The sequence below is a fragment of the Alkalimonas amylolytica genome, assembly GCF_900107845.1.
In the GTDB taxonomy this organism is placed as follows: Bacteria; Pseudomonadota; Gammaproteobacteria; order Enterobacterales; family Alteromonadaceae; genus Alkalimonas; species Alkalimonas amylolytica.
The window spans coordinates 1-57,671 of record NZ_FNRM01000003.1 but is presented as its reverse complement, the minus strand read 5'-3'; the positions used below and the strand labels follow the sequence as shown (position 1 = coordinate 57,671).

At 53.3% G+C, this 57,671-nt stretch carries 50 protein-coding genes and 1 riboswitch (1 of these 51 running past the window's edge); of the genes, 23 read left to right on the top strand and 27 right to left on the bottom strand.

Annotation, left to right across the window (positions count from 1 at the left end):
- The 3 genes from BLW37_RS06505 to BLW37_RS06495 form a co-directional block, all read left to right on the top strand.
- On the top strand, window positions 1–714 hold the 3' portion of the coding sequence (locus BLW37_RS06505) for a LysR family transcriptional regulator (RefSeq protein ID WP_245785640.1). Its footprint begins 252 nt before the window's first position; 714 of the gene's 966 nt are visible here — the last part of the coding sequence; its start codon lies beyond the left edge, outside the window; it ends in the stop codon at window positions 712–714.
- Between the two features lie 137 nt (window positions 715–851).
- Entirely contained in the window at window positions 852–1,175 is a 324-nt protein-coding gene (locus tag BLW37_RS06500) for a hypothetical protein (protein ID WP_091341194.1), read from the top strand.
- A 104-nt stretch (window positions 1,176–1,279) separates the two neighbouring features.
- Window positions 1,280–3,280, top strand: a complete 2,001-nt coding sequence (locus BLW37_RS06495) for a monovalent cation:proton antiporter family protein (protein WP_342744201.1) — start codon at window positions 1,280–1,282, stop codon at window positions 3,278–3,280.
- Here the strand turns inward: BLW37_RS06495 and BLW37_RS06490 are convergent.
- Complete coding sequence (locus BLW37_RS06490) at window positions 3,277–3,627, bottom strand: P-II family nitrogen regulator (RefSeq protein WP_091341993.1); 351 nt, start codon at window positions 3,625–3,627, stop codon at window positions 3,277–3,279. The genes BLW37_RS06495 and BLW37_RS06490 overlap by 4 nt on opposite strands.
- Before the next feature lie 183 nt (window positions 3,628–3,810).
- Between BLW37_RS06490 and BLW37_RS06485 the strand changes: the two genes are divergently transcribed.
- From BLW37_RS06485 to BLW37_RS06475, 3 genes are read left to right on the top strand one after another with little or no spacing between them, the layout of a single operon-like run.
- Window positions 3,811–5,298 carry a DUF1538 domain-containing protein gene (locus BLW37_RS06485; protein WP_245785639.1) on the top strand — a complete coding sequence of 496 codons (1,488 nt, stop codon included), beginning with the start codon at window positions 3,811–3,813 and terminating at the stop codon, window positions 5,296–5,298.
- On the top strand, window positions 5,295–5,645 hold the full coding sequence (locus BLW37_RS06480) for a P-II family nitrogen regulator (protein WP_091341192.1): 351 nt from the start codon (window positions 5,295–5,297) through the stop codon (window positions 5,643–5,645). Before BLW37_RS06485 ends, BLW37_RS06480 begins: the two co-directional genes overlap by 4 nt.
- Before the next feature lies 1 nt (window position 5,646).
- Window positions 5,647–6,045: a CBS domain-containing protein gene (locus tag BLW37_RS06475; protein ID WP_091341190.1), complete on the top strand. Its 399-nt coding sequence runs from the start codon at window positions 5,647–5,649 to the stop codon at window positions 6,043–6,045.
- A gap of 43 nt (window positions 6,046–6,088) precedes the next feature.
- On the opposite strand, the gene rnk is transcribed toward BLW37_RS06475, so the two are convergent.
- The 6 genes from rnk to BLW37_RS06445 all read right to left on the bottom strand — a co-directional run bounded on the left by rnk (window position 6,089) and on the right by BLW37_RS06445 (window position 14,557).
- Window positions 6,089–6,499 carry a nucleoside diphosphate kinase regulator gene (rnk, locus tag BLW37_RS06470; protein WP_091341188.1) on the bottom strand — a complete coding sequence of 137 codons (411 nt, stop codon included), beginning with the start codon at window positions 6,497–6,499 and terminating at the stop codon, window positions 6,089–6,091.
- A gap of 89 nt (window positions 6,500–6,588) precedes the next feature.
- Entirely contained in the window at window positions 6,589–9,789 is a 3,201-nt protein-coding gene (locus BLW37_RS06465; RefSeq protein ID WP_171907567.1) for a sensor histidine kinase, read from the bottom strand.
- A 135-nt stretch (window positions 9,790–9,924) separates the two neighbouring features.
- The gene (locus BLW37_RS06460) at window positions 9,925–11,403 is read right to left on the bottom strand and encodes an NAD(P)H-hydrate dehydratase (RefSeq protein ID WP_091341184.1); all 1,479 of its coding nucleotides are present in this window, start codon (window positions 11,401–11,403) and stop codon (window positions 9,925–9,927) included.
- Between the two features lie 9 nt (window positions 11,404–11,412).
- A complete protein-coding gene (locus tag BLW37_RS06455) occupies window positions 11,413–11,766 on the bottom strand; it encodes a YdbL family probable chaperone protein (protein WP_091341182.1) in 354 nt (117 codons plus the stop codon).
- 10 nt (window positions 11,767–11,776) lie between these two features.
- Window positions 11,777–11,965 carry a YnbE family lipoprotein gene (locus BLW37_RS06450; RefSeq protein WP_091341180.1) on the bottom strand — a complete coding sequence of 63 codons (189 nt, stop codon included), beginning with the start codon at window positions 11,963–11,965 and terminating at the stop codon, window positions 11,777–11,779.
- A 12-nt stretch (window positions 11,966–11,977) separates the two neighbouring features.
- On the bottom strand, window positions 11,978–14,557 hold the full coding sequence (locus BLW37_RS06445; protein WP_091341178.1) for an intermembrane phospholipid transport protein YdbH family protein: 2,580 nt from the start codon (window positions 14,555–14,557) through the stop codon (window positions 11,978–11,980).
- Window positions 14,558–14,699: 142 nt separating this feature from the next.
- On the opposite strand from BLW37_RS06445, the gene BLW37_RS06440 reads away from it, so the two are divergent.
- Entirely contained in the window at window positions 14,700–17,564 is a 2,865-nt protein-coding gene (locus tag BLW37_RS06440; RefSeq protein WP_425426605.1) for a M16 family metallopeptidase, read from the top strand.
- Between the two features lie 75 nt (window positions 17,565–17,639).
- Here the strand turns inward: BLW37_RS06440 and BLW37_RS06435 are convergent, their stop codons facing one another.
- The 13 genes from BLW37_RS06435 to thiC all read right to left on the bottom strand — a co-directional run bounded on the left by BLW37_RS06435 (window position 17,640) and on the right by thiC (window position 31,311).
- Window positions 17,640–18,746: an META domain-containing protein gene (locus tag BLW37_RS06435; RefSeq protein ID WP_091341175.1), complete on the bottom strand. Its 1,107-nt coding sequence runs from the start codon at window positions 18,744–18,746 to the stop codon at window positions 17,640–17,642.
- Between the two features lie 47 nt (window positions 18,747–18,793).
- The gene (locus tag BLW37_RS06430) at window positions 18,794–19,678 is read right to left on the bottom strand and encodes an alpha/beta fold hydrolase (protein ID WP_091341173.1); all 885 of its coding nucleotides are present in this window, start codon (window positions 19,676–19,678) and stop codon (window positions 18,794–18,796) included.
- Window positions 19,679–19,747: 69 nt separating this feature from the next.
- Window positions 19,748–20,245 carry a hypothetical protein gene (locus BLW37_RS06425; protein ID WP_091341171.1) on the bottom strand — a complete coding sequence of 166 codons (498 nt, stop codon included), beginning with the start codon at window positions 20,243–20,245 and terminating at the stop codon, window positions 19,748–19,750.
- A 166-nt stretch (window positions 20,246–20,411) separates the two neighbouring features.
- Window positions 20,412–21,539 (bottom strand): ABC transporter permease, encoded by a 1,128-nt coding sequence (locus BLW37_RS06420; protein ID WP_091341169.1) that lies wholly within the window; start codon window positions 21,537–21,539, stop codon window positions 20,412–20,414.
- Complete coding sequence (locus BLW37_RS06415) at window positions 21,539–22,708, bottom strand: ABC transporter permease (RefSeq protein WP_091341167.1); 1,170 nt, start codon at window positions 22,706–22,708, stop codon at window positions 21,539–21,541. Before BLW37_RS06415 ends, BLW37_RS06420 begins: the two co-directional genes overlap by 1 nt.
- On the bottom strand, window positions 22,708–23,679 hold the full coding sequence (locus tag BLW37_RS06410) for an HlyD family secretion protein (RefSeq protein WP_091341165.1): 972 nt from the start codon (window positions 23,677–23,679) through the stop codon (window positions 22,708–22,710). The genes BLW37_RS06415 and BLW37_RS06410 overlap by 1 nt, the downstream gene beginning before the upstream one ends.
- Window positions 23,680–23,688: 9 nt before the next feature.
- On the bottom strand, window positions 23,689–25,014 hold the full coding sequence (locus BLW37_RS06405; protein ID WP_171907566.1) for a TolC family protein: 1,326 nt from the start codon (window positions 25,012–25,014) through the stop codon (window positions 23,689–23,691).
- A gap of 107 nt (window positions 25,015–25,121) precedes the next feature.
- Window positions 25,122–25,748 carry a uracil phosphoribosyltransferase gene (gene upp, locus BLW37_RS06400; protein WP_091341161.1) on the bottom strand — a complete coding sequence of 209 codons (627 nt, stop codon included), beginning with the start codon at window positions 25,746–25,748 and terminating at the stop codon, window positions 25,122–25,124.
- A 107-nt stretch (window positions 25,749–25,855) separates the two neighbouring features.
- Window positions 25,856–26,974 carry a 2-iminoacetate synthase ThiH gene (thiH, locus tag BLW37_RS06395; protein WP_091341159.1) on the bottom strand — a complete coding sequence of 373 codons (1,119 nt, stop codon included), beginning with the start codon at window positions 26,972–26,974 and terminating at the stop codon, window positions 25,856–25,858.
- On the bottom strand, window positions 26,971–27,738 hold the full coding sequence (locus tag BLW37_RS06390; protein ID WP_091341158.1) for a thiazole synthase: 768 nt from the start codon (window positions 27,736–27,738) through the stop codon (window positions 26,971–26,973). Before BLW37_RS06390 ends, thiH begins: the two co-directional genes overlap by 4 nt.
- Before the next feature lies 1 nt (window position 27,739).
- Window positions 27,740–27,940: a sulfur carrier protein ThiS gene (gene thiS, locus BLW37_RS06385; protein ID WP_091341156.1), complete on the bottom strand. Its 201-nt coding sequence runs from the start codon at window positions 27,938–27,940 to the stop codon at window positions 27,740–27,742.
- A complete protein-coding gene (thiE, locus tag BLW37_RS06380; RefSeq protein ID WP_091341155.1) occupies window positions 27,924–29,504 on the bottom strand; it encodes a thiamine phosphate synthase in 1,581 nt (526 codons plus the stop codon). Before thiE ends, thiS begins: the two co-directional genes overlap by 17 nt.
- Complete coding sequence (thiC, locus tag BLW37_RS06375) at window positions 29,491–31,311, bottom strand: phosphomethylpyrimidine synthase ThiC (protein WP_091341154.1); 1,821 nt, start codon at window positions 31,309–31,311, stop codon at window positions 29,491–29,493. The genes thiE and thiC overlap by 14 nt, the downstream gene beginning before the upstream one ends.
- Before the next feature lie 121 nt (window positions 31,312–31,432).
- A riboswitch (TPP riboswitch) is annotated at window positions 31,433–31,554 on the bottom strand.
- A 132-nt stretch (window positions 31,555–31,686) separates the two neighbouring features.
- On the opposite strand from thiC, the gene BLW37_RS06370 reads away from it, so the two are divergent.
- On the top strand, window positions 31,687–31,932 hold the full coding sequence (locus BLW37_RS06370) for a DUF4282 domain-containing protein (RefSeq protein WP_091341152.1): 246 nt from the start codon (window positions 31,687–31,689) through the stop codon (window positions 31,930–31,932).
- A gap of 68 nt (window positions 31,933–32,000) precedes the next feature.
- Here BLW37_RS06370 and sbcB read toward each other — a convergent pair whose 3' ends face one another.
- The gene (gene sbcB, locus BLW37_RS06365) at window positions 32,001–33,422 is read right to left on the bottom strand and encodes an exodeoxyribonuclease I (protein ID WP_091341150.1); all 1,422 of its coding nucleotides are present in this window, start codon (window positions 33,420–33,422) and stop codon (window positions 32,001–32,003) included.
- A 234-nt stretch (window positions 33,423–33,656) separates the two neighbouring features.
- Here sbcB and BLW37_RS06360 point away from each other — a divergent pair, with 234 nt between their 5' ends.
- The gene (locus BLW37_RS06360; RefSeq protein WP_171907565.1) at window positions 33,657–34,826 is read left to right on the top strand and encodes a GNAT family N-acetyltransferase; all 1,170 of its coding nucleotides are present in this window, start codon (window positions 33,657–33,659) and stop codon (window positions 34,824–34,826) included.
- On the opposite strand, the gene BLW37_RS06355 is transcribed toward BLW37_RS06360, so the two are convergent.
- Both BLW37_RS06355 and BLW37_RS06350 read right to left on the bottom strand, forming a co-directional pair.
- Window positions 34,823–35,419: a DUF938 domain-containing protein gene (locus BLW37_RS06355; protein WP_091341148.1), complete on the bottom strand. Its 597-nt coding sequence runs from the start codon at window positions 35,417–35,419 to the stop codon at window positions 34,823–34,825. The two genes, BLW37_RS06360 and BLW37_RS06355, sit on opposite strands and share 4 nt — an antisense overlap.
- A gap of 55 nt (window positions 35,420–35,474) precedes the next feature.
- On the bottom strand, window positions 35,475–36,638 hold the full coding sequence (locus BLW37_RS06350; RefSeq protein ID WP_245785638.1) for an alkane 1-monooxygenase: 1,164 nt from the start codon (window positions 36,636–36,638) through the stop codon (window positions 35,475–35,477).
- 102 nt (window positions 36,639–36,740) lie between these two features.
- Between BLW37_RS06350 and BLW37_RS06345 the strand changes: the two genes are divergently transcribed.
- The 7 genes from BLW37_RS06345 (at window position 36,741) to BLW37_RS06315 (ending at window position 45,311) form a co-directional block, all read left to right on the top strand.
- Window positions 36,741–37,778: an AraC family transcriptional regulator gene (locus tag BLW37_RS06345; protein WP_091341145.1), complete on the top strand. Its 1,038-nt coding sequence runs from the start codon at window positions 36,741–36,743 to the stop codon at window positions 37,776–37,778.
- A gap of 30 nt (window positions 37,779–37,808) precedes the next feature.
- Window positions 37,809–38,345, top strand: coding sequence for a TspO/MBR family protein (locus BLW37_RS06340; protein WP_425426604.1), 537 nt, complete (start codon window positions 37,809–37,811; stop codon window positions 38,343–38,345).
- A gap of 13 nt (window positions 38,346–38,358) precedes the next feature.
- Window positions 38,359–39,123 (top strand): MipA/OmpV family protein, encoded by a 765-nt coding sequence (locus BLW37_RS06335; protein WP_091341142.1) that lies wholly within the window; start codon window positions 38,359–38,361, stop codon window positions 39,121–39,123.
- A gap of 236 nt (window positions 39,124–39,359) precedes the next feature.
- Window positions 39,360–40,370 (top strand): isoaspartyl peptidase/L-asparaginase family protein, encoded by a 1,011-nt coding sequence (locus BLW37_RS06330; protein ID WP_091341140.1) that lies wholly within the window; start codon window positions 39,360–39,362, stop codon window positions 40,368–40,370.
- Window positions 40,371–40,478: 108 nt separating this feature from the next.
- Entirely contained in the window at window positions 40,479–40,898 is a 420-nt protein-coding gene (locus BLW37_RS06325; protein WP_091341139.1) for a CBS domain-containing protein, read from the top strand.
- 76 nt (window positions 40,899–40,974) lie between these two features.
- Window positions 40,975–44,898, top strand: a complete 3,924-nt coding sequence (gene hrpA / locus BLW37_RS06320) for an ATP-dependent RNA helicase HrpA (protein ID WP_281248649.1) — start codon at window positions 40,975–40,977, stop codon at window positions 44,896–44,898.
- Window positions 44,899–45,011: 113 nt separating this feature from the next.
- Entirely contained in the window at window positions 45,012–45,311 is a 300-nt protein-coding gene (locus BLW37_RS06315; protein ID WP_091341135.1) for a PilZ domain-containing protein, read from the top strand.
- 81 nt (window positions 45,312–45,392) lie between these two features.
- On the opposite strand, the gene BLW37_RS06310 is transcribed toward BLW37_RS06315, so the two are convergent.
- The 3 genes from BLW37_RS06310 to BLW37_RS06300 all read right to left on the bottom strand — a co-directional run bounded on the left by BLW37_RS06310 (window position 45,393) and on the right by BLW37_RS06300 (window position 48,515).
- A complete protein-coding gene (locus tag BLW37_RS06310; RefSeq protein ID WP_091341133.1) occupies window positions 45,393–45,962 on the bottom strand; it encodes a YceI family protein in 570 nt (189 codons plus the stop codon).
- Window positions 45,963–46,103: 141 nt separating this feature from the next.
- The gene (locus BLW37_RS06305) at window positions 46,104–47,099 is read right to left on the bottom strand and encodes a S1 family peptidase (protein WP_091341131.1); all 996 of its coding nucleotides are present in this window, start codon (window positions 47,097–47,099) and stop codon (window positions 46,104–46,106) included.
- A gap of 210 nt (window positions 47,100–47,309) precedes the next feature.
- A complete protein-coding gene (locus BLW37_RS06300; RefSeq protein WP_091341129.1) occupies window positions 47,310–48,515 on the bottom strand; it encodes a class I SAM-dependent methyltransferase in 1,206 nt (401 codons plus the stop codon).
- A 223-nt stretch (window positions 48,516–48,738) separates the two neighbouring features.
- Here BLW37_RS06300 and BLW37_RS06295 point away from each other — a divergent pair, with 223 nt between their 5' ends.
- The 5 genes from BLW37_RS06295 to prpF all read left to right on the top strand — a co-directional run bounded on the left by BLW37_RS06295 (window position 48,739) and on the right by prpF (window position 55,645).
- Window positions 48,739–49,422, top strand: coding sequence for a GntR family transcriptional regulator (locus BLW37_RS06295; RefSeq protein WP_091341127.1), 684 nt, complete (start codon window positions 48,739–48,741; stop codon window positions 49,420–49,422).
- Window positions 49,419–50,303: a methylisocitrate lyase gene (gene prpB, locus BLW37_RS06290; RefSeq protein ID WP_091341125.1), complete on the top strand. Its 885-nt coding sequence runs from the start codon at window positions 49,419–49,421 to the stop codon at window positions 50,301–50,303. Before BLW37_RS06295 ends, prpB begins: the two co-directional genes overlap by 4 nt.
- A 187-nt stretch (window positions 50,304–50,490) precedes the next feature.
- Window positions 50,491–51,615: a bifunctional 2-methylcitrate synthase/citrate synthase gene (gene prpC, locus BLW37_RS06285; protein WP_091341123.1), complete on the top strand. Its 1,125-nt coding sequence runs from the start codon at window positions 50,491–50,493 to the stop codon at window positions 51,613–51,615.
- Window positions 51,616–51,724: 109 nt separating this feature from the next.
- Window positions 51,725–54,316, top strand: coding sequence for a Fe/S-dependent 2-methylisocitrate dehydratase AcnD (gene acnD / locus BLW37_RS06280; RefSeq protein ID WP_091341121.1), 2,592 nt, complete (start codon window positions 51,725–51,727; stop codon window positions 54,314–54,316).
- Window positions 54,317–54,469: 153 nt separating this feature from the next.
- The gene (prpF, locus tag BLW37_RS06275; RefSeq protein WP_091341119.1) at window positions 54,470–55,645 is read left to right on the top strand and encodes a 2-methylaconitate cis-trans isomerase PrpF; all 1,176 of its coding nucleotides are present in this window, start codon (window positions 54,470–54,472) and stop codon (window positions 55,643–55,645) included.
- Window positions 55,646–55,691: 46 nt separating this feature from the next.
- Here prpF and BLW37_RS06270 read toward each other — a convergent pair whose 3' ends face one another.
- Window positions 55,692–56,657 (bottom strand): integron integrase, encoded by a 966-nt coding sequence (locus tag BLW37_RS06270; protein ID WP_091341118.1) that lies wholly within the window; start codon window positions 56,655–56,657, stop codon window positions 55,692–55,694.
- Window positions 56,658–56,915: 258 nt separating this feature from the next.
- Here BLW37_RS06270 and BLW37_RS06265 point away from each other — a divergent pair, with 258 nt between their 5' ends.
- Window positions 56,916–57,203, top strand: a complete 288-nt coding sequence (locus BLW37_RS06265) for a hypothetical protein (protein ID WP_091341116.1) — start codon at window positions 56,916–56,918, stop codon at window positions 57,201–57,203.
- 85 nt (window positions 57,204–57,288) lie between these two features.
- Window positions 57,289–57,671: alpha/beta hydrolase-fold protein (locus tag BLW37_RS06260; RefSeq protein ID WP_245785637.1), on the top strand; the 383-nt coding region annotated here is incomplete at its 3' end.

The following is a 57,671-nucleotide window of genomic DNA, read 5'->3' as shown; positions in this document are numbered from 1 at the left end:
CAGCAACTGAATGACACGCCTGGCGGGGTGCTGCGGATCAATTGCGCGGTCTGCTACGGCCATCTTTATCTGCGCCCGGTGCTTCAGGCATTCAGTCAGCGCTATCCGGCGATACAGCTGGATCTGCAAATCAATGATCTGCATATCGATCTGATAGAAAACAACATTGATATCGCGCTGCGCACCGGTTACATCAAAGACAGTCGTCTGGTAGCAAGGCGGCTGAGCCCGATGGATTTCTTGATTTGTGCTTCACCTACCTATCTGGCAAGTCATGGCACCCCAGCTTGTGCCGATGACTTTCAACAGCATGCCTGGATCGGTTTTCGTATCAAGCAAACCCAACAGCTGCAACCGATCGTGCTACCGGATGCGCAGGGGGAATATCAGCCGTATGCTTTGGTGCCACGGCATATCACCGATGATGGCGAAGCCATGGCCCAGTTGTGTGCCGATGGCGCGGGTTTTGCGCAGTTGCCTCACTTTCTGGCAAAAGAGGGACTGCAAAGCGGGGCTTTGGTTTCGCTGTATCCTTACTACCGGCCACCGGAGCCAGACAACGGCGTTTTTGCCATTTACCCCAAGCGCGATTATTTACCCGCCCGGGTCCGAGTTTTTCTCGACTGTTTACTGGAGTTCTTAAAAGCGCAGGGCGAGGGAGCGTATCATACCTGGGCTGAGCAGCTAACACCGCTGATTCGTTTTCGCCACTGAGCTTAGGGCTCTTGCACTGTGCAAGTGGATAGACTTCTTGCGGTTTTAATAAATTTTTCGTCAACTATTCTTAAGGACGGCAGGTTTTGGCTTAAGGCTCACTGAACGGGGCCGTTATAACAAAGGAAGATGACTGTATGCAAAACAGCAATTTAGACGAGCAACAATTAGCAGCACAGCAAAAGACTGCAGAGCTTGAAAGCCTGTGTCAACAGGATAAATTGGCAGAGCTGAATAAGGAGTTTGAAGCGCTGCGCCCCAAAGCCTGGATTGCCTGGGGTGATGTGTTGCTGGTTTTATTTTGGTACTGGATGTTGTATTGGCTGGCCCCTGAGTTTTTCGACCAACCCTGGGCTTTCATTCTGATGATGTTTGTTATCACAGTATTGGGCCGGGTAGGTTACGAAAGCAAGCGCATCAATAAGCGCATCGATTTGCTAAAAGCGATGCTGCAAAAGTAGGTTACTGTTTCCACGATAGCTGCTGCTTTTTTCGTTATGATTTCTGGGGTTAAAGTTAAATCACAGCTCGTTTAACTTGTGGTAGCATAGGTTATTCCCAACTTTTGGTAATTGCACCTATGCTGCTGGATGGCACTCTGATCCAATTGTTGTTTTTGCTGGGTTTTATGGTGTTTATGGTGATGCTGTTTCAGCGCGCACATATTCCGGCCAGCATTGCTTATTTATTGGTTGGGGTACTGCTCGGGGCACATACCGCTGGGCCCGTTATCAGCGAAGGTTATATCCATAAAATCGCTGAATTTGGTATCGTCTTTTTACTCTTTACCATTGGCTTGCGCTTTTCCTGGCAACAAATTTATCAGTTGCGTCATACCATTCTGGGGCTTGGCACGGCCCAGGTTGGCTTAACAACCTTGCTGGTTGCCTTATTGCTTTGGGCGATGGGGGTAGCGTCTGTGGTTGCCTTTGTTATCGGTGCTGTCTTTGCTCAGTCATCCACCACCATCATTAGCAAGCAGCTGTTGGAGCAGGGCGAGGATCAAAGCCGCCATGGCCGTCTTGGCATTAGCCTGTCGGTTTTTCAGGACATTACTGCGGTACCATTTATCATTGTGATCCCAGTACTGGGTGTTGCCATGGCGCAGGATATTGCAAGCACCTTAGGGATGGCATTGTTCAAAGCAGTGCTTGCAACCGCTTTGGTGGTGTTGGTGGGGCGCTACCTGCTACGGCATCTATTTCACCGGGTTTCCAGCAGCGACTCGGCCGAGCTTTTTACCTTGACGGTATTGTTGGTTTGTTTGGCCGCTGCCTGGCTGACACAAAGTCTTGGCTTATCGATGGCATTCGGAGCTTTCCTGGCCGGTATGGTGATGGGCGAGACCGAATTCAAACTTCAGGTAGAAGCCGCGATCCGGCCGTTTCGCGATGTATTGCTTGGTATTTTCTTTGTCAGCATCGGCATGTTGCTCGATCCGATGTTGTTGCCGGAGATAGGGCACATTGCGCTGGCAGGAGCCTTGCTGTTGCTGCTGATTAAGATTGTTTTGGTCACAGCTTTGGTGCTTGCCACTGGGGTGGCGCTGGAAACCGCTTTTCGCACCGGGTTGATTTTGGCGGTAGGTGGCGAGTTTGGTTTTGCACTATTGGCGTTGGCGCTTGAAGGCGGCACCTTAGACAGTCGCAGCAGCCAGATTATTTTAACCTCGGTGTTGTTGTCGATGATGTTGGCAGTTTTTCTGATCCGCTACAATTTGCAGCTCAGCCGTTTTGTGGTCGGACGCTGGATTGGACAAGCAGCGGTGAGCTCCGAGCCATTCGATGATATTGAACAGCATGGACTGCAACAGCATGTGGTGATTGCTGGCTTTGGCCGGATAGGACAGGGGGTTGCTCAGTTTTTACAAAAAGAGCAGGTGCCTTACATCGGCCTCGACCTGGATGCTGCCAGGGTAAAGAATGCCCGGCTGGCAGATGTACCGGTATTTTATGCCGACTCGACCGATCCTGATACCTTAATTGCGGTAGGCCTTGCCAAGGCGCGTTTGCTTGTCATCAGTCATGAAGACTTATCAGCAGCATTAACGACCTTGCGCCATGCCCGCACACTGCACCCTGATTTGCCGGTGATCGTCCGTACCCGCGATGAGAGCCATGTTGCAGAGCTCCGTCAAGCTGGTGCTACTGAGGTCATTCCCGAAACCATAGAGGCAGGAATGATGCTTACTTCGCACGTCTTGCTGATGCTGAATGTACCGGCTCGTCGGGTCAATCAACTGGTGCAGGAGCAGCGCATAAATCGCTATCAACTGCTGCGCCAGCAATTTCGTGGCTCGGCCGACTTGCTGAAGACACAGCAGCAGGAGCAGTTGAAAGCCGTGTTATTGGCCGAAGGCTCTCCTGCCATTGACCAAAGTTTGCAGATGCTCGATTTAGCGCAATATGGCATCCAACTGACCGAGCTGGTAAGAGCTCATAACCGGATAGAGCAGCCTTCACTGGATATGGTGTTGCAGGAAAATGACGTTTTGGTGTTATTTGGCAGCGCGGAAGCTCTGGAGCAGGCAAGCCTGGTATTAACGCACCGGCTTGCTGCGGATTAAGCAGGATCCAACGGCACGGTTTTCTCCAGGTGTTTAATATGCTCTGTAAGCCCAAGTGCCTTATCGACATCCAACATCAGGGCGATGCCAGTATCAAGTTTTTCATCCAGCTTACCGACTTTGGTAATCGTTGCCAGCACTTCATCGGCCCGGCGCGCTTCTACCAGAATCAACAACACGGTGCGCGGATGCAGCAGCTCAAGGCCGAAAATACCGATGGACTTTTCCAGCCCCTGGCCACGGGCGTTGATAATGGTGGCACCGGTTGCGCCGGCCGCGCGGGCTGCATCCAGTACGGCATCGGTTTTACCTTCATCGACAAATACCAGTATCAGTTTGAATTGAATTGCCATCGGTCTGCTCCATTGGTGTGCTATGCGTAAAGCATACCACCATTTGTAGAAGTTTTTTTTATCTGGATCAATATATTCGTTGCGATATTGGCTAGAATAGCCAAGACTAAAGCAAACCAAATCAACAGAATATGGTTGGGTACTGCATCCAGCCAGCAAAGCGCTTAAGGGAGAGTTGTGCGATTTTTCTCGGATTTTCTGCATCAAATCCTGCACGCGGGTAAAAACCTGCTGCCCATTGTGGTGGTGGTGGTGTTCTTTCAGGCGGTGATTTTACGGCAGATGCCCAATGATCCCTGGATGCTGACGCTGGGCCTGGCCATTGTAGCGCTGGGCGTGGCGATGTTTTTGCAGGGACTGGAGTTTAGTATCTTCCCGGTTGGCAAAAGCCTGGCCAATCAGTTTGCCCGTAAAGGCTCCATTCCCATTTTAATGGCCTTTGGCTTTGCCATGGGCTTTTCGGCTGTGGTGGCTGAGCCTGCCTTGATTGCGGTGGCCGAACAGGCTCAGCAAATCAGCGATGGCCGGGTCGATGGCCTGACGCTGCGGCTGATTGTCGCGCTGTCGGTGGGCGCTGTGATGGCGATAGGGGTGCTGCGTATTATTCTGGGCCATCCCATTCACTGGTACATGATCATTGGCTACATTGTGGTGGTTACGGTCACCTGGTTTGCGCCGGAGGAAATTGTTGGCCTGGCTTATGATTCGGGTGGGGTGACCACCAACATTGTCACCGTGCCCTTGATTGCCGCGCTCGGGTTAGGTCTGGCCGCATCCATTCGCGGCCGCAATCCCCTGATGGATGGCTTTGGCCTGGTGGCGATGGCGGTGATGGTGCCGATGGTCAGTGTGCAGCTGTACGGCATCTGGGTTTACACCATAGCCCCAACGCCAGAGCTGGCGCTGGGGCTGATTACCGCAGAAGTAAAAGCCGTACACCCGCTGCTGCAAATGTTGCTGGACTTACTGACCATGCTGCGCGATGTGCTGCCAATCATTATCGTGGTGCTGTTTTTTCAGTATCTGGTGCTGCGAAAACCGCTGAATAACCCGGTGAAAGTCATTTTTGGGTTTATCATGGTGCTGCTTGGGCTCTATGCCTTTGTCATTGGCTTAAAGCTGGGCCTGTTCCCGATTGGCGAAGGCATGGCCGAGCAATTGATGGCGCGCAATTACCTGCCTTTTATTTATCTGTTTGCCTTTATGATTGGTTTTGCTACCACCATGGCCGAACCGGCGCTGATAGCGGTGGGCCAGCAAGCCGAGCAGGCTGCACCGGGCAAGCTCAAAGGCAGTGTGATCCGGATTATTGTTGCGCTTGGGGTGGCTATTGGCATAGCCGTTGGTGTGCATCGCATCATCACCGGCGACTCCATTCACTACTACATTATGGCAGGCTATCTGCTGGTTATCGTACTGACAGCTCTGGCACCAAAGTACATTATAGCGTTGGCTTTTGACCTGGGCGGCGTCACCACCTCGGAAGTGACCGTGCCTTTAGTGACTGCATTAGGTATTGGCCTGGCTACCCATATTGAAGGGCGCAATGTTCTGATTGATGGTTTTGGCCTGATTGCCTTTGCCTCGATTTTCCCGATTATTACTGTGATGGCATACGCAATTTTGATGGAGTATGCCGCCAAATTCAGGAGACAAACCGTATGAAATTCTCAGCTCTGGTTGCCATCGTCAACGACGAATACGAAGAGCAAACCATCCAGGCCGCCCGGAAAAATGGGGCAACCGGCATTACCATACTGGCTGGCAAAGGCATTCCCTGCGATGAGCGCAAAACTTTTTTTGGTTTAAGCTTTGAAGGCAGCCAGACGGTGCTGTTGATGGTACTGGAAAAGTCTTTGTCACTTGGGGTACTAAAGGCCATTAAGCAGGTGGTCGCCAAAGATGATGGCGGCTCGGAAGGGCTGGTGTTTACCGTACCGCTGGAGCACTTAGCTGGCATCGATGTGAAACAGGTGCAGCGCTTTGAACAACATTTAAAAGAGGAACTCTGATATGGACTCGGTTCGACTGGTCAAAGACATTATGGTGAAACAAGTGGTGACGGTATCGCCCTTTACCACCTTGCGCGAAGCGCTTAGCCTGATGAAAAAGCACGATTTAAAATCGCTGGTGGTGGAAAAGCAGCAGCCGCACGATGCCTATGGCCTGATCACCCACACCAATATCTTAAAAACCATCGTCGCAGAAAGCGGCGACATTGACCTGCTGCATGTGTACGACATCTACACCAAGCCGGTGGTGGCGGTGGGCGAAGATTTGGCGGTGAAGCATGTGGCGGCGCTGATGAGTCAGCAGCGCATCAAGCGGGTGCTGGTGCTGAACAACAATGAACTGGCGGGCCTGGTCACCATGCAGGACATTATGGAACCCATTTTAAAGATGGTGGAATAGGGCAGCTGTGCTGCCCTGAACGCTACACTGAAAAACAGCGCATTTAGCGGTGGTATTCGCCTTTGCGCTCGGGCTGATCAACCAGCTCAACTATTTCTACCTGATCCGATTGGCCGCCCGGCATCGGCCAATCAATGTACTGACCCACCGCTAAGCCTATCAGCGCCGCACCGACCGGAGCAAATACCGAAATGGCATCGGGGTAAGCCGCTAACTCGTGCGGGTAACAGAGCGTTTTTTCAAACTCCTTGCCACTGCTCTTGAGCTTAAAGCGCACCCGGGAGTGCATGGTGACCACATCCGCCGGGATCTGTTCTGGCTCAAGTAAGGTGGCACGCTCCATTTCCAGTAACAGCTGTTCATGCACCGGGCTCAGCTCTTTTTCTTTGGCCAGCAAAGCATCAATGCGATCGTAATCCAGACTTGAAAGAATAATCGCAGGTTGTTGTGACATTATGATCTCCTGTCGCATAAAAAAACCGCCTGCTAAACAGGCGGGGTACAGCAACTATATTGGACTTTTCTTCTGAAAATGCAAGTGGCTTAGCCTGCTTTGTCTTTTTTGCCTGCTTTGTTACTTTGCATTGGGAAGCGCAGCAAGAAATCGCTGCCATCCGGGCCAGTATTTTGCAACTCAATGCTGCCATTTAATACCTGGCTTGCCAGATTGTAGCTTAAGTGCAAGCCAAGGCCGTGGCAGTGACTGCCGCGTTTACTGGTAACAAAGGGCTCAAATACTCGTGATTGCAGCTCGTCTGGGATCCCTTGACCGTGATCCCGGACCAGTAAATGGCACTCATTGCCCTGAAGGTGAAACTGCACCATGACCCGCTTTTCGCTGGTTTCGCTAAAGGCATGCAGGCAGCAGTTTTGCAGCAACTGAAACACAATTTGCTCTAGTGCCTGGGCCCGGACCAGCAGCTGTACACGGGGACAGTCAAGCTCTATACGCACATCGGGGTAACTCAATTGATAGGGGCGCAGGCGTTCATCCAACCAGTCGGGTAGCTGGATTTGCTGCAATTGACAGGCGGTTTGATCAACCGCAACCTGCTTAAAGTGATGCACCAGGTCGGCGCTGCGTTCCAGGTTTTTAATCAACAGCTTCAAGTGCTCAAAGCAGTGCTGCAGAAACTGCTGCATCCGTTGATTGGTAATTTTTTTCTGTTGAAACAGCTGTTCCATCTGCTCGGTTTCATTGAGCAATACCGTGCTGGATGTCATGCCAATGCCAAGCGGTGTATTCAGCTCGTGAGCGACACCAGCAACTACCTGACCAAGTGATGCCATTTTTTCTTTTTCTATCAGTAATTTTTGTGCTGTGAGTAGCTCTTGCTGCTGACGGGCGACTTGTAAACGCAGCTGCCTGGCTTTGCGCTTTTCCGTCTGCATTCGCCACAAGTACAAGGCCGCCAGTACACCGGTCAGCGCCAGTAAACAAAGCAGTTGAAACCAAAGTCGTTGCCAGATCTTTGGTTCTATCACCACATCCAACACCAGCATCTTGGGATTCCAGACACCAAGCGTATTGCTGCTTTGAACCTGCAACTGATACTGGCCGGGCCAAAGGTTGGTGTAGCTCAGCTGGCGTTGGTTAGCATCGACCTCTGTCCAGCTTTGGTCAAAGCCCTGCAGTTGGTAACGATAGCGGATGGCATCCGGCTGCTGAAACTCCAGGGCGGCAAATTCAAGACTAAAACCACGATGGTGTGGTGCCAGTGTCAGTTGCTGCCCGGGCAAAGGTGCTGCCTGCCCATCCAATTGAGCCGAGGTCAGGGTAAGGCCAGGGAACCCAGCTGTTGGTTGGTAGTTGTCGGCGTCAATCACCAGTAACCCCTCGGCACTGCCAAAAAGCATCAGGCCAGAACGGCTTTGGGAATAGGAACGAAACCAGGGGGTCCCCACCACAAAACCTTCGGTTTCAGGCAAGCTGAAGCTTTGCTTGCTGTTCGGATCGTACAGGTGCTGTTGGGTCCATAAGCGACCATGGCTATCCATCAGCAGGTTGGCACCAAATGCCTGATGCTGCTTCAGACCGCTGGTGATCTTCGTTAACTTGGGTCGATCTGCGCTGAGTTGGTCGAGAACGTACAACCCCTGGGGAGTATCCAGCCACAGTTGCTCTTTGTCGGCCAGCAAACCCAAGATACTTAAGGTAGCGGATTCGCGGTTGGCAAAGTGCACCAACTTTGCCGTATCCTCGCCAGGACGTAGCCGGTACAAACCACCGGAACCGCCACCCAGCCAGATTTGACCGAAGGCATCCTCTGTAATGGCATTGAGGTAATCTGCCTGAGGTTGCTCTGCCATTAATGGATAAGACCGCAGCTGGGCAAGATTGCTTTGCCAGCGATAGAGCCCTTGCTGGGTACCCAGCCAAAGCTGTTGCTGGCTGTCGATGTAAAAGCGACGTACCGTTTCATTCAAGGCATCGGCCAGAGTCAGGCGCTCTATGGCTAAGGTCTGGGGCTCAACACGATAAATTCCCTCTGGATAGGTAGCCAGCCAGACCTTACCATCCTGTTGCTGAACCATGGAGGTGACAAAACCTTGCTGCAGCTGTCTGGGGCCTGAGCCTGGCTGCAAACGGGCAATAATACCGGCTCCTGGCCGAAGCACATCAACGCCAGAGCCTCGGGTGCCAAGCCAGATATCGCCATTAGCCAACTCCAGGATGCTGCTGATATCTGGACTGGAGATCCCCTGGTTGTCTTTCAGACTGAAACGCAGCATGCTCACCTGCTGCGAGCTTTGGTAGCGCTGCAAGCCTCCGCCAAAGCTGCCGGTCCAGATCAATTGGTTGCTATCCTGAAACAACACCCGTACATCGCTATGCGCTAAGGAGTAGCGATCAGAAGGATCCGGCTCAAAGCGGTTAAGCAGCTGCTCTGGGGTGCGCTGCCAGCGTTCAATGCCGCCTAGCCTGGCCAGCCAGACCTCATTCTCGCTTGGATGCAGTAGATCATGCACCGGGCTGGGGGTGTCAGCTGCGCCCGAGGCTGCAAAAGGTCTGAGTTCAGCGTCGTGCTTTTGCCACCAGAAGACACCGGCATTGGCGCTGCCGACCCAAATACTGCCATCTGGGGCAGCTTTTAGGCTAAGTACACTCTGACCTTTTACTAACTCGAACACCTTGGGCTGCGCCGATTCAGTATTCAAATCAAGTCGAAGCAAGCCCTGGCGGTGACCAATCCATAGCTGATTCTCCGCATCCACCAGTAAAGCCCGTACATTAATGCCTGTGAGTTCGGGAGCCTGAAGGATCTCTGCCTGGCCAGAGGCAGGGATCCGGGCCAGGCCATTGCGACTGCCGACCCACAGTTGCTGCTGCTGATCTTCAGCCAGCGTCTGGGCACTGTGCCAAAAGGCTGCTTGCTCAATTGGGAAGGTCTCAAACCTTTCAAAGGCTGCTCTAGCTGGCAGATAGCGGCTTAATCCGCCTGGTACCGCTGCAACCCACAGGTCGCCATTTTGACGCACGAGCAGCGACTGAATAAAGTTGCCACTCAGGCTGTTGGCGTACTCTGCCTGCTGGCTAAAGCGCAGAAAACGGTAGCCATCGAAGCGGACCAAGCCATTGGCGGTACCAATCCATAAGAAGCCGGTCGTATCCTGCTCGATAGCTGTGACAATATGCTCTGGAATTTGTTGATGGTTACCTGTTTGAAAAAATAACGAGGGTACCGGCGGAAAGGCATGCGCCCAGGCTGCCCGGAGCAAACTGCAGGCTATACAAACAAACATCAGCCACTTTGTGCTGAAAAAAGGCTTTTGCCTGGGCGAGGAATGAGCGGGCATTGTGCGATTACTGACCTTTATTACCGCATACATTCTAAAAGATAGGTGATTAAGTTATTGAAATCAATGAACCTAGAGAAATTATCCGCAGTTGCTCTGGTTGAGTAAAGCCCGGACCTCTGTAAGCAGATCCAGTGCTAGTAAGCCGCGCTGGCCATCACTGGCAGCCAGCTGGTCGGCAGCTGTGGCGTGCAGCCAACAGCCAAGGGCCGTGGCATCGCTGGCACTTAGTCCCTGTGCCCATAAAGCGGCAATAATGCCACTGAGCAAGTCGCCCATGCCAGCAGATGCCATGCCCGGATTACCAGCATTTAGCAGCTGTACGCCATGCGCGTCGGCAATCAGGCTACCATGACCTTTGAGCACTACTGTGGCTTGATACCGGTGTTGCAGCAACTTTACCGCCTCAAGCCGGTTCTGTTGTACGTCTTTATTGTTGCACTGCAGCAAGCGGGCGGCTTCGCCAGGGTGAGGCGTTAGGATCAACTGTTGAACCTGAGGGGGGGCTTGGTGTGCTAATAGGTTCAGGGCATCGGCATCCAGCAGCACGGCTTTATTCTGCGCCAGCACTTGCTGCAATAATTGCTGGCCCCAAAACTGTTGCCCAAGGCCCGGGCCTGCCACAATAACATTGGCTTTGAGCAGAAAAGGGTGTAAGTCTTGCTGCGCTTCCACGCCATGCACCATGCATTCAGGCCGTCGTGCTACCAAAGCTGCCACATGCTCCTTACGAGTAAGTACAGTTACTACACCAGCACCACAGCGCAGCGCCGCTTCAGCACTGAGTAAGGGGGCACCTGCCATGCCGGCGTCACCACCAAGGATCACCACATGGCCGGCCTGGCCTTTATGGAAGTTGGCGAGTCTTGGTTTTAGTTGACTCAGTAACTGTGGCCCTGATACCAGACGAGCGCTAAATTCCTGGGCAGCAAGCAAATGCTTTGGTATGGACAGCGGCTCCAGCCGTAAGTCACCACAGTGATCCGGCCCATCCGCTGTGAATAAACCAATTTTGTGACCAATAAAGCTCAGCGTGACACTGGCCTTTACCGCAGAGCCCAGCACCTGACCGGTATCGGCACAAAGGCCGGAAGGGACATCAACCGCCAGTACCGGCCCAGCAGAGCGATTGATCTGCTCTATAGCGCTGGCGTAATCACCGGCTACTGGTCGATTTAAACCAATGCCAAAAAGGGCGTCCACCAGCACATCGGCTTTAAATGGTGCATCGGGAGCAAGCAAGGGCACCTGGGCTTGCTCAGCCACTTGCCTTGCCATTAGGGCCGCTTTGGGAAGCCGGTTGTGATCACCTGTGCATTTGATAGCCACCTGGTAGCCGTCGGTTTTGGCGTAAGCAGCCAGCAGGTAGCCATCGCCACCATTGTTGCCGTTACCCGCATACACCAGTAAGCTTTTGCGGCTGGGCCAGCGTTGCTTCAGTAAACCGAGCAGAGCGCTGGCAGCTTGCTGCATCAGCGCAAAGTCGCCCTGAGCCAGCTCAGCAATAGCCTGCTGCTCGATGGCCCGTATTTGCTTACTGCTGTATAGCCGGTCAGTCATTGGTGCGTGTCAGCGTTTTCTTACCCACTGGCCATCCAGCTTCACAAACTGGCCTGCCGGGGTGCGCTCAATGGCCCGTTGACCGGCACGGGCCTCGACATCGGCTACAGCGATGTTGTTGTCGCGGGCAATACGGCTGTACTCAGCACGCCGGGCATCGTTGATGAGCTCGACAATTTGCTGAGCTTCTGCGTTCGCTTGAACCACCCCCAGATAACCATTGATCTGCTCTCCAATCAGGCCTTGCTCTTTGGCCGGGCCTAACGCATTCATCGCTTGCTGCAGATTCATCGCCAGCACCGGCAGGGCGAAAACCAGCAACAAAGTCGCCAGCAGGGTACGAAAGGTTGTTGTTGCTTTCATCATGCTCTCCTTAGAATAAGCCACTGGAATCACTGAACAGCTGATCCAGCTCGCGGTCGACCCGGATTAAAATCTCGTGTTCAATTTTAACATTGAGGTTGATGGTAATTGGCTCGGTCGGCGCTGCTACCTGGACGGTTGGGGTGCAACCGCTCAGCCACAGCGACAACGCAAGCAAGGTGATCACTTTGGTGTACATGGTGTTTCCTCCTTAAGGCTGGCGCGGTCGTTGTAACCGCTCCCGGACCCGTTTTTGAATCACTTCGTTCAGTTGATTGGTCAATTGCAAACTGGTTATCAGCGCCGGAATGTTCTCTTCCAGCGTAATATTAAGGTGGACTGGTCTGCCTCCTTCCATGGCAGGGTTGCGGCCTTCCAGTCGCAGTGCCAGCGTTAGATGCCCATCTGTGCTGTAGCTGACGTCGCTGCTAAGCACAGAGTAGTGGAAGTCATCCAGTGCAGCAACGATCGTTTTCATGCCAGGGTTGGTGGCAGCCATGCCTTTCGCTTGCGGTGAGCGATAGCTTAATCTGCCGCCTGGCTCTTCCGCCTGCAAGCGACCTCTGGCAACTTCAACTCCGCGCGCCGAAATAATCAGCGGGATCTGGCCGTTAATCAAACCCTGACCGGTTAAATCCGATGTCGGGTGCTGGGTCAGCAGTTGCTGCAAATCCAGTTGATGAATGTGCAGTGGTAACAACCATTCTTGTTGAGCCAGATCCAGTACCATAGACGGTAATTTTATCCGGCCATTGAACAAGATAAGTTCGTTGTCGTGTAACTCGAGCTTACCTGACGCCGGAGCATCCCATTGGGCCCGATAATCTGCCGCTAATTGCAAGGGGCCACCAACCACGCCTTGCTCAAACTGTTGCAGAGTAAGACGTGGAATGCCAAGCTGCAGCTGCACGGCATCCGCGCTGAGCTGCAGTTGGCTGCTCAGACCACGAAAGAGGGTGGTGTCATAAAAACCGGTCAGATCGAGTAACTCAGTGCTGCTAGACAGCTGGTAAGGTTCGCCAGACAGCGGCGCGATAAGCTCTCCCTGATGCTTGATTCGTCCGCGTTGTAACGTCAGTAGCTCAGGCCAGTCAGCCAGCGTTGTCATCAGTGTATTGCCGGCTAGCAGAAAGACATCAGCCAGTTGCCAGCTCAGTGACAAAGTGTCTGGAACGGCGTGTAAGTCCGTTTGAAACTCCAGGCCGGAAGAGGCGCTCAGTTCGCCTTTCGCAGTAAACTGCCAGCTCTGACTGTTTCTGGCATGCAAGCGTCCTTGCCATTGCCAGTCCAGCGGTTTCAGTGCAGGATACAGCAGTTGTTTGGCACTCAGTGAAGCTTTGCCCGAAAAACCTTGCTGGCTGAAAGCTGGCTGGTTTTCATTGCCTGAAGAGGACAGATCTAACTCATCCAGCTCAATATTAATGCGGGCTAAGCTTAGCTCCAATGCCGGGTTTTGCACTACAGCTTGTAGCTGCAAAGGCTTCAGACTAACCAGCTCAATCGAATCGGCACTAAGCACGCCGCTTAGACTGCTGTTCAGTTGCAACTGGCTTAGCTGCCAGTCACCGGATTGGAGTTCATTCTGCGCCAGTTGCAGATGCAGCTGCTCAATGATGGCTTGCTGCTCTGGAAGATCCAGTTGAAACTCAGCCCTCAGTTGCTGTTTGCGATCTGCGGATGCAACCAGGAACTGCAGAGGCAGTTCAGACAGGCTTAAAGCTTCACTATGCTGACTGCTTAGGCTCCAAAACAGCGGTTCAGCCTGAAAGCCAAGTTCGGTCAGCGCCCCTGGCAATTGCAGTTCACTTAACTTACCGCCAGCCGCTAGGCGAAAGGGTGCTAACTGTCCTTGGTGAAACTCGGCACTGGCCTGCAGTTCAGCGGTTATCAGGCCAAACTCAGGTAGATATAAAGGACTTGGGCTGCTGAGCTGAAGCTGCATGGAACCGGTCAGCTGTTGCCATGGCTGCGTGCTAATGTGCCTGGGTACGACAAACTGCCACTGGCTGCTGGCGGTGACGTCCTGTTGAAATTGTTGCAGCCAGGCTTCGGGCAGTGTCACTTGCCATTGCGAAAGTTCGGTCAGTAACCAAGCCGGTGGCGGCTGAAGGGTAAGCGTCATATCGCCTTGCCAGTGTGCCTGGATGGCATCCGCTTGCGCTGCTTGCAGGCTGCTAAGCAGCTCCAGTTGCAGCAGATCTGTGATTTGTAATTGCAAGTGAATATCAGGCCAATGCTGTTGCAAGTGATAACCCAGTTTCACTGTCAGCTGTTTGTCGGGTTGATGCTGCGGTGCCAGCTGCAAGTTAGCACTCAGTTGGTCGGTAGAGTCCAGTTTCAGGCTGCCATGGTAGTGGCACCGTTGCTCGCCACAAGGTAGGTCCAACAGCAGTTGGTCGATATGGCTCTGAGCTGGCAGCCAGCCAGGCCAATGCCACTGGGTGGGCATTTCCATGGCAGTACTAGCTGGCGACTCTGCTGTGGCAGGCAGTTGCTTTAATCTGAGGGCAAGCTGCTGCATGCTTAACTGATTCAGTTGTGGCCGCCAGTTACGCCAGTGCCAGCCAAGTGTCAACTGCTTGAGTTCAACGCGAAGCGGGCTCTCATCGAGCAAATAATCAAAGCTCAGATGCTCCAGTTGTAATTTACGCAGGCCCCAGTTGCTGATTTGGTAATCAAGATGAGTGACTGGAAGCTGACGCAGCTGATGTTGCAGCCACAAAAAGGCTGCCAGCAGCAGAGCAAGCAGTAAGGTCAGGCTTAGGCTGAAAATACGAAAGTAACGACGCATAATGGCCCAATCATCAAGAGTTTAAAGCAGCATAGTGCTTTGCAACTGAACGAGCAATGAATTCTGCGTTGTGACGGGATATACTTTGTTACAACTTATTGCCTTAACAACAGCAGTGCGCTGTGATTAAATCGTTAACAAAATGACATCCAAGCTGGAGCTTCTTTTGCAATTATCTAAACTGACACTCGCCGCTTTGTGCGCGATTGGGGTGGCCGCCTGCGCACACCAATACAGCAGCTCACTGCCAGGTGGTATACCACTGATTGAACAGCATCAACCTGCTGATGATGTGGTGGCTATCCCTTACCAGAAATTTGAACTGGCCAATGGCCTGACCGTGATCATTCACGAAGACCACTCGGATCCACTGGTGCATGTTGATGTCACTTACCATGTCGGTTCAGCCCGGGAAGAGCTGGGTAAATCCGGGTTCGCTCACTTTTTTGAGCACATGATGTTTCAAGGCTCTGAAAATGTAGCGGATGAAGAGCACTTTAAAATTGTGACCGAGGCCGGTGGTACTTTAAACGGTACTACCAATGCTGATCGCACCAATTACTTTCAGACCGTGCCGGTAAATCAGTTGGAAAAAATGCTCTGGTTAGAAGCTGATCGAATGGGCTTTTTCCTTGATGCAGTCACACAAGAGCAGTTTGATGTGCAGCAGGCCACGGTAAAGAATGAGCGTGGTCAGATGGTGGATAATCGCCCTTATGGCCGGCTGTGGGAGCGGGTATCTCAAGCTATGTATGATTTCGGCCACCCCTATTCCTGGCCGGTGATTGGCCATATGGATGACATTGATCGCACCACCATGGCCGATTTAAAGCAGTTTTTTTTGCGCTGGTATGGGCCTAATAATGCGGTATTGACTATAGGTGGCGCTGTGGACACCGAGCAGGTGTTGCCTTTGGTGGAAAAATACTTTGGTCCTATCCCACGGGGACCTGAAGTAACTGCTATGGAGAAATCACCAGCCAGACTTTCGGAGAACCGTTACATTTCGATGGAAGATAACGTTCATCTTCCTTTGCTATTTATCAGTATTCCAACCGTCTATGCTGGTCACCCCGATGCCCCGGCACTCAATGTGCTGGCTGACATTCTTGGTTCGGGTAATAACTCATTACTCTATCAGAGCTTGGTTCGTCCCAGTCTTGCTGTGCAGGCGAGTGCCGGTCATAGCTGCATGGAGCTGGCCTGCACATTTACCATGATGGCATTGGCACATCCAGCGGCAGGGAAGAGTCTGGCTGATATCGAAGCCATTATCCGGCAAAATCTGGCGGATATTCAGCAGCGTGGGGTGTTGGATAACGATTTAAACCGAGCTAAAGCTGCGATTGAAGCGCGCAGTATTTTTGGCTTGCAAAGTGTATCCGGCAAAGTCAGCCAGTTGGCTTACAACCAAACCTTTTTCAAGCAGCCGGATCGTATCGCTGATATTTTGGCGAGCTATCAGGCCATTACGGAAGACGATGTACTGCGGGTCTATCGGCAGTATGTGTTGGAGCAGCCAGGGGTCATTATGAGTGTGGTACCGCGCGGTCAATTGCATTTAATTGCTGCCGAGGACAATTTTACTCCACGTACCTTTGACCCTGAACTGGATGTCAGCGAAAGTCAGTTGGCAGATTTGCCGATGCGTCGCGCGGTGGATAATTTTGACCGCAGTGTGATGCCGGTGGCGGGGGCAAATCCTGCCATTCGTGTTCCGGAAACCTGGAGCATGCAACTGGCCAATGGCATTGATGTGCTTGCCACTGAAAATGACGAGACACCCACTACCGCATTGTTGCTGAAAATACCGGCTGGTAATTTTTACAATAGCCCGGAGCAAGCTGGACTGGCAGCAATGCTTGCCGCGATGCTGCGTGAAAGTACACAGAATTTTAGTGCTGAAGCGATCAGTATGGCGTTGGATCTACTGGGTAGTACCGTACGAGCCAGTGCCAACGATCAGGACATCAATCTCTTTATTTCCAGCCTTACCTCGAACCTGGTGGCCACTTTGGAGCTGGTAGAAGAAATTCTGCTGCGGCCGGCTTTCAAAGAGGAGGATTTTAAGCGGTTGCAACAGCAAGCTTTACAAGGATTAGAACACAGCTTAAAAGATGGTAGTTTCCTGGCCAATAATGCATATCGTCAATTGATGTATGGCGACAGCATTGCCGCCTTACCTGGCATCGGTACCCTGGAAAGCATCGCTGCCATGACAGTCGAGGATATCCAAGCCTATTATCAGCAGCAGTTCAAGCCCGCAGGTGGCAAGCTAATAGCTGTTTCCGATCTGTCCGAGCCTGAGTTAAGCCCAGTGCTGATTGGTTTGCTGGCAGATTGGCAAGGTAAAGGAGCCGCGCTTGAGTTCATGGTGGAACACCCTGAGGTCAAAACAGCCACTGTCTATCTGGTGCATAAAGACAATTCGCCGCACTCCGATATCCGCATTGGACGGCCAGCTCTACCACGTGATCTGACAGGAGAGTTTTACGAAGCAACCTTGATGAACTTTGTACTTGGGGGGGCCTTCAACAGCCGGATCAACCTGAATCTGCGCGAAGACAAAGGGTACACCTACGGTGCCCGCAGTTGGTTCTCGGGTGATCAGTTCTCAGGCTTATTTACGGCATCAGCTTCAGTGCGTGCCGATGTGACCGCCGCTTCTATCCGGGAGTTTATGCACGAGATTGATCACTATCGCTCGTCCGGTATTACTGCGGAAGAACTGCAGTTTATGCGCAATGCTATCAATCAGTCAGAGGCGTTACGCTACGAAACGCCCAGTGCCAAGCTTGGATTCATGGCACAAATGCTGGAGTTTAGCAGTGGCCCTGAGTTTACTGAACAGCGTAATCAGTTGGTAGAAAGCATCAGCCAAGAGCGTATCAATCAGTTGGCAAAGCAGTATCTTGATACCGCAGAGATGGTGATTGTGGTAGTCGGAGAGCGTGATAAAGTGCTGCCACAACTTGAAGAGTTAGGCTATCCCATTATCGAACTATGAATGGATAGTTGCATATCGCTCTGATAAAAACGCCGGCAATTGCCGGCGTTTTGCTATCGGTACTATTGCCAAGCGTTAATTGGCCGCAGGCACCAGCTGCATAATAACCTGGTTGTCTTTAAACAATTGCAGCGCATTGCCGTTCACTTCGGCTCGATCAGCCGTTTGTAGTCGTTCGGTAAACGCAGTTTCGATGCGGCTGCTATCTTCACAGAACTTGCGAGTCATCGCCAATGGGCTAACTTGAAGGGTATTGGCACGTTGGCGATAGCTGGCATGAAAGTTATTGCAGCCGGAAAAACCATAGAGGGTATCGTTGTCACGGAAAAGCACCCGGACATTCAAATGTTGTGGCACGTACTGGTCGGCAATTTTCTCGGCTCGCCATACTACACCTTGTACCGCAGTAGGTGCATGTCGTTGTGGACAGTTGGCGCCAGGCCAGAATTGTTCAAATTGGTCGATAAAGAGGGTGGTGCTGTCATTGCCATTGCCAAGCCGGCCCGTCAGGGTAGCTATTACCGCTTTACCGCTTAGTTGCGGATCCTGGCGGTAATTGCGCAGCATCGGCATATGGTGTTGGGTCATCGCCACCTGATAACGCTCGCCTGAGTCACACTGAGTAAAGCTGGCACTGTCACCATTCACCCGGTATAAACCCAGCATAGGGCGACGGGTATCGATGGATTGCAAGCGGCTGGCACGATCCAGATGATAGTTCAGGCTAGAGACAATAGGCTTACCGGCCATATCCAGCATGGTCAGACGGTGATTGCTGACAAACTGAAAGGTAGGCAAGGTGTGCTGCTGATTCATCAGGTGCAGGGTACGTTGCTCCAGCAACCAGGTACCTTTTACCAGCAGAATATCGTTGCGTTCCAGGTATTCCTGGCGAATTTCAAAGCGACCATCGCGGTACAGGTTCAGATGAAAGGCAATGCCGGGGCAATCAGCGCACGGCAGGGTGCCAATAAAGCTCATATCCTGATCGATGAAAATCATCTCAAAATCGGTAGCAAGTGCCTGAGTAACTTCACTGTCTGGTACCTCTTCCACCACCAGAGTCTCAACCGGGACTATGGTGGCAGGCAGGCGCTCGCTGCTACTGACTTCCGGCTTGGTGGTACAGGCAGAAACCAGCAGACTGGCCAGCACACAAAGGGCAATACGTGTTTTTATCATGACTCTGATTTGCTCCCATTGAACAGATGCCAACAATTATACCTGTTTCAGACGTTTCGGATCGAGGTAAGTTTCGATTGAATGGCATTGGCTGTCATTTCAGGCGCTTCTTGCATAAAGCAATGACCACCAGGCAGTTGCTGCAGCTCGATGGCTGGGTTGAGCCCCTGCCACTTTTTTAAAGCTTTGGCAACAAAGGGATAGCTGTTGTCACCATAGAGCACCAGCGTAGGGGCACAGGGCTTTGCCAGCTGGCGCCATAAATCACGTGGGAAAGAGCCAAAAATTTCGGCTTCGCGCTCTGGTTGACATTTTAAACTAACGCCCTGTTCGCTGGGTTTGAGTGCATGCTCTATATAGGCTGCCAACGCTTCTGGTTGCCAGTTACGAAACAGGGCGCGTTGTTGCAGATAGTGCTGAGCGCTGTCTTTGTCCGGCCAATGCTGGCGGCGTTTTAAGGCGGCGCGGGCATAAGGATTGCGTTTATACAACCGTACCATGCTCAGGGCTTTCATGCTGGCCAGCATACTGGGGGTAAACAACACCGGATCGAGTAAAATCACCTGGTGGAAGAGTTCAGGATGACTGGCATTGTTCAGGGCTGTTAACACGCCACCAAAGCTGTGACCCAGGCCGATATGAGGCACATCCGGATACTGGTGCCGATGGGCCAGCCAAGCCTGTCGGGCTAGCTCTGCGCTCTCGTTCCAGCCGATAAAAGCGCCGCCATGATCACTGTCACCATGGCCCTGGGCATCGGATAAAAACAAGTCATAGTCTTGCGCCAACTGTTGCAGCATCGGTTGGTACATCCGGCTGCAAAAGCCATTGCCATGCAATACATGCAGCACTGGCTTTCCTCGCGGTGCACTGTAGTAACCGCGCAAGGTAAAGCCGTAGTGAGTATGAAAAGACCAGGGGATAAGTTCCACTACTATGGTTCCGGTTACCAGGAAGATGGCGGCAAGATGCCAGTTTTTGCCGCTTGCCGCAAGTTAGCCTCAGACTTTTTCCTTATTGGCGGTTTGTTCAGCCGTTCGCTTGGCAGCTACTTCGAATAACCGGCTCTGTTCCTGTTCCAGCGCTTCTATCTGGGCACGGTCTGCTGCCGTGAGATCATCCTTAGCGAGGATTTCATCGATTTTCTCTTGCAGTGCTTCGTACTTTTCCCGATCAAAACCAACACGGGCGTCGGTCATCGCCTGCATCATCTGGCTCAGGTAATCCGCTTGCACGGTGGTTTCTTCGGCTACTCTGCCATCTGCTCGGTAGGTCAGGCTTAAAGCGGCCGTTTTTTCAGTGGGTTGGCTTAGCGTCACCCGATCGGGCTCAGGTATCGGCGTTGGTCGCAGATCGGGTATCGGCTGTGGTTGAATTTCTGGCTTGATGTCTTTATCAGGCGGTATTACAGGTAAGGGATACAAATCGGCTTTGCCTTCGTGCAGACGTTGTTTGAGTGTCTGGTACTCGGTACTGCCGGTGTAGGGGGCTATCAGCATGGTGGCTGCTCCTTGTACTGGTTAAAAAGGAATGATGACTGCATGTGAATCAAAGGTTATGCAAAGGCTGCGCCATACTGTTGAGCTGCGCATTGAGGCGGTGAATAACCAGTAGCAATAACACGAGAAATGTGAGGGCTAGCCAGAGCGGCAAGAGGCTGCCGCTTTAGGCTTTTAGTTTGCCGCTGCTGCGATACAGCCATAAGCCGTAGCTAATCAACGCGATACTTAAGCCAGTAAGTGCCATTACTTCGCGTAAAATATCACTTAGGTTGGCACCAAGCTGATTGATGCCAACAAATCCATGAATACCAGCGGTAGAAGGCAGCAGCCAACGCAGATAATAAAGCGCTGTTGGCAGAGACTCTGCTGGCCAGCTGTAGCCTGAGATAAATAGCATAGGCACAGCACTGACCAACAGCAGTTGCAGGCCACGCTCACGGCTTTGAAACAGCCGGCCAAGCAGCAGGGCAAAAGAGCCGATACATAGCGAGAATAGCAGGCAAAACACCAGTAAATGCAGTAAGGCACCCAGTTGAGCGTATTGCTGCAGTCGCAGTGCCACCAGGAAAAAATACAAGGAGTTCAACAAGCCAATACTGCTGAAGGTGAGCAACATACCACTGTATGCGCGCCAGCCGCTAGGCAGTTGTTTCAGCTCAGCTTGGCGACCAAGCAGCAAGGTAACGCCAATCAGCAGTGTTTGTTGGATCACCAGTACCATCACCGCGGGCACAATCGAATGGCCATAGCCATCCTTGGGGTTAAAGACGGCACGGCTATGGAGTTGCAGTGGCTGCAGGCTGTCCATGGCCTGGGTCGGGCTAAACCCTGCACTTTGCAACTTGTGCAAACGAATGGCGGCTCCCATGGTCATGGCAGCTTCACTGGCATTCATCAATGCTTTGCTACCGGCCAGCAAATAGCCACCATGACTGGCTACCTGCACCTGAGCAGTGCGGCCTGCCAGAATATCCTGATGGAAGCCATGCGGGATAATAATCAAAGCCATCACATCGCCTTGCCACAGTGCCGACTGGATCGTGGCTGGATCATTGCTGATTTGCCTAAGCTCCAGATTGGGAGCGGCCAGTAATAAGCGCTGCAGTGTGCGTGAAGAGGTGCTCTGATCCTGATCAATCAGGATGGCGGGTACCGACTCTACTTGCTCGTAATGGTAAGGCAAAGGGTAGAAGAAAGAGTAAATCAGGCCGGCGACAAACAGCAGCAGGATGGCGCCTTTGTCCTGAAAAATCAGTTGCCAGGTATGCAGGCTGTGTTGCCAGATGCTCATTAGCGTGCTCCCCAGTTTTCAGGTTTAAAGCCAGATCGTTTCAGCAACAGAGAGCCAACCAGGCTGCCAAGTAAGAAGATCGACAGCAAGATCAGCCAGGGGGTGCTGGCCATAACGAAAGGCGCAGCCGCCAGCCACTGCTGGTTGTAAATCTTCAACCAATGAGTCAAGGGTAAAATACTGGCCCAGTATTGAGCAAGCTCCGGCATAGCGACCAAAGGAAACGCCTGGCCGGAATAAGCAAACGCTGGCGCACTGTAAAAGCCTGCCAGGCTAAGCGCCATCCGAAAGTTTCGGGTAAGTGCGACCAGCAGCACGCCAATGGCCATGGCGGCAGCATTCATCAGTACAAAACTCAGCCATATGCTGAGGGCCGAGCCGGTATAACTATGGGGTACCAGTTGTTGAAAAAACCAGACATAGCCGGCGCCATACAGGCAAAACACTGTCAAATAAGGCAGTAGCTTGCTGCACAGTGCGATGGCTACAGAACCATTAGCAGTATCCAGCCAGCCTTGTGCAGTGCCGTCTCTGAGTTCCCGGCCAATGGCTGAAACGGTTAACACCATTGCCAGGATCTGAAATAAAGCCGGGATCAGGGTAGCAGCCAAAAAGACCTCGTAATTAGGGCCTTCGTTGTATAAAGGCGTTGCCAGAACCTGGACCGGCATCACGGTATTCAAACTGGCATCGGCAAAGATGCCAAGCCGCTGCAGACGATCAGCACTGATAGCGGCAGCTGCGGTCAGTATGGCTTGCTGAATACCACGTTGCAGCGTTGAGGCATAGGTGGTGTACTGGCTATTGAGCTGCAGCACCAGCTCGGCAGGCTGGCCTCGGTAGACGTCATCCTGCATGTCTTGTGGCAGGATCAGCAGACCATACACCTGTCGCTGTCGCAGTGCATCCACCGCCGCTTTGCTATCGTCGGCGCTTAGCGTGACGGCCACGCCGGGGGCAGCATCCACCAATCGGATCAGTTGACGTGACAGGCTGCTGCGATCCTGATCCAATACAGCAATGGGTAACTGCTCGGGCTGGCCGGCGGAAAAAATCCACCAGACAAACAGGCAAAGCGCTGGCATCAACCACAAGGTCAAAAAACGATCGCCCTGGTCGTGTTGCAAATGGGCCAGCTCTCGTGCCAGGCTGCGCCGAAAAGCCGACATCAGTCCTCCAACGCCAGAATCACGGTCATGCCCGCTCGAAGCTTCTGTTCAGGCTGTATTGGCCTGGCTTCCAACTGGAAAGTTTTTAAATCATAGCCGGGTGTGCCGCGAACCTGCTTCCAGCTGGCAAACGAAGGCAGGGCATTGAGCTTGCTCACCCGAAAATCCAGGGTTTCGTTCAGCGCCGGCACCTTGGCTTCAAAGGTGGTACCTGGCACCAGTGCGTTGAGTTTATCTTCGCGAATGTTAAACACCACCCAGACATCTGTCGGATCGACCAGCGTGATGATGGGATAGCCAGCCGGTGCCAACTCACCTTGTTGGACCACAATACTGGCCACTTCACCTGCTACAGGTGCCAACATCCGGGTTTCCTGCCGGTGGGCTTCCACCTCCGCAACGGCTGCCGCAGCCCGGCGGTTTTGAGCCTGTACCGCCCGAAGTTGCTCTTCACGGGCACCCGAGGCTGCCATGGTGTAGCGTGCTTCAGCGGCACTTGCTTGATCAACGCTGGCCTGCCATTTGGCTTGTGTTTCTTCCAGTTGCTGCTGCGATACCAGGCCTTCTTCATGCAGGTTGCGCATACGGTTTAAGGTGGACTGATACAGGTTTTGCTGCACCAAAGCACGTTGCCAGTCGAGCCGCGCCATTTCAATTTCTTCACTGCGCAGGCCGGCTTCGGCTTCATCTTGCAAGGCTTTGGTCGCAGCTTCAGCGGCCTCAGCTTGTGCCAGCTTGGCGTTCAGTTCGGGGCTATCCAATTCAAACAGTAACTGACCAGCCTGCACCTGATCACCTTCCTGCACATGCAGCTTGAGGATACGGCCAGGGATTTTACTGGCCAGGCGAATTTCACGAACTTCGACATCGCCATGCAAGAGTTCTGGCTGTGGCGCGGGCCAAAGCCACCAAAACAAAGCCAGCAGCAAGCTGACAGCGGCAATGGCAACGGCAATTTTTTTTAGTGGCATAGAGTTCCCTCAGATAGCAGGGCAGCTTTGTTGCTGCAATAAGGTTGGCAGCCAGTTGGTGACTAGTTCTGGCTGACCACTAAGCTGGGTTAACTGCGCCAGCGCGCTGCTGTATTGACAAGCGGCCTGCAACGCTTGCACCTCAGCTGCGGCCTGCCTTAAGCGGGCATCGGTCACGTCCAGCGAGGTTGCCATCCCTTGTTCAAAAGCATGCTGCTGCAGTCGGGCATGTTCGCGGGCCAGTTGCAGATCTTGCTGCAGCAGCTCAAATTGCTCAAGATGCAGCAGCACGGTACGATAACTGCTTTCGACGGCCAGCTTGATATCGGCATCGGCCTGATGGCGACTGTGGTCCAATTGTTGTTGGCGGCTGTGCACTACACTGGCACTGGCTCGGCGGTCAACTGACGTGGTGAAGTGATAGCGCATACCTAAACCAATACTCCAGTCGGGCTCTGTCAGCGGCGTTGCGGAGCGATTTAAATCATAGCTGCCAATCAAAAACACCTCAGGCAGGCGTTTGCCTTGTTCAATCCGCAGCTGTTGCTTTAATTGCTGGTCTTTGGCCAGCAATTGTTGAAACACTGGATTATGGCGTTTAGCCTGGTTGACAAACCAGTCGGCCGACTCGGTGAGCGGCACCGGTTGGGGCAGTGGGGTGCTCAGGCAGCCAAGCTCCTCCAATTGCAATAGATTTTGCAGGGCGGCACGCACATCATTCAATTGCCGCTGAGCGAAAACAGCCTCGCGCCGGGCTTCGGCCTGAGCAACTTCGGCCTGCATCCGGTTCAGCTGCGTGATAAGGCCTTCTTGTTCAAAGCGTTTGGCTTTATGCAGATGCGCATCCAGCGTTTGCAAGGCTTGCTGGCGAACCTGCACCACCTGTTGCATCATCTGGTTGGAGAAATACAAGTCGAACAAACGTTTTAACAGTTGTAACTGCAGCTGTCGTTGTTCAGCCTCTGCCTCGGTAACTCTGGCAGCTGCTTGTTGCTGAGCTGCATCAGTACGGCCCCCGGTATACAGCGGCCAGAGCAGATTCAGCTGGGAGCGAATGCCGCTGCGAAAGACGTCCAGTTCAGCAGGTTGATTGATCACTGGGATATCAAAGGTGACGTCTTTTTCATAGGCAATACCGGCAATGGTGATACTCAGCTGTGGCAGGTTCAGGCTATTCAAGGCGCGCTGTTGTGCTTGCCAGGCATCGACATCGGCTTGTTGTGCCAGCACAGTTCGGTTCGATGCCAATCGTTGTTCTGCTTCAGCCAGGCTAAGTGGTCCCGCCTGTAAATGGATAGGCACTATCATAAGCAGCATTGCGGACCAGCCCGACATGGAAGAATGCACCTGCATAAGAAGTCCCTTTAGAGTAAATGCTCTATTTTAGGCAAGATTACCGCCGGTTGCAACAACTCACAGCATGCAACTTACAGCACTTTGCGTTACTTGGTGCCAAACAATTTATCGCCAGCATCGCCTAAGCCTGGCAGAATATACCCCTGTTCATTAAGTTTTTGATCGATAGCGGCGGTAAAAAGCTCAATATCCGGATGGGCCGCCGATAGCGCCGCTATGCCTTCCGGTGCTGCCACCAGCACCAAAGCTTTAATCTGCTTACAGCCCTGTTGTTTAAGTAGATCAATGGTAGCGATCATCGAACCACCGGTGGCCAGCATCGGATCCACCACGATGGCAAGACGTTGATCGATATCGGGTGCTAGTTTTTGGAAGTAGGGCACAGGTTGCAGGCTATCTTCGTCGCGGTAAATGCCAACCACACTGATACGGGCACTGGGTAAGTGCTCTAGCACCCCATCCATCATGCCTAAACCTGCTCGAAGAATGGGCACTACGGTGACTTTTTTACCCTGAATTTGCCGAATTGGAATGGTGCCACACCAGCCCTCAATGCTGGTTTCTTCCAGTGGTAAATCGGTGGTGGCTTCGTAGGTGAGTAAGCTGCCGATTTCTCTGGCTAGCTCCCTAAACTGTTTGGTACTGATGGTCGCAGCGCGAAGCAGTCCCATTTTGTGTTGAATTAGCGGATGTTTAACTTCAGTCAGCTTCATAGGTATCCTTAGCCACTCTGTACTTTATCCAGCATAGCATACAGCGGCATGTTAAGACGCAGCGGTAGTTGGCTTTCAAACTCAATAAACTTATAGCATCAAGCCTGCTAGCGCCCCAGATACGGCTCCCAGTCTTTACTGACTGGTGCCAAGCCCAGTTGCTGCAACCGTTGCTTATAAAGCGCCGGAGAGCGGCTGTCATCAATGCTAAATTGCTCCAGTGCTTCAGGATCGACCGCATAGCCGCCAGGGCGGGTGCTGGAACCGGCACTGCTGCTGGTAATGGCGATGGGCACCAGTTGATCGCGCAGCTCAGGCCGTTCACGGGTGGATAAGCTGATTTCCAGGCTGGGTGAGAGCAATCGAAAAGCACAAATCAGCTGCACCAGGTGCTTGTCGCTCAGTGGATAGGGTACCTCAATGCCGCCACTGCAAGGGCGGATACGAGGTACGGATAAGGAATAGCGGCTTTGCCAGTAGTGTTGTTGCAAGTACAACAGATGCATGGCTAAAAAACTGGCATCGGTGCGCCAGTCAGCCAGACCAAACAGCACACCAATGCCAATTTTATCCACGCCGGCGCTGCCTAGTCGATCCGGGCAATCCAGCCGCCAGCCAATATCTGCTTTCTGGCCTTTTAAGTGATAACGCTGATAAGCGGCTTGCTGATAGGTTTCCTGATACACCATCACGGCATCGACCCCCAACTGGCGCAGCTCGCGGTAGTCGGCTTCGGACAGTGGTTGCACCTCCAGCATCAGACTGCTGAAGTGACGGCGGATGAGTGGCAGCATCTGCCGAAAGTAGGGCATGCCCACTTTGCGTTCATGCTCACCGGTGACTATCAGTACCTGATCAATGCCGCACTTGCGCAGTGCCAGGCACTCTATCTCAACCTCTTCTGCGCTCAGCACCCGCCGCTTCACTTTTTGGCTCATCGAAAAACCACAATAGCTGCACTCATTGGCACAGAGGTTGGATAGATACAAAGGAGCGAACAGTTGCTGGATGCGGCCAAAACGCTGGCGGGTGAATTGTTGGGCCTTGGCTGCCAGCATTGGCAACAGTGGCTCGGCTGCGGGCGATATCAGTGCCTGAAAATCCTGCAGGTTAAGACGGGTTTTACCAAGTGCCTGCCTGGCCTGAGCCAGTGTATAGCTGCGGCTTTGTAGCAGCTGATGTTCCCAGCTTTGCTGTTGCCAAAGTGCAAAGAAACCGGCCATCATAAGGTCTCCAAAAAGCGGGTTAGTGGGCTGGACGCCTGGGCCTGCGTGCAAGCTGCAGCCAGGCCACTGTGTCGGGCATAAACGCCGGCCTCACATGCCAGTCGAAAGCCAGTAGCCATGGCAACGGGATCTGCGGCACTGGCAATAGCGGTATTGACCAAAACAGCACTGGCACCAAGCTCCAGTGCCTGACAGGCATGAGATGGCGCCCCCAGACCAGCGTCGATAATCACCGGGACGCTGGCTTGCTCAATAATGATTTCCAGCATCGCCAGCGTCTGCAGGCCCTGATTCGAGCCTATCGGTGCCCCCAGTGGCATCACAGCGGCGCAACCGGCTTCTTCTAATCGTTTGCACAGCACAGGATCGGCCGGGCAGTAAGGTAGCACCACAAAACCACGCTTTACCAACTCCCGTGCTGCTTGCAGGGTTTCAATCGGATCTGGCAGCAAATAGCGCGGATCCGGGTGGATTTCGAGCTTCAGCCAGTTGGTGCCAAGGGCCTCCCGTGCCAGCTCGGCCGCAAACAAAGCTTCGCTCGCCGTTTTAGCACCAGAGGTATTGGGCAGCAGCCGGACTCCGAGCTGTTGAAGCGGAGCCAGGATATCATCGGACTGATGCTGTAAATCCAGCCGCTTCATAGCCAGGGTCACCAGCTCAGTGCCGGAGGCTTCCACAGCTGCTATCAGTTGCCTTGCGCTGGCAAACTTGCCGGTACCTAGCAGCAAAGCACTGTTTAACTGAACACCATCCAGGGTCAACATCTTAGCCTCCGGTCACGATTTGAAAAGCGGCCACCTGATCTTCAGGCGCAAGCAAGGTATTCGCCCATTCGCGTTTGGCAATCACGGTCTGATTCACCGCCAGTGCCAGCCCATTTGGGTTCAGCGCCAGTTGTTCTACCAGGTGCTGCAAGGTACAGGGGGCAGCAAGCTGCTGCGGTTTCTGATTAACGATGATACGCATAATGCTGCTCCCATAACTGTTTAAAGCGGCGCAAGCTTTGCGCTGGATGCTGTGCTTGTGTAATAGCACTGACCATGGCTACACCATGCACCTTGCAGGCACAGACTTTGGCAAAACTGTGCTGATCAATACCGCCAATGGCGACGGTTGGCGTGCCATCACACAAGGGGACTGATAACGCCAGTTTATGCAGGCCTTGCGGCTGGGACGGCATTTGCTTGGTTTTGGTGGCAAATACATGACCCAAGGCGACATAGGAAGGGCGCAATTGCAAAGCTCTGGCCAGTTCAAAAGGGCCGTGGCTGGAAATACCAAGCCGAAGCCCGGCCCGTTGGATCGCGGCCAAATCTGCCTGCTCTACATCTTGCTGGCCTAAATGCACGCCGTAAGCGCCATGTTCAATCGCCAGTTGCCAGTGATCATTGATAAAGAGCCGCACCTGGTGCTTACGGCACAGCGCGACTGCAGCCGCAATCTGCTCGCTGATCTCAGCCAGATTGCCTTGTTTGATCCGTAGCTGAATGCAGCCAGGTTGCTCCGGTACCAGCTGTTCAAGCAGGGCCATGGAGTCAACAACCGGGTACACCGCCAACGGCTGACTGATGCCAGCAAAGGGCTCTGCGAGTGACGTTGGCCAATTGGCGCTGTCAATGCGTGACAGGTAACTTTGGCTGCTTGGCCAGCCCGGATGAGCCAGAGTGCCCGGCCCAGCCCCAGTGGCATACCCATGCTGCAGCGCAGCCTGTACATAAGCCCGTGCCAGCACCAGCGCATCCTCAGTTGGGTAGCCGTGAGCGAGGAAAGCTGCCAGAGCACTGGCCAGGGTACAGCCGGTACCATGCTGATGGGGATTCTGCAGACGCCGGCCGGAGAATGCGGTGATAGTATCCTGCTGATACAGCAAGTCGGTGACCTCCGCAGAATGGCGGGCATGGCCACCTTTGACCAGCACCGTCGAAGCGCCGAGGGCCTGCAGCAGTGCAACCTGCTCGTCGATCGCCTGATTAGGCCGACCGCTGAGTAAGCCAAGCTCCGGTAAGTTTGGGGTCAGCACATCGATCTGGGGCAGTAAAGCACGCCAGGCATCCAGTAAGTCCTCACTGTGCCAGTGTTGGCCCGTGCTGCTGCCAAGTACCGGATCGGCCACCACCAGCAATGGGTGTTGCGCTTTGTAGTCCTGCAACCAAGCGGCCAACAGCAGGATGCTGTCAGGTGTTGGTAGCAAGCCAATTTTAATCACCTTAGCCGGTAGATCGCTTTTCAGAGCGTCTAACTGAGCCTGCAACATCGTAGTTGAAACCGGCTCGATCGCTTGCACACTGACCGAGTTCTGCGCTGTAATGGCCGTGACTGCGGTGCAGGCATGACAGCCCAGATCCTGCAGAGTGAGTACATCCGCCTGGATGCCTGCACCACCACCGGAATCTGACGCCGCAATGCTCCAGACCAGAGGTTTTTCCGCTACTTTTGCCGCTACTTTTGCCGGTACTTTTGACAGTACGTTGGGCTGCGCCAGCGCAGCGGATAGCCTCGGGCTGGCTAAGGAGTCATTAGCTGCCGGCATCTGCGAACTCCATGGAGCTGGTTTGGCTGCCGGACTCTTCAGCAATTTGTTGATTCAGCCGCATCGAACAGAATTTAGGGCCACACATTGAGCAGAACTCTTCCGTATCAGCGCCTTCGTGGCCCAGGGTTTCATCGTGATAGGCTTTGGCAGTAAAAGGATCCAGTGCCAGGTTGTACTGATCGACCCAGCGAAACTCATAGCGGGCCTTGGACAAGGCATTATCCCGTAGCTGTGCCGCCGGATGCCCCTTGGCCAGATCGGCAGCATGGGCGGCGATGGTGTAGGCTATCAGGCCTTGCTTCACATCCTCTTTGTTCGGCAAGCCCAAATGCTCTTTAGGCGTGACGTAGCAGAGCATGGCACAGCCGTACCAGCCAATCATGGCGGCGCCAATGCCCGAGGTGATGTGATCGTAACCCGGTGCAATGTCGGTAGTGAGTGGGCCCAGGGTATAAAATGGCGCTTCATGGCAGTGCTTAAGCTGCTCGGTCATGTTTTCTTCAATCAGCTGCATCGGCACATGGCCCGGGCCTTCAATCATCACCTGCACATCGTAACGCCAGGCAATTTTGGTTAGCTCGCCCAGGGTTCTGAGCTCAGCAAACTGAGCTTCATCGTTGGCATCGGCAATGCTACCGGGCCGCAGGCCATCACCCAGCGACAGCGAAATGTCGTAGGCAGCACAGAGCTGACAAATCTCTTCAAAATGATCGTACAGAAAACTTTGCTGATTATAAATCCGGCACCATTGCGCCATAATGGCACCACCCCGTGAGACGATGCCGGTCACCCGTTTGGCGGTCAGAGCAACGTACTCTTTTAACACGCCGGCGTGAATGGTGAAGTAGTCCACCCCTTGCTCAGCCTGCTCCAGCAAGGTGTCTTTATACACCTGCCAGTTAAGCTGGCTGACATCGCCTTTCACTTTTTCCAGCGCCTGATAAATCGGCACCGTGCCAATCGGCACCGGGCTATTGCGTAAAATCCACTCCCGGGTTTGATGAATACGGCGGCCGGTGGATAAGTCCATCACGGTGTCGGCGCCCCAGCGGGTGGCCCAGACCAGTTTTTCCACTTCTTCTTCAATGCTGGAGGTAACTGAGGAGTTGCCGATATTGGCATTCACCTTCACCTTGAAGTTGCGGCCAATGATCATCGGTTCGGCTTCCGGGTGGTTGATATTGGCGGGAATAATGGCGCGTCCTGCAGCAACTTCCTGACGGACAAATTCGGCGGTGATTACTTTAGGCGTGCGGGCCCCAAAGCTGTTGCCGCTGTGCCGTCGCATGCCATCGTCCTGAGCCTGCTCAGTGCGGCCCATATTTTCACGCAGCGCAATGTATTCCATCTCGGGTGTTATTATACCGGCACGGGCATAGTGCAATTGCGTCACCGTTTTGCCGGCTTTGGCGCGTAGCGGTTGATGCGAAAACTCGGTGTGCCACTCATCCAGTGCGATTTCATGAAAAGGTGGAACGGGGGAGGCCTCCACATCGTTCCGTGTTGTGATCCAGTCGAGCCGCAGCTTTGGCAGGCCTTTTAACACATCCAGTTGTTGCGCCGGATCGCCATAAGGCCCTGACGTATCATAGACATTGAGCGGCGGGTTATCGCTTAAGCTGCCATCCTTGTGCTTGGTTGGGTGCAATTGGATTGAACGCACCGGTACCTTAATATCCGCTCGCTCGCCGTGCAAATAGCGTCGCACAGAATTGGGAAAGGTTTCACCCTGCAGTTGGCTGATATAGGCCTGAGCCCGGGCTCTTTGTTCACGTTTGGAAAGGGGGTGTTGATGCTCTGACATAGCAAGCTCCTTGGTTCCGTAATCGGTTGAGGTTGCTTGTCTGGCGTGGATGAACGAAGACAAAGAAGGCATCGGCCTGAGGCAGATGCATTCTTGTCGCGCCAGCTGAGTAGCAATAACAGCACTGGCACTTCTTGTTCCCTTCGCAGGTATTAGCCTGAATCAGGTTCCACGGATCTCGCACTAGCGATCTCAGCTCTTTCGGTTGCATTGGCAACCGGCAGGGCACTCCGACAAGTGGGTGTTAGTATACGTGCAGTAAAAGTGAATGCAAGGGTCTTGCTTTTTATCTGTGTTGTCATATTGTTAGTAAGTGCTTCATCGGCAGTAAGCGATGAAGTCATCTTGAAACAATAACAACAGAAGGAATCACCGATGAATCAGGTTTTATTCTTTGATTCGATGCTCACACCCAAAATTATCACCTTTGTTTACTGGCTGCTATTGCTTGGGGTTGCCCTTAGTGGGCTTGGAACTATGTTTACCACCAGTTTCTTTGCTGGCCTGGGTATTCTGATTTTTGGTGCCATTGGGGTACGAATTTGGTGTGAATTATTGATCGTGCTGTTTAAAATTCACGAAAATCTGCGCAAGCTGGCCGATAAAGATCAGCCATTGTAAGTGCTGTGGGCAGCGAAGCAATACTTCGCTGCCATTCTGTTTGGCCTCACATCATGGCTTGTTTCAGACTACAGCTGCTCTGCGTAGTGATACAAGGCCTTTAAAATTCGCATCGCGCGTTCATCATGCTGGTGTTGTTGTGCTGCCAATTCCAGTTGCTGATGAAAAGCTTCCAATGTCAATGGTGGTGCATCCAGCCCATCGGTTAACCGATCCACGCAGTACTGCTGCCATTGCAGCATGTCCTGTTCATTCAAACTAGCCGGGTAGTTGCGGGCCCGAAAGCGAAACAGCATTTGGTTCAGCCTGTCATCACTGAACAGCGGGGCCTGCACCTCCAGCTGTTGTGGACTGAGCTGGTGCAATTCTGCCATTTTTTGCTTATCAGCGTCGGCTAAAAAGCCCTGATAGAGTTGATAATCCGGGTTGGTTTCCTGCGGGAATTCTTCGGCTTGCGCAAAGACCTGCTGTGCTTTTTGCTGTACCACCGGGTTGGACAGCAGCCAATTTAAATGCGCCCGGCATTTGCTGCGATCGATGCCCAGCACATCGGCCCGCTGCTCCGACAGGGTTTTGGCAGGGGCGAGCACCGGGCATTTGTTCAAATGAATCAGCTTCAGGCCAAGCCGCTCTTCACCTTCGGCTAAATCGGCAGTTTTGGTGTAGAGCTTATCGCGGAGCTGGTCGCAGTTGAGCTCCAGCAAAGGCGTTGGATCGGCCAGCAGATTCCAGGCAATCAGCGCGTTTTTGTTGGTGGGATGAAAAGCCAGCGGCACCACCCAACTGACACAGCCCTGGTTGGCCGGGAATTTTCCGGACACATGCACCAAAGGGGTTTGGTTGGCCAGGTTGATGTATTTACTCAGCGCTTGTTTCTTCCGATGCTCAAATAGAAACTGAAACAAGCGGGGCTGTTTGTCACGAATAAGCTTCGCCAGCGCTATGGTGGCGTAGACATCGGATAAGGCATCGTGTGCCTGCTCATGGTTCAGTTGATTGGCTTTGGCCAAGTCTTCCAGTTTAAAGCTGGGGCTGCCATCGTCTTTGAGCGGCCATTCAATGCCCTCCGGTCGCAGCGCATAACAGGCTCTTACTACATCCAGCAAGTCCCAGCGGCTGTTGCCCTGTTGCCACTCACGGCCATAGGGCTCATAAAAATTGCGGTACAGGCTGTGACGAGTCACTTCATCATCAAAGCGAATGCTGTTGTAGCCCAGCACGCAGCTATCAGGCTCACTGAAGCGCTCAAGGATTTTCCCCATAAATTCAGTTTCCGGCAGACCGCGCTGTTGGCACAGTTGCGGCGTTAAGCCGGTGATGAGCGCCGCCTGAGGATGCGGCAGGTAGTCGGGGGCCAGCTGACAATACCAGACATCCGGCTTGCCGATGATATTCAGTTCAGCATCGGTGCGAATACCGGCAAACTGCGCCGGGCGATCACGTTTGGGATCAGCGCCCCAGGTTTCAAAATCGTAGAAGTAAAAAGACATAAACAATCATGGCTCTTGGCTGGCAGCTTGGGCTGGTAAATGTATTCTGGCGCTAGTGTAGCAGCTCCACAGACCGATAGACAAAAGCGGATGTGCCGTTGGCACTGCTTTTTGTTGCTTGACCCGGACGCCAGACTGCGCCACCATGGCAAAAATACTGCGCAATAAAGTTACGCATAACCTGCTGGGGCTGGCCGATGGGCCCGTGTTCACAGGCTCTGCAGAGGATAGCCCATGACCGCCAGTAGACGTATTGAATGGATGGACTCGCTGCAATCGGTGCCTGCCGATAGCTGGAACGCTTTGTTTGCCACTGATTACCCCTTTACCCGTTATGACTTTTTGCTGGCGTTGGAAAGCGGTGGCAGTGTTGGGCCCGGTACTGGCTGGCAGGCCAATCACCTGACCATCTGGCAAGACGAACAGCTGATTGCGGCAGCGCCAGCTTATCTGAAACAACACTCTTACGGCGAATACCTGTTTGACTGGGCCATTGTTGAGGCTTACCAGCGCTATGGTTTGGACTTTTTCCCTAAACTGGTGCTGGCCATTCCTTTTACCCCAGCCGAAGGGCCGCGTTTTGGCATCTTACCGGGCGAAGAGGATGCCGGGCTGATGGGGTTGATGCTGGATGCCTTGCAGCAGTGCATGAAAAAGCAGCGGCTCAGCAGCATTCAGTGCCTGTACCCGCATAGTGGGCAACGCGATCATTTAACCGCTGCCGGCTACTGGCCGCGGCAGGATGTGCAGTTTGAATGGCGCAATTATGGTTACGCGTTTTTTGATGATTTCCTGGCAAGTTTAAGCTCACGCAAGCGCAAACAAATTCGCAAAGAGCGTCAGCGGGTGCAGGATGCCGGGGTTCATCTTACTGTGGTGCATGGCTGCGATGCTGATGCCATGCTTTGGCAGCAATTGTATCGCTTTTATCAACGTACCTATTTAAAACGCTCCGGCCATGCCGGTTATCTGACGGAAGCCACCTTTCATCAATGGGGCCAGCAGCTGGCTGATAGCATCGTGATTTTTGCCGCTTACCATCAGCAACAACTCATAGCCGCTTCCTTGTGTTTCCGCTCAGCGGATACCCTCTATGGCCGCTATTGGGGCTGTGAGGCGGAGTGGGATTTTCTGCACTTTGAAGCCTGTTATTATGCTGGCATTGCGTACTGCATTGAACAGGGCTTGCAGCGCTTTGATGCCGGTGCTCAGGGCGAACACAAGCTGCAACGCGGCTTTGAGCCGGTTACGCGTTATGGGTGCTACCACTTTCGTGACAGCCCGCTCAAAGACGCCATTGGCCGCTACTTTGAAGGCGAAGAGGATATGTTGGCACTTTACCAGCGCCAGGCCCAGACGCGCCTACCATTTCGCCAGCCGGCAAACACCGAGCCTATGCCTTAACGCTGAAAATGCAACAAGCGGTTGTTGGCCGGCATGGCATGGTCGGCCTCCAATGCAAAACCGGCTTCAGCCGCCAGCTTTACCACCGCCTCTTGCGCACGGATCCCCATGGCCGGATCGCGTTGTTTTAAGCTGTGATCAAAGGCTTGATTGCTGGCACTGGTAAATTGCCCCTGGTAATTAAAAGGACCATAAATACAAAGGCTGGCACTTGGCCGGCAAAACTCATCCAATCGGGCAAACAACTGCTGCACCACCGCCCAGCTCATAATATGCAAGGTATTGGCGCTAAAGAGTGCATCCACTTTGGCATAAGGCCAGCTGCTTTTCCGGATATCCAGTGCAATTGCTGTAGGCAGATTGGGACGTTTCGCCTGTTGCAAGCGCAGGTTCAGGTCTGGCAGGTAGGCCGGCTGATCGCTGCACTGCCAGTGCAGATGGGCTAGCTCACGGGCAAAGTGCTCCGCATGCTGGCCGGTGCCGCTGCCAATTTCCAACACCTGCTGGCGATTGGCAAAGGCACTGCGCAGGATCTGTAAAATGGGCCCCTTGTTGTTTTCACAGGCCTGAGAAAAAGGTAAGGCTGTTTGCATAACGCACTCGTATCGATTGCCAGAGCCACAGCATAACGAAAAGCGTGCCTAGCGCCTAGCGCCTAGCGCCTTGTCCGCCATACTGCTGATCCCATTGTGCCAGTTTTGGCGTCATCAAACGAAACCACAAGGGGGGGATCAGCGCCAACAGCATGGAGCCAAGGTAACCGGTGGGCAGGTTGGGTGCTTCCGGGTAGGGTTTTAACTGATAAAAAGGCAATTGCGCCCGCGCATGGTGATGGGAGTGACGGGTCAGGTTAAAACTGGCCCAGCTGCTGATGCGTTTGGTGCTGTTCCAACTGTGGTAGGGCTGAACCGGTTGATTGAGTGGCCGCTCAATCCCGTAATGTTCGATGTAGTTCACCACCTCAAGAGTCGCCTTGGCCAGCAGAGCGCACAGGCTGAACAACAACAAACCTTGCCAGCCAGCCAGAGCATAGGCCAAAACGCACAGACACAACGACATGGCGACACCACGCAGGAAACGATTATGGTAACTCAGCAGTGGCTGCTTTAGCCTGGCGAGGCGATTTTGTTCAATCTGCCAGGCGCTGATATTGCCACCAAGCGTCGCATACAGAATATGCGCATACACAGTGCGCCCACGTGGTGCTGTAGCCGGATCACGGGCAGTGCCAACGTAACGGTGATGGCCATACACATGTTCAATGGAAAAAGAGCTATCCCAACTAAATGCCAGCAGCCAGCGGCCCACCAGCATGGCAAGCCGGTTGGAGGTGCGATGGGTTAACTCGTGTGCTGGTACGGTAGCTACCATAGCAATCAGCAATGCCGCACCTGCGCTAAGTGGCAGATAATGCCACCACTGATTCTGAGCCCGGGCCGCCAGCGCATCGAAGCCGCTCCATTGATGCAGCCATTGGCCATAGCCGAACAGATCCTGGCTGGATACACTCCATAGCAAACTAAAGAACAACAATACGATCAACGGCAAAGAGCTGTACAAGAGCCCGTTTAGCAGCCAGCTATGATGGTAGTCCGGCTCGGTCTTATCATCTCCGGCCAGCACATCGCCTGCCACTATCACCAGCAGTAAGCAGCCCAGCCCCAGTGCCATCCACAGACCACCCAGGCTGACGCCAATGAAAAAAGGCAGGGTTAGCGCATGAAATAAGCAAAATTTCAGATACTTCCACATGGTTGTTGCCTTGTCTTGTCGCCTGGACTCAGCATAGCCACTGGCTGGTGGTGTTAACATGGCCTTAGCAGCCAATTTCTGGTTATTTGCGGACAAAATATGTGGAATGAGCTACGCTGAGTTAAGCTGGACACAAGAAACTGCCAATTGACAAACAAGGCTATGAACATCAGTAACCACAGCCATGAAGTGCACTTGCCCCGTCATTACTTGCGCAATCTGCTGGATTTGGTGCAAAGCCGTGGGGGGAGCCCGCTGGCTGTACTTGCTGAAGCTGAGCTGGCTGCAGATGCGGCTCAGCAGCCGGATGCGTCGCTCAGTTGGTCACAATTTCAAACCATTATTTTACAGAGCTGCCATCAGAGCAAGGAGCCGGCATTGGGGCTTTATCTGGGGAGTCAGCTGACGATTACCACCCATGGGTTGCTTGGGCTGGCAGCAATGAGCAGCCGTAATTTGCAGGAAGCGCTTGAGCTTATCTGTCAGTACACCGTAGTGCGCAGTCCGCTGGTAACCCTAAGCATGCAGCTGAACAAAAGACAGCTCTATCTTAATCTCTCGGAGGCGCAGCCGCTTGGTGCTGTCCGTCAGTTTGTGTTGGAGGCTTTTGCGGTCGCGTTGCATGCCATGCTGGATTTTGTCTCCGGTCATCAATACCGGTTGTTGCAGGTGCAATTCGGCTTTCCACAGCCGGCTTACAGTACACTCTATCAGGCTTTTCTTCCTTGTCCGCTTGCTTTTGATCAACCAATACACCGGCTGATCATTGACCGGGAAGACCTTGCGATTGCATCTCCCTGGGCGGATCCGCAGCTTAAAACACAGATGACCAGCCAATGCGAGCAGGAATTACAGCGCTGGCAGCAGCAACAAAGTACAGCTGGTCTGGTGCAACAGATGTTGGCGCGCACCAAAGGGCGCCTGCCTGGCATTGAGCAAGTCGCGCACGAATTTGCCATGTCTGGTCGCACCTTGCGCAGGCGGTTGGCCGATGAGCAGACCAGTTATCAGCAATTAGTAGACGATTGGCGCCAACGGATGGCCTGTCATTATTTAACGAGTACCCGTTTGGCGGTGCAGCAAATAGCCTATTTGCTGGGTTATGCCGATCCGGCCAACTTTGGTCGCGCTTTTCGCCGCTATCACGGCCTGACGCCACGCCAGTTTCGGCAGCGGCAAGGCAGGCTGAAAGAAAAGTGATCGAAGTGCTGCTCTGGCCGTAACGGAGTAATGAAACAATCACTTAAATCGTATGGCGTGATGATGATCGGACAATCTGCTTACACAAAGTTACAACAAAGCAGTGCCTTGCTGGCTATCCTGGTGATTACATTTTTGGCGGCAGCCCTTGGCAGTCTGGGTTCTGTGAATGCACCGGAGTTTTATCGCCAGCTGGAGCTGCCGTCCTGGGCTCCGCCTGGCTGGTTGTTTGGTCCTGCCTGGACCCTGCTATACACCCTGATGGCGCTTGCCGCCTGGCTGGTCTGGCGCAGTGACCGCCTGGCGGTGACTGGCAGGGCTTTGCTGCTTTATGGCATTCAGCTGGTGCTGAACGCGCTTTGGAGCTGGTTGTTTTTTGCCTGGTACCTGGGCGCTGCGGCATTGGCCGAAATTGTGCTGCTGTGGCTGGCAATCCTGATCACTTTGCTATTGTTTAAACGGCACAGCATCCTGGCGGCTGTGTTGTTGTTGCCATATTTATGTTGGGTTAGTTTTGCAACCATGCTTACATGGAGCATCTGGCAATTGAACCCGACTGTGCTTTAACGAGAGGTTTTTAATGAGTTACCGCTATATTTTTGGCAGTGTTTTGTTGGCAGCCAGTCTGTGTGGCTTTAATGTCAAGGCTGATAGCGAAACAGCCCGGGCAGAGCCGCGGGGTTTTATCTATGGCATTGGCGTGGGGCTGAATCAGGAGCTGTATCAGGATTACCGCAGACGAACCGTGCCCATTCCGGTGATTGGGTACCGGGGCGAGCGCTTATCGGTGTATGGGCCTTTTATCAGCTACGAGCTGCTGCAGCAGAATGGGCTGGTGCTAACGGCTCGGCTTGCACCGCGTTTTGCCGGCACCGATGCCTCGAAAAGCCCGGTTTTTGAAGGCATGCAAAAGCGCAAAACTTCGATGGATGCAGGTTTAGGCCTGCGCTATGACTGGCAGGGGATCCGGCTGGAAACCTCCTGGCTGCACGACGTGCTTGGCAACTCCGATGGCTACGAAGTGCGCAACCGGCTTGGGTATCTGTACTGGCTAGGGCCAGTGATGTTGGAGCCGCACCTGAGCATGGATTACAGCAATTCCAGGCTGGTCAATTATTACTATGGTGTGCGCCCGGAGGAGGCAACCAGCAACCGGCCAGCCTATCAGGCTGGTAGCGCGTGGAACCCTGGTGTAGGCTTGTCGGTGGCCACACCGATCTTTTTGGGTGGTATGACCCGGCTGGGCGTGGATCACCGTTGGTACGACGATACGATAGCGGATAGCCCACTGACAGATCGCCGTCGTGGTTTTCAGGTATTTTTTAGTTTCAGTCGCTTTTTCTGACTGCTGGCGCTAATGTCAGCCGGAACTTATACAAAAAAAGCGCCGGCAAGCGGCGCATAAAATGTCAGCAGACTAGGTTGGTGTCTGTGTTACAAAGGAACCTCGCCATGCTAGCGCTGAACCAGACGACTGATTTTGATCTGCCGCAAAGTCAGTGGCATCAGACGCACAAATTTGTCACTGCTGTTGAGATCGGTTACAACTAGTCTATCCATCACAATAACAGGACACAGTAAATGCGAAAGACATTGATGGCAGCAGCCTTAACCACCGGATTAAGCACGGGCACAGCAGCGGTAGCAGACACCCCGGTAGGTCTGGTGATTCACGGCGGTGCCGGCACCATAGAGCGCGCAAACTTATCACCTGAACAGGAGCAAGCCTACCATGATGGGCTGCGATTGGCGCTGGAGCAGGGCTACGCTATTTTGCAAGCCGGTGGCTCCAGCCTGGATGCTGCCATCAAAGCGGTGACCATTTTAGAAGACAATCCGTTGTTTAACGCCGGTAAAGGGGCGGTTTATACCTGGGATGAGCAGCATGAGCTGGATGCCTCCATTATGGACGGTGCGACCTTAAATGCCGGTGCTGTGGCTGGGGTTCGTACCATCAAAAACCCCATTTTGCTGGCGCATAAGGTGATGACTGAATCGGTGCATGTGATGCTATCCGGCGTTGGTGCCGAGCAGTTCGCGGTAGAAAAAGGTCTGGAGCAGGTCGATAACAGCTACTTTAATACCGAGTTTCGCTATGAAGCGCTCAAACGCATGAAAGCCGCTGAAGGCGCTTTGCCGCATCAGGCTGGATTGGTGCGCGATCCAAACTGGCAAATGGGTACTGTTGGCGCGGTTGCCATTGACAGCAATGGCAATCTGGCGGCCGCTACCTCTACCGGCGGTATGACCGGCAAACGCTATGGCCGGATCGGGGATTCGCCGATTATTGGTGCTGGTAATTACGCCGATAACAGCAGCTGCGCCGTTTCTGCGACCGGCCATGGTGAGTACTTTATCCGCTATCAGGTTGCCTCGGATATCTGTGCCCGGGTGAAATACCAGGGGGTATCGGCCAAAGCCGCTGCCGATGCGGTGATTAAAGATGTATTGCTGCCGGTGGGCGGCACCGGCGGTGTCATTGTGGTGGATGCCAACGGCGAGCTGAGCTGGTCCTTTAACACGCCGGGCATGTACCGTGGTAAGATTGGCAGCAATCAACCGGCACTGACCGCCATCTTTGCCGATGATTAACTGGCGAAAAAACCAGCGGTTAGCGGTAATTTGCTGCCGAAAAACCGGCAGTTTTGCCAGTTTCAGCTAGGCTTAAAGTAAGCTTTCATTCTGTATTCAGGGGGAAACATGGACTTACTGAAAGTAGGCGATTATATGAACAATCATCCGGTCACTTTTACCGCGGATATGACGCTGGAGCTCGCCGCAGATCGGCTGACTATCAGCAATCAGACCGGTGGTCCTGTGGTGGATGATCACAATAAGGTGATAGGCTTTTTATCCGAGCAGGACTGCCTGGCCTTGATGCTTAAATCCACTTACCATGACCAGCAGGTAGCGCATGTGCGGGATATTATGCAAACCGAGGTGTTGTCGGTAAAACCTTACGATGGCATCATTGATCTGGCGCAAATGATGCTAAAGTTAAAACCCAAGTTGTATCCGGTGGTGGATGACAACAATCAATTGCTTGGCATCATCAGCCGCAGCCATGTTCTGGCCGCACTGGATAAGGAAATGAACTCGCATTATCGCAAAGCGGTTTAATGGCTAAATCTGCTGGAATTGCAGCTGAGCCAGCTTCTTGCTAGCATAGCGCCCTCATTTTGCTGAGGGCGTTTTTTTGTCTGAACCCACGTCTGTACCCAATCCACTTTCGCTAAACGAGCTGCATCGGCTGCTTGGCCTAGCCATGCAAAAAGATCAGTTCCGCTTGCGTAAGCGCCTGCACGGTCTGAAAAAAATCAGCGATGAAGCCAAGCGCAGCAAAGCTCAGGGGGCTATAGCCCAAGACCTGGAGCGTTCGGTAGCCCAGCGCCAGCAAAGAGCCAGCCAGACCTTGCAACTAAACTATCCGGCCGAGCTGCCTGTGGTGGCGAAAAAGGAGGACATCAAAGCCGCCATTGCCAAACACCAACTGGTGGTGATTGCCGGTGAAACCGGCTCGGGCAAAACTACCCAGTTGCCGAAAATCTGTCTGGAGCTTGGTCGCGGTGTTGCGGGCATGATAGGCCATACCCAACCACGGCGACTGGCAGCGCGCAGTGTCAGCAATCGTATTGCCGAAGAGCTTTGCGTCGAGCCAGGCAAAGAGGTAGGTTTTAAAATCCGCTTCGGCGATCACACCTCAGAGCAGACCCGCATTAAACTGATGACCGATGGGGTACTGCTGGCCGAGATGCAGCAGGACCGCTTTTTAAATCAGTACGACACCCTGATTATTGACGAAGCGCATGAGCGCAGTCTGAACATTGACTTTTTGCTGGGTTATCTGAAACAGTTGCTGCCGAAACGTCCGGATTTAAAAGTAATTATTACCTCGGCTACCATTGATCCGCAGCGTTTTTCCAAACACTTTGGGAATGCTCCGGTGATTGAAGTCTCTGGTCGCACCTATCCGGTGGAGGTGCGTTACCGGCCCTTTGATGAGAGGAGCGAGCAGGACGATAAAGATCGCGATCAGCTGCAAGGCCTGTTCGATGCGGTCGAAGAGCTGTACCGCGAGCCGCCGGGCGATATTCTGGTGTTTTTAAACGGTGAGCGAGAAATTCGTGATACCGCCGATGCCCTTGAAAAACTGCAGTTGCCGCACACTGAGATCCTGCCGCTGTATTCACGACTAAGCGCCAGCGAGCAGAACCGGGTGTTTCAATCGCACCCTGGCCGGCGCATTGTGCTGGCGACCAATGTGGCCGAAACCTCATTGACGGTGCCGGGCATCCGTTATGTCATCGATCCCGGTACCGCTCGCATCTCTCGTTACAGTTACCGCTCCAAAGTACAGCAGCTGCCGATTGAACCGATCAGTCAGGCCAGTGCCAACCAGCGCAAGGGCCGCTGTGGCCGGGTTGCGGCCGGGATCTGCATTCGCTTGTACAGCGAAGAAGATTTCCTCAGCCGGCCCGAATACACCGATCCGGAAATACTGCGCACCAATTTAGCCTCGGTTATCCTGCAGATGTTATCCCTGCGCCTTGGCAGCATGGAAGCCTTTCCGTTTTTACAACGGCCAGACAGTCGGTTTGTTACCGATGGCATCAAGCTGCTGGAAGAACTGGGTGCGGTAGCCACCCGGCGCAAAGCCGGTGAATTACAGATGACCGAGCTTGGCCGACAGCTGGCCCGCCTGCCCATAGATCCAAGGCTCGGCCGGATGCTGCTGGAAGCGCCCAAACAACAGGCGCTTAGTGAAGTGCTGGTGATAGTGGCGGCATTATCCATCCAGGATCCGCGGGAGCGGCCGCTGGATAAACAGCAAAAAGCCGATGAGCTGCACAGCCGCTTTGCCGATCAGGACTCCGATTTTGTCAGTTACCTCAAGCTTTGGCAGTACCTGCAACAACTGCAGGAGGAGCTTAGCAACAACCAGTTTCGTAAACTCTGCAAAACCGAGCTGCTCAACTACCTGCGGGTACGCGAATGGCAGGATTTAGTTTATCAGCTAACGCAATTGATGCAGGAACTGGGCTTTCGTGCCAATCAGGCCACGGCTGGCTATGCGGAGATTCACCGCAGTCTGCTCAGTGGTCTGCTCGGTCAGATAGGTTGCAAAGATACCGAGGCCGATTATCTGGGGCCACGGCAAACTCGTTTTTATGCTTTTCCCGGCAGTCATTTGTTTAAGCGCAAGCCCAAATGGGTGATGGCCTCCGAGTGGGTGGAAACCTCCAAACTTTATGCCCGCAGCCTGGCGAAAATAGAGCCGGACTGGGTAGAACCGCTGGCAGAACATCTGGTAAGCCGAAGCTACAGCGAGCCGCACTGGCAGAAAAAACGCGGTGCTGTTATTGCTTTTGAGCAGGTGAGCCTCTACGGCGTGATCATTGTGGCTAAAAGGCCTGTGCAGTACAGCAAAATCGATGCTGCCACCAGCCACCAAATCTTTATTCGTGAAGCCCTGGTGCATGAAGAGCTGGGGCAGCAGGAAGCCTTTTTAGCCCACAATCGCAAACTGCTGGATGAAGTCATCGCGCTGGAAGATAAAAGCCGGCGCCGCGATATTCTGGTGGATGAAGACGATCTGGTGCAGTTTTACGCCGGGCGGGTGCCGGTGGTGGCCAATAACCGCATCGATTTTGCCAGATGGTGGCAGCAAAAGCGTAAAGAAGACCAGCGTTTCCTGCATTTTGATCCCGAAACGCTTAAAAAGCGTGCCGCCGATGAGATTGGCGCTGGTCAGTTCCCGGACGTTTGGAGCCAGGGCAACCTGAAGCTGCCGCTGAGCTATCACTTTGCGCCGGGTGAGCCGGACGATGGTGTCAGTGTGGTTATTCCGCTGGCGCTGCTCAATCAAATTGATGAGCAGGGCTTTGACTGGCTGATCCCAGGGCTATTGCATGAGCTGTTGGTGGCACTGATTAAATCCTTGCCAAAAAATTACCGGCGCCAGTTTGTTCCGGCACCCAATTATGCCGATGCCTTGCTACAGGTGTTACAGCCAGGTCAGGGCAAGTTGCTGGAAGCCGTGACCGCCCAGCTACGGCGCATGTCGGGCACCACAGTGCCCGACGATGCCTGGGATCTGACATCCTTGCCAGCGCATCTGCAGATGAATTTTAAGGTGGTCGATGCCAGTGGCAAGCTGATGGTGCAGGGGCGCTCGCTGGCACTTTTGAAGCAGCAATTGCAGGGCGATGTGCAGCAAACTTTAAGCGAGGTAGCCGAGCCGGATATCGAGCAGCAACAGATCACCGACTGGAGCTTTGGTCAGCTGCCCAGTGAATACGTACAGCTGCAAGCCGGCTATGAAATCAAGGCGTATCCGGCGCTGGTGGATGAAGGCGACTCGGTTGCCATCAAGCTGCTGGATCATGCTGCTTTGGCCAGGCAAACCAGCCTGCTTGGTTTACGCCGGCTGATTTTGCTGAATATTCCATCGCCGGTGAAATACTTGCAGGAGTCCTTGCCCAACAAAGCCAAGCTTGGGCTGTATTTTAACCCCTTTGGCAAGGTGCTTGAACTGATTGACGACTGCATCGCGGCAGCGGTGGATGCTATGTTGAGCGAGCAGGAATTTCCGCACAACCAACAACAGTTCAGCGGTATCAAAGAACAGGTGCGGGCTGAGCTGAATGAGCGGGTGTTGGCCATTGCCTTGCAGGTGGAGCAAATTTTGTCGCTCGGTCATCAGATCCAAAAGCGTTTAAAAGGCAAGGTGGATCTGGCGCATGTGCAGGCGCAGGGGGAAGTGAAACAACATTTGGAAACCTTGTTGTTTAAAGGTTTCGTGAGTAAGCATGGTGCAGGACGGCTTGGCGATATCCTGCGTTACTTAAAAGCGATGGAAAAACGACTGGAGAAATTGCCGATTGATCCACATCGCGATCGTTTGATGATGCACGATTACCAGCGCGCTGAAGAAGCGTATCAGGCGTTGCTTGGCCAGTACAAAACGCAGGCTGTCCTACCTGAGGCGTTGGGCGACATTCGTTGGATGATTGAAGAGCTAAAAGTGTCGCTATTCGCTCAAACTTTGGGGACAGCTTATCCTATTTCACTGAAACGGGTGTTAAACGCTATCAGTGAAGCAAAATCGTCAGCCCCCTGACGTGTTATTTCCGTTGGGGTGCTCAATCGCGCCTTTACAGGCTACGGTGAAAGCTATATAACTAGTAAGTCAGGTACAAACACATTAAGCAAGGATAAGCTGGGGGAGTAGTGATGTTAAACCAAAGTGATAAGCGCCATTTTTACCGTATGATGGTCAATGCCGATGTGCAGCTGCTGATCAATGATCCGGAAGCCGGCCGCACCATTGATGGTATTTGCCGTGATTTAAGTGCATCAGGCATGTCGGTTGATATCAATGAGCCACTGGAGATGGGCACTTTGATCCGGGTGCGCTTGGAGTCGGCCAACAACAGTATACCGCCGCTGGATGCCACGGCCAAAGTAATGCGCTGCGGCCAGGAAAATGGCGATTGTTATCAGCTGGGCCTGGCTTTTATCGATATGAATTAATCGCAGTGGTTAGAGCGCTGAAAGAGTGCTGAGCAAGGCAGCCTGAGTTTACCAGGCTGCAACTTTAGCTGTTATCAGCGTTTACTTCTCAAACCGTACGGTGAAGGTAACCGGCACCATTGGATTGATGCTTTGCAGGCCAGCCAGATCACGCAAGCGATTTAACCCTTCCGTTAAACCAAATTGAGCACCGTTCACCATGACAGGGGCCTGGGTGTGAACCTGGATGGTGCTCTCGCCAAGCCGGGTGACCAGCACTTCACTTTGCACCCGCTGGCTTTGGCCAACGATGGTCAGTTGCAATGGCACCCGCAGGCTTTTGCTGCTGCCAACGGCTAAATCAGCCACTGCGTCCGGGCTGACGGTACCCGTTGCGGTAATCAGCGGGTAATCATCCAGTTGAAACAAATACTGCCACATGCGATCATCGCGGATCGGGATATGGGTTTGCAAACCAGCCACGGCAATTTCAATACTCAGACTGCCATCATCTTGCCAGTGACCTTTCAATTGGCTGAACTGATGCACTTCAGCAGCCACTTCATTTTTCAGTGATACAAAATCAAGTCGTGACTGGCTGTTATCAAGCTGCCAGCTGGCCTGAGTGCTAAGGCTTACTAGTAGTGCTAATGAGCTAAATAAAGCTTTCATGCAGGTTCCTGTCAAATGAACGAGTTGCTTAGCATAACAAAGAGTAGACGGCAGAAACACCCTGAAAAGGTAGGGGATTCGATGAGCAGGTGGTAAAAAGCCGGTCAGTATCACTGACCGGCAGGGATAACAGAGGGAGCGCTATCGTGCAGATAGCTGGGTACGACGTCGCCAGCAAAGCAGCAATAGACCCGAAGCAAAAATGCCAAGGCTTGCCGGTGTAGACACGGTGGCAGTGTAGCTGTATATCCAATCGGTAAGATCGCTGACGCGAACCGATGCGAATAAGGTACCATAATCTGCCTGTGGCTGGGTGCCATTGATGTTCCAGCCCAGAGAGTGCACTCCAGCTAATAGCCACTCACCGTTTTCAAAAATAAAAGCACCACCACCTGAATCACCACCCGCTATGCTGTACTCCAGCGGCAGGGCTGCATTATCAGAGCTAACGCCAGACCCTGCAAAAAGCGGATGGTTACTGTACCAATAATTTACCCAGTCATTGTAAATGTCACCCCAAGGGTCTGTAGCGGTTGGATTCGGGTGATCAAAATCAGACCACAGCAATTGTTGACCGGTTCCTTCAGAGGAAGCCAGGCCATCAACCACATTTTGACCCGCCCGGCGAGTGCCTGCTGGCTGGTTCACACCAGTGAGCCCGGTACCTGAAGCACCGTAGCCAACATGGGTGGTGATAGCCCCGGTTTCATTGCTGCCGGTATAGAGCTTGGCCGGTTCAACATCAAAGGGGTTATCAAAGTACATCAGACCGATATCCCAGCCAGCGCCTAAGTCACCGTTCCAGTTCTCATGCCAAACCCAGGATGAGGCATTAACGGCAGTGTGCGTTAATGAAGTTCTATCTTCATTGTACTGTGGTAGGTAGAAGGTCATGCTGATCGCATCATCCACACAGTGGCCTGCGGTAAGTACCCAGTTCTTTGCTATGACGGTACCGCTGCAAATAAAGGTACCACCCCCGGCAACATCGAAGATGGTATATCCAACACTGTCAAATTGTTGCTGACGTGCCAGCCAGAGGTATTCATCCGGGTCGACATCGTGGCGGATCACACCTGCATGACTCAGGCCTGAAGCAAAACCAAGTAAACAGCTGATTAAGATCAGTTTTTTCATTCTACTTATCCTCTGATTTTTATAATTCAGCACAGGCTTAGACTAAGACTGTCGCACAGCAATCAAGGCTGATATTTTTTTTTAGGCATAATCCAGGCCATTTTTTAAACATTTAAAAACGAAGAAGATTAATTTTTGACAGCGATTAAATGTAAAAAAAGCTGACGTGAGGTCAGCTTTTTTTACAGGAGATGCATAAATTGATAAGCATTAAGCCAGGTAACAGATCAGACCTTTCAGATAATGCCCTTCCGGGTAGAAACTGGCGACCGGGTGATCGGCATCTTGCTGCAAGCGTTCAACAAAAAGACAGTCCCGGCCGGCATCCAGCGCCGCATCGGCCACTACTTTTTGGAACAAGGTATCTTCCATCAGGCCGGAGCAAGAAAAAGTCAGCAGCAAGCCACCTGGTTTCACCAATTGCATCGCTACCCGGTTGATGTCTTTGTAGCCACGGCAAGCGCCCATCAGCTGGCCTTTGTTCTCGGCAAATTTAGGCGGATCTAAAATCAGTAAATCAAACTGTTTGCCTTCTTCTTTGTACTGACGAAGCAGCTTAAACACATCTTGCTTCACATGGCTGGCTTGCTCTGGTTGCAGGCCATTGAATGCCAACTGGCGCTCGGATAGAGCCAGGGCGCTGTCGGAGGCATCCACGTTAATAACATGGCTGGCACCGCCGAGCAGAGCAGCAACACCGAAAGTACCGGTGTAGCTAAAGCAATTCAGCACACTTTTGCCGGCTGCCAGTTGCCGCAAGCGTAGGCGGTTGGCCCGTTGATCCAGATAAAAACCGGTTTTATGGCCTTCAGCCACGTCCACCAACACCGTCATGCCATGTTCACGAATGGTCACTTCGGTGCTCTCCAGTGGCTGATGCAGCCAGCCGGATTTCAGCTCCAGCCCTTCTTTTTTACGCACTTCCACATCGGAACGATCGTAAATGCTGCAGGTGGGGTACAGGGCTTTTAAGGCGCCCAGCAGATGCTTGCGATTGGCCTCGGCTCCGGCGGATAACAGCTGACACACCAACACATCGGCAAAACGGTCAATGATGATGCCAGGCAGTCCATCGGACTCGGCCGCTATCAGCCGGTAGCCAGTGGTATCCTGGCCTGAAAACAAAAGGCTGCGCATGCCTTGTGCCTGTGCAAGGCGCCGTTCAAAAAATGCCTGATCAATGGTTTCGTCCTGTTGGTCGGTCCAGACCCGTAAGCGGATTTGCGATTTTGGCGAATAAGCTGCCCGGCACAGCCATTTTTGGTCAAAACTGACCACATCCACGGTATCGCCGGCATTCGGAGTGCCTTTCACGGCATGAATGGCTTTGGAAAAAATCCACGGATGGCGCCGTTTCAGCGCTTTTTCCCGGCCTGCAGCCAGGGTTACGATCGGGTAGGTTTTTGCAGTGGACATGGTGCGAGTCGCCAAAGAGTAAAGGGCGGCTATTGTACTTGAAACGGATGCCAGGATCATCTGTCTGCGGCAGAAACCTCTGGTTGGCAAGCTGAGACTACAACTTTGGTGTTATTGTCGACAATCAATGCCTTGGTAAGCTTGACAAAGCACTTAAAAGCCACTAAAACTGCATTATTGTTTTTTTATGTCGACAATTCGTGCCAGTCGTGGAGACAGTTTAATGACGATGCAAAGCCCGATGTGGCGGATGCCGGTAACAGCAGCCGATCGCGTGCTGTTGGAAATACAGCGCGCTATTGTCGAAGGCGAGATCCCGGCTGGCAGTAAAATCAGTGAGCCGGAACTGGCACGACGCTTTGATTTAAGCCGGGCACCACTGCGTGAAGCGCTGGCACGGCTGGAGCGCTGCCATCTGATTGAACGCATCCCTAATGCCGGTGCCCGGGTGGTGACCCTGTCGAAAGAAGGCCTGATTGCCTTGTACCAGTTGCGCGAAGAACTGGAAGGCCTGGCCTGCCGGTTGGCCGCCGAGCAAATGACCGACGCCGAAATTGCCGAAGTACGCGCCTTGCTGGATCAGCATCTAAGCACCCAGCGGGTGCGGGAGGGCGAGAGCTATTATCAGGAAGCCGGCGATCTGGACTTTCATTACCGCATTATTCTTGGTAGCAAAAATCCCTATTTAATCAACATATTATGTGATGAGCTATACTTTCTGGTCCGGATGTACCGGGTGCAGTTAGGCATGAACGGGCCGCGGGTATCGCGGGCTTTTGATGAACACAAAGCCATCATTCATGCCATCGCTAACCGCGATGGGGAACTGGCCGATTTACTGATGCGCCGCCATATTGGTGCATCGCGGCGCAACATTGAATTGCAACTAACGGGGAATCAAGCATGAGCACTCTTTTAAGCGCCGGAGCCCGGCTGCGTCAGGCGATTGTCGACAATCAGCCCTTGCAACTGGTCGGCACCATCAATGCCTATACCGCCATGATGGCCGAGCGGGTTGGCCACAAAGCGTTGTATTTATCCGGTGCCGGTGTCGCCAATGCATCCTTTGGCTTGCCGGATTTGGGCATGACCTCGCTGAACGATGTGTGCGAAGACATCCGCCGCATTACCGGCGCGACCGAAGTGCCGTTGTTGGTGGATGCCGATACCGGCTGGGGTGGGGCTTTTAACATTGCCCGTACCGTGAAAGAAATGACCCGTGCCGGCGCGGCAGGCTTTCACATTGAAGATCAGGTGGCGCAAAAGCGCTGCGGCCACCGGCCGAACAAAGAAATCGTGTCGCTGGACGAAATGGTCGACCGGGTGAAAGCCGCGGTCGATGCCCGCAGCGACGAGCAGTTCTTTATTATGGCGCGCACCGATGCCTTAGCACAACAAGGCGTGGATGCTGCCATTGAACGGGCTCTGGCCTGTCAGGCCGCCGGTGCCGATGCCATTTTTGCCGAAGCCGTGCATACGCTGGAGCAATACCAGGCCTTTACTAAGGCGCTGGATGTGCCGGTACTGGCCAATATTACCGAGTTTGGCCAGACACCTTTATTCAACAAGCAAGAGCTGGCCAGTGTGGGCGTGGCCATGGTGTTGTACCCACTGAGTGCCTTCCGTGCCATGAACAAGGCGGCGCTGAAAATCTATGAAAACATTTTGCAGCAGGGCGATCAGAAAGCGGTGATCGACGATATGCAAACCCGGATGGAGCTGTACGATTTTCTGAATTACCACAGCTTTGAAGAAAAGCTGGATCAGCTGTTTAGCCAGAAGAAGTAGTTGCTGAGTTATAGACCGTCTGCCAATCTCTGTTGTGCTCGCCATAGCAACTCCTTCGCGCGAGCGCTCAGTCAGACATCCTCTGGCTGTGCCAACAGAATTGCCAGCCGGCCTTGTCGAGCTTACATAGCGCAGCAACTAAAAAAGCAAAACCTTTTTAAATCAACAGAACAAGAGGACAACAATCATGGTCGATAAAGCTTTAGGTGGCGCAGGTCTGCGCGGACAAGTGGCAGGGCAAACCGCTTTGTGCACCGTGGGGCAATCCGGCTCCGGTTTAACCTACTATGGCTACGATATCTCTGAGCTGGCCGCTGTGGCCGAGTTTGAAGAAGTGGCGTACCTGCTGGCCCATGGCGAGTTGCCAAATGCCGGCCAACTGGCAGAATACAAAGCCAGGCTGAAGCAGCTGCGCACATTGCCACAGGCAGTCAAAGACGTGCTGGAGCGCATTCCGGCCAGCGCCCACCCGATGGATGTGATGCGCACCGGCTGCTCCATGCTGGGCAACCTGGAAACGGAAACCGACTTCAGTCAGGCCGATCAGCACATCGAACGCATGCTGGCCTTATTCCCGGCCATTGTGGTGTACTGGTACCGCTTTAGCCACGACGGCGTGCGGGTAGAAACCGACACCGACGACGACTCCATTGGTGCGCATTTTTTGCATATGCTGCACGATAAAAAGCCAAGCCCGCTGCACGAAAAAGTAATGCATGCATCGTTGATTCTGTATGCCGAGCACGAGTTCAATGCCTCTACCTTTACCGCCAGGGTTTGTGCGTCCACGCTGTCGGACATTCATTCCTGCGTCACCGGCGCCATTGGCTCTTTGCGTGGCCCACTGCATGGCGGTGCTAACGAAGCAGCGATGGAGCTGATTGAAAACATGCAAAGTCCGGACGAAGCCGAGCAAACCTTGTTAGGTATGCTGGAGCGCAAAGAGAAAATCATGGGTTTTGGCCATGCGGTGTACCGCGAAAAAGATCCGCGCAACGCCATCATCAAACAATGGTCGGAAAAACTGGCCGCAGAATACGGCGACAGCCGTTTGTACGATGTATCGGTGCGCTGTGAAGCAGTGATGTGGCGCGAGAAAAAACTGTTCTGCAACGCCGATTTCTTCCATGCCTCGGCCTACCATTTTATGGGCATTCCGACCAAGCTGTTTACCCCGATTTTTGTGATGTCACGGGTGACCGGCTGGACAGCGCATGTGAAAGAGCAACGCGCCAACAACCGTATTATTCGCCCAAGTGCCGACTACACCGGGCCAGCGCCACGGCCGGTACCGCCACTGGCCGAGCGCTAAGCGCTGAGTTCTAAGCTCTGAGCGAAGCAAACAGCCAGACAAACCACAGCGAAGGGGAGGGACAAGCCCCTTCGCTGCCTGATTTCACCAACAACGACCGGGTACGCTGATGAATACCAATTACCGTAAACCACTGCCAGGCACCCAACTGGACTACTTCGACGCCCGCGCGGCGGTTGAAGACATCGCCCCTGGTGCCTACGATACGCTGCCATACACCTCGCGGGTGTTGGCAGAAAACCTGGTGCGGCGCTGCGATCCAGCCATGCTGACCGACGCCTTGCGCCAATTGATTGAACGAAAGAACGATCTGGATTTCCCCTGGTATCCGGCCCGGGTGGTCTGTCACGACATCCTGGGCCAGACTGCGCTGGTGGATTTAGCCGGCTTGCGCGATGCCATTGCCGAGCAAGGCGGCGATCCGTCCAAAGTGAACCCAGTGGTGCCAACCCAGCTGATTGTCGATCACTCGCTGGCCGTTGAGCACGCCGGTTTTGAAAAAGATGCCTTTGCCAAAAACCGCGCCATTGAAGACCGGCGCAACGACGATCGCTTCCACTTTATCAACTGGACCAAAAAAGCCTTTAAAAACGTCGATGTGATCCCACCGGGCAACGGCATCATGCACCAGATCAATCTGGAGCGGATGTCGCCGGTTATTCATGCGAAAGATGGCGTGGCTTTCCCGGATACGCTGGTGGGTACCGACAGCCATACGCCGCATGTGGATGCGCTCGGCGTGATTGCCATTGGGGTGGGCGGCCTGGAAGCGGAAAGCGTGATGCTGGGCCGTGCGTCCTGGATGCGGCTGCCGGATATCATTGGCGTTGAGCTGGTGGGCAAAGCCCAGCCAGGTGTGATGGCCACCGATCTGGTGCTGGCACTGACCGAGTTTTTGCGCAAAGAAAAAGTGGTATCCAGCTACCTGGAGTTCTTTGGCGAAGGCGCCGATAGCCTGAGCCTGGGCGATCGGGCTACCATCTCCAACATGACGCCGGAATACGGCGCCACCGCAGCAATGTTCTCCATCGATCAGCAAACACTGGATTACCTGACGCTGACCGGCCGTGAGCCAGAGCAGGTGAAACTGGTGGAAACCTACGCCAAAACCACGGGACTTTGGTCTGAAAGCCTGAAAACTGCCCGTTACGAGCGGGTGCTGCGCTTTGACTTATCCAGCATTGGCCGCACCATGGCTGGGCCATCCAACCCGCATGCCCGGCTCAATACCAGTGATTTGGCGGCGCGCGGCATTGCCGGTGCCTACCAGATGGAAGAAGGCAAGATGCCGGATGGCGCTGTCATCATCGCTGCCATTACCAGCTGCACCAATACCAGCAACCCGCGCAACGTGATTGCCGCCGGCTTACTGGCCCGCAATGCCAACCGCAAAGGTTTAAGCCGTAAGCCCTGGGTGAAAACATCGCTGGCGCCTGGCTCCAAAGCCGTGCAGCTGTACCTGGAAGAAGCCAAATTACTTAGCGAGCTGGAGCAGCAAGGCTTTGGTATTGTCGGCTTTGCCTGCACCACCTGCAATGGCATGAGCGGTGCTTTGGATCCGGTGATCCAACAAGAAGTGGTGGAGCGCGATCTGTACGCCACGGCTGTGCTTTCGGGCAACCGCAATTTCGATGGCCGCATTCACCCGTATGCCAAGCAGGCCTTTTTGGCCTCGCCACCTTTGGTGGTGGCCTACGCCATTGCCGGTACCATCCGCTTTGATATCGAAAAAGACGTGCTGGGGTTGGATAGTGAAGGCAAGCCCATTACCTTAAAAGACATCTGGCCAAGCGACGAAGAAATTGATGCGGCGGTAAAAGCGGCGGTCAAGCCAGAGCAGTTTAAGAAAGTCTACGAGCCGATGTTTGATATCAGCGTTGATTACGGCGAACAGCTGAGCCCCTTGTACGACTGGCGGCCACAAAGCACCTACATTCGCCGCCCACCGTATTGGGAAGGCGCCCTGGCAGGTGAGCGGCCATTAAAAGGCATGCGTCCGCTGGCGGTGTTGGGGGACAACATCACCACCGATCATTTGTCGCCGTCCAACGCCATTATGCTCGACAGCGCCGCCGGTGAGTACCTGGCCAGCATGGGCGTGCCGGAAGAAGACTTTAACTCTTACGCCACCCATCGCGGCGATCACTTAACAGCGCAGCGCGCCACCTTTGCCAACCCCAAGCTGTTTAATGAAATGGTGCAGGAAAATGGCAAGGTGAAGCAGGGCTCTTTGGCGCGGATTGAACCAGAAGGCAAAGTGACCCGGATGTGGGAAGCCATTGAGACCTACATGGCGCGCAAGCAGCCGCTGATCATCATCGCCGGGGCCGATTATGGTCAGGGCTCGTCGCGCGACTGGGCCGCTAAAGGCGTGCGCCTGGCCGGGGTGGAAGCCATTGCCGCCGAAGGCTTTGAGCGCATTCACCGCACCAACCTGATTGGCATGGGCGTGCTGCCGCTGGAATTTGAAGCGGGCACCACCCGTCACACGCTGCAAATCGATGGCACCGAAACCTTTGATGTGTGCGGTGAGCGCACGCCGGGGGCAACCTTGACTTTGGTTATTCACCGCAAAAACGGTGACGAGCTTGAGGTACCGGTCCGCTGTCGGCTGGATACCGCCGAAGAAGTGTCGATTTACGAGGCCGGTGGCGTCTTGCAGCGCTTTGCCAAGGACTTTTTGGAAGGTCAGGCGAGTTAAGCAACTGGATCTCACTACGGGAGAGGGGACATCCTGTTTTGTCGCCGCAGACTGTTTGAACGCACGCGTTAGCGTAAGTGAGTTGTGCGGTGAGCAAAACAGGGTGTCCCCTCGGACGAACTCGAACTGTGACAATTTGAATAGGTGACACAGATGTTTCAACCACAGATCCGTATTCCAGCCACCTATATGCGTGGCGGAACCTCGAAAGGGGTGTTTTTTAAGCTGGACGATTTGCCAGAGCCGGCGAGGGTACCCGGCGCGGCCCGGGATGCTCTGCTGCTGCGGGTGATTGGCAGCCCGGACCCCTACGGCAAACACACCGATGGCATGGGCGGGGCAACGTCGAGTACCAGCAAAACGGTAATTTTAAGCAAAAGCAGCCAGCCGGAGCACGATGTCGATTATCTGTTTGGTCAGGTCGCCATCGATAAGCCCTTTATTGACTGGAGCGGCAACTGCGGCAACTTAACGGCCGCGGTAGGCTCGTTTGCCATCAGCAATGGGCTGGTGGAAGCCAGCCGCATTCCGCGCGATGGTCTTTGCACGGTGCGTATTTGGCAGGCCAATATTGGCAAAACCATTATTGCTCATGTGCCGATCACAAGCGGCCAAGTGCAGGAAACCGGTGACTTCGAACTGGATGGGGTCACCTTCCCAGCCGCCGAAGTGCTGATCGATTTTATGGACCCGGCCGATGCCAGCGGCGCCATGTTCCCAACCGGTAATCTGGTCGATACGCTGGAGGTACCCGGGGTCGGCAGTTTCCCGGCCACCTTTATCAATGCGGGTATTCCGACCATTTTCCTGAATGCCGAAGATATTGGTTACAACGGCACCGAATTGCAGGAAGCTATCAATGAAAGCCCTGAAGCTCTGGCTCGTTTTGAAACCATTCGCGCCTATGGCGCGGTAAAAATGGGATTGATCAGCGATATTAGCGAAGCAGCCAACCGCCAGCACACGCCGAAAGTGGCTTATGTCGCACCGGCTAAAGCTTATGTCTCGTCCAGCGGCAAAGACGTCACCACAGCGGATATCGACTTGCTGGTACGGGCGCTGTCCATGGGCAAACTGCACCATGCCATGATGGGCACCGCGGCTGTTGCCATTGGCACCGCCGCGGCCATTCCAGGCACTTTGGTCAACCTGGCCGCCGGGGGCGGTAAGCTCGATGCGGTGCGCTTTGGCCATCCCTCCGGTACACTACGGGTAGGGGCCGCCGCCGAACAGCAAAACGGCGATTGGGTGGTGACCAAAGCCAGCATGAGCCGCAGCGCCCGGGTGCTGATGGAAGGCTGGGTGCGGGTACCTGGGGATTGTTTTTAACGCTGGGTATTTGAATCACTAAAGGCGCTTTGGCGCCTTTTTTTAATTACAGCAACTGCGATAACGGGCTTTTCACACCGCTGGCACCATGATTGAGCACATGGGTATAAATTTGTGTGGTGCGTACATCGGTATGGCCCAGCTGCTCTTGCACGGTGCGGATATCGGCACCGGATTCTAGCAAGTGGGTGGCGAATGAATGGCGGAGGGTGTGGCAAGTAACATTTTTACGAATTTCCGCTTTGCGGGCGGCGATTTTGATTTCACGCCGTACACAGGATTCATCCAGATGATGCCGACGAATGCATTTTGACTCGGGATCCAGGCTGAGTTTTATCGACGGAAACAAGTAATGCCAGCCAAGTTGCTTGGGAGCGCTCGGGTTTTTGCGTGCTAGTGCAAAGGGAAGCCAGACCCCTGCATACACAGGGTTCGCCAGATCTGCCTGAAAATACTGCATCACATGCTGAGCTTGCTGCTTCAGGCTTGTGACCAATTCGGGTGCAAGTGTGACCCGGCGGTTTTTGTTGCCTTTCCCCTGCCAAACCATCACCGACAGATAATCGTAATCAATGTCCTGCACCCGCAGCCGAACAGCCTCCATTAAACGCAAACCGCTGCCATACATCAGTTGCGCAATTAATTTGTACTTTGGGTCGATCAGCCGTAAAAGTGCAGCAACCTCAGGCCGGGTTAGCACCACCGGAAGCTTAGGGCTCACCTGAGAGCGGTTAAACTCAAGGTTAAGCGACAGCGGCTTTTGCAGCACCTTGCTGTACAAAAAACTAAGTGCATTTAAAGCCGTTGCCTGAGCCCGAGGCGCCACATGGCGCTGATTGGCTAAATAGTTTAAAAACAGCTCGACATCAGCATCACTCAGCTTGGCAGGGTGCTGCTTTTTACTAAACAGAATGTAGAAGCGGATCCAATAAATGTAAGTATCCACCGTGCGCCTGGCATAACGCCGAACCGTCATAAACTCTGCTACGTGATCAAGAAATGGTGAAGCCATTGCACGAACCTCAAAAATAAGCATGTATAAATAAACAGTAGTCAGTGAATTTATTGTAAGCAAGTTGCTTGCAGGGAAAACCCCTGCTTTTTGCAATAAAAATTTACACCTTCGTTATGAAGTTGTTGATTTGGCGCAGGTAGTTCGCTAGATTTATGCAATCGAAAAAAGATAGAAGGGAAAATCCCGCGGGGAAAGAAGGGATTTTCCAAACTATTAAGCTGTTAAATAGCAATCAACATAGGTGTAACTTCCAGTATGACGATCCTTTTTATTGTTGGATTTATTGTGGCTTTAGGATATGCATGGATGATAGTTAGAATTTCAAATCCATATTTTATGCTTCTAGCTACGATGGGTTATCTCGTTTTCTTCGTTCCTTATGGTTTTACTGTCGAGGGACATGAAAGATCATTTGGAAGTACCGACGGAGAAATGGGTAAACTACTGGGCATTATTATCGCTGTATTAGCTAGTGCTGTAGCTTCTATAGCATTATCAGAAATTAGGAAGCGCTATTTAACAAACAAAGCCAGCCGACGCTGAAACAGCGCGCGGCTGCTTTGGGCGTTAGCGCTAAAATCGTTCTGCAATCTAGCTACGAGTAGCGTTATAAAATTAAGGGAAAACAATGAAAAAAATAATATATGGATTATTGCTGCTCATACTGGGAAGCCACTGGAATAGCTGGGCTGCTGCACGCTTGCCGGTATTACAAGAACCGGTGATTGACAGTGCTGTGCTTGGCGAAAAGCGTAATTTGGTGATTTATTTGCCATGGAGTTATCAGAATAGTCAGGAGCACTATCCGGTGTTATACCTGACCGATGGCGACATTCAGGGCCCACATACGGCCGGTACGATAGATTATTTAGCAAAATTCGAGCAAATGCCGCCAATGATTGTAGTCGGTATTGTTAACCCGCCTGAAACGCGTGCCAGAGACCTGACGTTAACCCCATCAGAGAAACAAAACCCTGATCAACTTGAAAATGCAGACAGATTTTTAGCTTT

Coding starts and splice junctions, on each gene's coding strand:
- BLW37_RS06500 (WP_091341194.1), top strand. CDS start 852: ATGCAAAACAGCAATTTAGACGAGCAACAATTAGCAGCACAGCAAAAG.
- BLW37_RS06480 (WP_091341192.1), top strand. CDS start 5,295: ATGAAATTCTCAGCTCTGGTTGCCATCGTCAACGACGAATACGAAGAG.
- BLW37_RS06475 (WP_091341190.1), top strand. CDS start 5,647: ATGGACTCGGTTCGACTGGTCAAAGACATTATGGTGAAACAAGTGGTG.
- rnk (WP_091341188.1), bottom strand. CDS start 6,499: ATGTCACAACAACCTGCGATTATTCTTTCAAGTCTGGATTACGATCGC.
- BLW37_RS06465 (WP_171907567.1), bottom strand. CDS start 9,789: ATGTTTGTTTGTATAGCCTGCAGTTTGCTCCGGGCAGCCTGGGCGCAT.
- BLW37_RS06460 (WP_091341184.1), bottom strand. CDS start 11,403: ATGACTGACCGGCTATACAGCAGTAAGCAAATACGGGCCATCGAGCAG.
- BLW37_RS06455 (WP_091341182.1), bottom strand. CDS start 11,766: ATGAAAGCAACAACAACCTTTCGTACCCTGCTGGCGACTTTGTTGCTG.
- BLW37_RS06450 (WP_091341180.1), bottom strand. CDS start 11,965: ATGTACACCAAAGTGATCACCTTGCTTGCGTTGTCGCTGTGGCTGAGC.
- BLW37_RS06445 (WP_091341178.1), bottom strand. CDS start 14,557: ATGCGTCGTTACTTTCGTATTTTCAGCCTAAGCCTGACCTTACTGCTT.
- BLW37_RS06440 (WP_425426605.1), top strand. CDS start 14,700: ATGACATCCAAGCTGGAGCTTCTTTTGCAATTATCTAAACTGACACTC.
- BLW37_RS06435 (WP_091341175.1), bottom strand. CDS start 18,746: ATGATAAAAACACGTATTGCCCTTTGTGTGCTGGCCAGTCTGCTGGTT.
- BLW37_RS06425 (WP_091341171.1), bottom strand. CDS start 20,245: ATGCTGATAGCCCCCTACACCGGCAGTACCGAGTACCAGACACTCAAA.
- BLW37_RS06420 (WP_091341169.1), bottom strand. CDS start 21,539: ATGAGCATCTGGCAACACAGCCTGCATACCTGGCAACTGATTTTTCAG.
- BLW37_RS06415 (WP_091341167.1), bottom strand. CDS start 22,708: ATGTCGGCTTTTCGGCGCAGCCTGGCACGAGAGCTGGCCCATTTGCAA.
- BLW37_RS06410 (WP_091341165.1), bottom strand. CDS start 23,679: ATGCCACTAAAAAAAATTGCCGTTGCCATTGCCGCTGTCAGCTTGCTG.
- BLW37_RS06405 (WP_171907566.1), bottom strand. CDS start 25,014: ATGTCGGGCTGGTCCGCAATGCTGCTTATGATAGTGCCTATCCATTTA.
- upp (WP_091341161.1), bottom strand. CDS start 25,748: ATGAAGCTGACTGAAGTTAAACATCCGCTAATTCAACACAAAATGGGA.
- thiH (WP_091341159.1), bottom strand. CDS start 26,974: ATGATGGCCGGTTTCTTTGCACTTTGGCAACAGCAAAGCTGGGAACAT.
- BLW37_RS06390 (WP_091341158.1), bottom strand. CDS start 27,738: ATGTTGACCCTGGATGGTGTTCAGTTAAACAGTGCTTTGCTGCTAGGT.
- thiS (WP_091341156.1), bottom strand. CDS start 27,940: ATGCGTATCATCGTTAATCAGAAACCGCAGCAGCTTGCTGCCCCCTGT.
- thiE (WP_091341155.1), bottom strand. CDS start 29,504: ATGCCGGCAGCTAATGACTCCTTAGCCAGCCCGAGGCTATCCGCTGCG.
- thiC (WP_091341154.1), bottom strand. CDS start 31,311: ATGTCAGAGCATCAACACCCCCTTTCCAAACGTGAACAAAGAGCCCGG.
- BLW37_RS06370 (WP_091341152.1), top strand. CDS start 31,687: ATGAATCAGGTTTTATTCTTTGATTCGATGCTCACACCCAAAATTATC.
- sbcB (WP_091341150.1), bottom strand. CDS start 33,422: ATGTCTTTTTACTTCTACGATTTTGAAACCTGGGGCGCTGATCCCAAA.
- BLW37_RS06360 (WP_171907565.1), top strand. CDS start 33,657: ATGACCGCCAGTAGACGTATTGAATGGATGGACTCGCTGCAATCGGTG.
- BLW37_RS06355 (WP_091341148.1), bottom strand. CDS start 35,419: ATGCAAACAGCCTTACCTTTTTCTCAGGCCTGTGAAAACAACAAGGGG.
- BLW37_RS06350 (WP_245785638.1), bottom strand. CDS start 36,638: ATGTTAACACCACCAGCCAGTGGCTATGCTGAGTCCAGGCGACAAGAC.
- BLW37_RS06345 (WP_091341145.1), top strand. CDS start 36,741: ATGAACATCAGTAACCACAGCCATGAAGTGCACTTGCCCCGTCATTAC.
- BLW37_RS06340 (WP_425426604.1), top strand. CDS start 37,809: ATGAAACAATCACTTAAATCGTATGGCGTGATGATGATCGGACAATCT.
- BLW37_RS06335 (WP_091341142.1), top strand. CDS start 38,359: ATGAGTTACCGCTATATTTTTGGCAGTGTTTTGTTGGCAGCCAGTCTG.
- BLW37_RS06330 (WP_091341140.1), top strand. CDS start 39,360: ATGCGAAAGACATTGATGGCAGCAGCCTTAACCACCGGATTAAGCACG.
- BLW37_RS06325 (WP_091341139.1), top strand. CDS start 40,479: ATGGACTTACTGAAAGTAGGCGATTATATGAACAATCATCCGGTCACT.
- BLW37_RS06315 (WP_091341135.1), top strand. CDS start 45,012: ATGTTAAACCAAAGTGATAAGCGCCATTTTTACCGTATGATGGTCAAT.
- BLW37_RS06310 (WP_091341133.1), bottom strand. CDS start 45,962: ATGAAAGCTTTATTTAGCTCATTAGCACTACTAGTAAGCCTTAGCACT.
- BLW37_RS06305 (WP_091341131.1), bottom strand. CDS start 47,099: ATGAAAAAACTGATCTTAATCAGCTGTTTACTTGGTTTTGCTTCAGGC.
- BLW37_RS06300 (WP_091341129.1), bottom strand. CDS start 48,515: ATGTCCACTGCAAAAACCTACCCGATCGTAACCCTGGCTGCAGGCCGG.
- BLW37_RS06295 (WP_091341127.1), top strand. CDS start 48,739: ATGACGATGCAAAGCCCGATGTGGCGGATGCCGGTAACAGCAGCCGAT.
- prpB (WP_091341125.1), top strand. CDS start 49,419: ATGAGCACTCTTTTAAGCGCCGGAGCCCGGCTGCGTCAGGCGATTGTC.
- prpC (WP_091341123.1), top strand. CDS start 50,491: ATGGTCGATAAAGCTTTAGGTGGCGCAGGTCTGCGCGGACAAGTGGCA.
- acnD (WP_091341121.1), top strand. CDS start 51,725: ATGAATACCAATTACCGTAAACCACTGCCAGGCACCCAACTGGACTAC.
- prpF (WP_091341119.1), top strand. CDS start 54,470: ATGTTTCAACCACAGATCCGTATTCCAGCCACCTATATGCGTGGCGGA.
- BLW37_RS06270 (WP_091341118.1), bottom strand. CDS start 56,657: ATGGCTTCACCATTTCTTGATCACGTAGCAGAGTTTATGACGGTTCGG.
- BLW37_RS06265 (WP_091341116.1), top strand. CDS start 56,916: ATGACGATCCTTTTTATTGTTGGATTTATTGTGGCTTTAGGATATGCA.